Genomic DNA, 57,042 nt, shown 5'->3' on the forward strand with positions numbered 1-57,042 from the left:
CAAGCCTGCGGCGACCCAGACGTACCGGAGGCGGCGTGCGGTGGTCTTCAACGTGCTTGAGTACGCCGTCGAGCTCGAACACCTGCCGTCCAACCCGCTGAGCCGCGTCCGGCGCAAGCGGGGGAAACGGGCCGTGCAGGAAGTTGACCGCCGCGTGGTGGTCAACCCTCGCCAGGCTCGGGAGCTGTTGACCGCGCTCACGTACGTGGGCGGCTACGACCGGGCGAGCGGTCGACGGCTGCGGGCGTTCTTCGGCTGCCTGTACTACGCGGCCATGCGGCCGGGGGAGGCTCTGGGGCTTCGCCGCTCCGACTGCAAGCTCCCCGCGACCGGATGGGGGCGTATCGAGCTGGCGGAGACTCGTCCGACGGCCGGAAAGGCGTGGACGGACTCCGGGGAGGCGCACGATCGGCGTGGACTCAAGCAACGGGCTCACGGTGAGGTGCGCATCGTTCCGATCCCGCCTCCGCTGGTGCGCCTGCTTCGGGATCACCTCAGGGAGTTCGGTACGGCGGAGGACGGCCGGCTGTTCTCCAGCGAGCGGGGGAACGTGATCGCCGCCTCGTCGTACTCCCGCGCCTGGAAGCAGGCTCGGGAACTGGCGCTCGTCCCCGACCAGGTCTCTTCGGTTCTGGCCTTCCGGCCGTACGACCTCCGCCACGCGGGTGTGTCCCAGTGGCTCAACTCCGGAGTGCCGGCGCCGGAGGTCGCCGCTCGCGCGGGCCATTCGGTGGACGTCCTTCTGAAGATCTATGCGAAGTGCATCGACGGTCAGGAGCAGGAGATGAACGAGCGGATCATGAGAGGACTCGGAGAGGGCTAAGCAGGAACACCGAGAGACGATCAGCACGAACGACTCTCATAGCCTCGAGCCTTCACGGCTCGGGGCTAACGTCGTGGGCCAGGTGCCCTGCCGATATGAACAGCTTGGGTGGCGAACGGGTGTCGGCAACGGTTGAACCGTGGAGGCGCCTCAGCGGCCGACTACGCGGTATCACCTGGCAGGTCAGGGTAGTTGGACGCGAATGCGCCCTACTGTTTCGAAATGACCTGGATGCCGCTACTTGCCACACTTACGGGCGCCGTGATCGCCATGGGATCAACGCTGCTGGTGGAGCATCGAAAGACACAGAGAGAGACGGCGAAGGAGTGGCGTAAAACGCGACAAGAGCTGTACGCGAGGTTCCTTGCGGCTCATGCCCAGGCTGGAAGTGATCTGCGGAACATCGCCGCCGTACCTGACCTTGATGCGAGCGAGCGGTATCGGCAGACACGGGCGGCGTACACGCACTGCTACGCGTCCCGCCACGAGTTGGAGCTTCTCGCCCCGCGTACCGTCGTGGTGCTGGCTGAGGAGTGCAGTCGGGCGGTCCGAATGATGCGCGATGCCGTAAGCGCTGGGGCGCGTCTTGACAGTGATCAGTTCGAGGAGCTGACGCGCAGGTACCTGGACCTGCGCTTGGAGACCCGGAACGCCATGCGTTCAGACATCTGGACAGGCAGTGACTGACGGCATCAATCTCTCGGAGGTCGGAATGGACGCGATGTTCCAGGAGCCGTTCTGGGGGTCCGCTTAGAGATGGCGGCGTGACACCCGGGAAGCCTGCGAGCTGCTGCTGAGCTGCGAAGACGCCAGCAAGATCAACACGCTATTACAACGTGATCACTGGCAAACGGCTGCTTTCGGCAGCATCGGCCTGCACATGCAACAAGACCCCGCACTCAGCAAACGCGCTGATGGCGGGGTCTTTAGGCACTTCAAGCGAAGTGCCCCCGGCAGGATTCGAACCTGCGCACACGGCTCCGGAGGCCGTTGCTCTATCCCCTGAGCTACGGGGGCGTCTGGCGTTGAGCTGTTGCTCGCGGCGACGGGTAGAACACTACCAGCTCGGTCGGGGTGATCAGGAACGGGTTTCCCGGGGTCGCTCCCCGTGCGGGGCGGAAGTCGGGAAAACCCGGACGCGGTGGCCGGTCCGGACCTACTCTCGAGTTGTGCCAGGGGTGTCGGGCCGGGTGCTTGTTGTGGACGACAACAAGGTCATCCGGCAGCTGATCAGGGTCAATCTCGAACTGGAGGGTCTCGAGGTCGTGACCGCGGCCGATGGTGCCGAGTGTCTGGATGTCGTTCATCAGGTGCGGCCCGATGTGATCACCCTCGACGTCGTCATGCCCCGGCTCGACGGTCTGCGGACCGCCGCTCTGCTCCGTGCCGACCCCCGCACCCACGACCTTCCCCTCGCCATCGTCAGCGCCTGTACCCAGTACGAGGTGGAGACCGGTCTCGACGTCGGCGTCGACGCCTTCCTCGCCAAGCCCTTCGAGCCGTCCGAACTCGTGCGGCTCGTCAGGGAGTTGATGGAGCGGCGGCGACGGCCGGAGGAGTCGGAGGAGCGGGAGCGCGGGGGAGACGGCGGCGAGGCCGGCGAGGTCGAGTTCTCCGGGGAGAGGGCCGGGGGCAACCCCGTCTGCCCGTAGCGGCCGCGGCCGTCCAGTCGGTGACCGACGTGCGGTCAGTGGCCCGACGTGCGGTCGGTGACCGACGTGCGGTCAGTGACCGATCCTGCGGCCCACATCAATCCCGTGTGGCCGTGGATCTGTCTGTCTATCTGCCTTCCTTCCTGCCTACCTACCTCCGGTTTCATTCGGGCCGTAAGTCCGTGGGCGCATAAGTCCGTAGCCCCTCTGCCGCGTCGCGCGCTCCGGCCTGCCGTCCACATGCCGGACCCTCTCAAACCGGGTCGCCTGCCCCGCCCCCTCCTCCCCTAGGCTTGTCCCGTGACCCCCGTCGAGCTCTCCCGTACCGTGCTGCGCGCGGTGCGTCGTGCTGTTGACGAGGGGGAGCTGAGCGTGAGCGTGCCGGAGCGGGCCGTGGTCACGCCTCCGGGGCCCGGTGGGTGTGGGGACTACGCCACCAACATCGCGCTGCAGCTCGCCCGCCCGGCCGGGCAGCCCCCGATGCGGGTCGCCGAGATCCTGGTGCCCCATCTCGCGGACGCGGCCGGCGTCGAGGACGTCGTCGTCACCGGGCCCGGGTTTCTCAACATCAGCCTCAGCCCCACCGTGTCCCCCACGGCGACCCTGGTCGCCGAGATTCGCGCCCTCGGCCTCGGCTACGGCCACGGCGACGCCCTCGCCGGGCAGGTGGTCGCGCTGCGGGTGCCGTACGACGTCCGGGCCGAGGTCGTCGCCGACGCCGTCGTACGGATCGTCGCGACCCAGGGTGGGCGCGGTGAGGTCGGTCACGGCGAGCCCGTCAGCCTCCGGCCGGTGCCGGCGCCCGAGGACCCGGCCCCGCTCGGGCCCGACGCCGCCCAGTGGGCCCTGCTGTATCCCGCTGCCCACGACCGGCCCCGGATCACCGCCGACCACCTGGTGCAGCGCGAGAGCAACCCGCTCTTCCGGGTGCGGTACGCCCACGCCAGGGTGCGAGCCGTCGTCCGCGGTGCCGGACGGCTCGGCTTCGACGCCGAACCCGGTGACGTCCCCGGCACCCTGGGTGTCTCCGGCGCTTCGGGTGTCCCTGGCACCGCACGTGTTCCCGGCACTCCGGGTGTCCCTGGCACCGCACGTGTTCCCGGCGCTCCGGGTGTCACCGGCACCGCACGTGTTCCCGGCGCTCCGGGTGTCACCGGCACCGCACGTGTTCCCGGCACTCCGGGTGTCACCGGCACTCCGGGTGTCCGCACCCCACGTATTCCCGGCGCCTCAGGTGCCCCCGGCACCCCCGGCACCCCCGGCGCCCTGGTCACCGCCCTCGCCGACTACCCCCGCATCCTCACCGCCGCGGCCACCCACCGCGCCCCCGACCGGCTCGCCCGGCATCTCGTCACCGTCGCCGATGCCGCCCTGCCGTTCCTGCCGACCGTGCTGCCCCGCGGCGACGAGAAACCCTCGGCCGCCCACCGTGCCCGGCTCGCCCTCGCCGAAGCCACCGGGACGGTGCTGGCCGGCGGCCTGTCCCTGCTCGGCATCGACGCACCCGATCACCTCTGAAGAGAGCGCCAGAAGAGCAATGAGCCGTTCCGCACACCCCGCCGGGCCCCGGCACGCCGATGTCCTGCCCGAGGGCCACTACGCCGCTCCGCCCGCCGACCTGAACTCCCTCGACTCCAAGGTGTGGGCCCAGACCGTCACGCGCGACGCCGACGGGGTCGTCACCGTCGGCGGTGTCGACGTGAAGACCCTCGCCGAGGAGTTCGGCACGCCCGCCTACGTCCTCGACGAGGACGACTTCCGGGCCCGGGCGCGCGCCTGGCGCACCGCCTTCGGGCCGGACGCCGACGTGTTCTACGCCGGCAAGGCCTTCCTGTCGCGGGCCGTCGTGCGCTGGCTGCACGAGGAGGGGCTCAATCTCGACGTGTGCTCCGGCGGCGAGCTGACCACCGCCCTCTCCGCCGGGATGCCCGCCGACCGGATCGCCTTCCACGGCAACAACAAGTCGACGGAGGAGATCGAGCGGGCGGTCGAGGCCGGCGTCGGGCGGATCGTGCTCGACTCCTTCCAGGAGATCGTGCGGGTCGCGCACATCGCCCAGTCCCGCGGCAAGCGGCAGCGCGTGCAGATCCGTATCACCGTCGGCGTCGAGGCACACACGCACGAGTTCATCGCCACCGCGCACGAGGACCAGAAGTTCGGGATCCCGCTCGCCGGGGGGCAGGCCGCGGAGGCCGTGCGGCGGGCGCTCCAGCTGGACGGACTGGAGCTCATCGGGATCCACTCGCACATCGGATCGCAGATCTTCGACATGTCCGGCTTCGAGGTCGCCGCGCACCGGGTGGTCGGGCTGCTCAAGGACGTCCGGGACGAGCACGGGGTCGAGCTGCCCGAGATCGACCTCGGCGGCGGTCTCGGGATCGCCTACACCAGCGACGACGACCCCCGCGAGCCGCACGAGATCGCCAAGGCGCTCACCGAGATCGTCACCCGGGAGTGCGAGGCCGCCCGGCTGCGGACGCCGCGTATCTCCGTCGAGCCGGGGCGGGCCATCGTCGGGCCGACCGCCTTCACGCTCTACGAGGTCGGCACCATCAAGCCCCTCAACGGGCTGCGCACCTATGTCTCCGTCGACGGCGGCATGTCCGACAACATCCGGACCGCGTTGTACGACGCCGAGTACAGCGTCGCTCTCGTGTCGCGGACGAGCGATGCCGAGCCGATGCTCGCCCGAGTCGTCGGCAAGCACTGCGAGAGCGGGGACATCGTCGTCAAGGACGCGTTCCTGCCGGGCGACCTGGCACCCGGTGACCTGATCGCCGTACCGGCCACCGGTGCCTACTGCCGGTCCATGGCGAGCAACTACAACCATGTGCTCCGGCCGCCCGTCGTCGCGGTGCGCGACGGCGAGTCCCGGGTCATCGTCCGCCGCGAGACGGAGGAGGACCTCCTGCGCCTCGACGTCGGATGATGTCCGACCGGGGGCCGTCGACGTCCGTCGTCCGTCGTCGCGGGACGCCGGACCGCGCCGGATCGCCTCGGTATTCCGAAGCCGGATCGCCTCGGCATTCCGAAGCCGGAGCGCCTCGGCATTCCGAGAGGGATTCCGACGGCATTTCGACGGCACTTTCCACGGCATCCGAGGGCATTCGACGGCATCGCACGGCATTCTCGGACGGTGTCCGACGGTGTCCGACCACCCGGATGGCGCAGACGGAAGATCTCCTGTCGGCCACCGCCACAAAATGAAATAGATGTCTCACGATCCGGACGAAGGGTAGAAACTCCCGTCCGGTGAGTGAGACTGGTCCAACCGTAGACGGTATGAGGAAACGAGGTCGGATGATGCGTACGCGTCCGCTGAAGGTGGCGCTGCTGGGCTGTGGGGTTGTCGGCTCAGAGGTGGCGCGCATCATGACGACGCACGCCGACGACCTCGCGCAGCGCATCGGTGCCCCGATCGAGCTGGCCGGCGTCGCCGTACGACGGCCCTCCAAGGTGCGCGAGGGCATCGACCCGAGCCTGGTCACCACGGACGCGACCGCCCTGGTCAAGCGGGGGGACATCGACGTCGTCGTCGAGGTCATCGGGGGCATCGAGCCCGCCCGTACCCTCATCACCACCGCCTTCGAGCACGGCGCCTCCGTGGTCTCCGCCAACAAGGCGCTGCTCGCCCAGGACGGCGCCGCCCTGCACGCGGTCGCCGAGCAGAACGGCAAGGACCTCTACTACGAGGCCGCCGTCGCCGGTGCCATCCCGCTGATCCGGCCGCTGCGCGAGTCCCTCGCCGGCGACAAGGTCAACCGGGTGCTGGGGATCGTCAACGGGACCACCAACTTCATCCTCGACAAGATGGACTCGACGGGCGCCGGTTATCAGGAGGCCCTCGACGAGGCCACCGCGCTCGGGTACGCGGAAGCCGACCCCACCGCCGACGTCGAGGGCTTCGACGCCGCCGCCAAGGCCGCCATCCTCGCCGGGATCGCCTTCCACTCGCGGGTGCGCCTCGACGACGTCTACCGCGAGGGCATGACCGAGGTCACCGCCTCCGACTTCGCCTCCGCCAAGAACATGGGCTGCACCATCAAGCTGCTGGCCATCTGCGAGCGCGCCGGGGACGGCGGCTCGGTGACGGCCCGCGTGCACCCCGCGATGATTCCGCTGACCCATCCGCTCGCCTCCGTGCGCGGCGCCTACAACGCCGTCTTCGTGGAGTCGGACGCGGCCGGCCAGCTGATGTTCTACGGTCCCGGCGCCGGCGGCGCCCCGACCGCCTCCGCGGTCCTCGGCGACCTGGTCGCCGTCTGCCGCAACCGGCTCAGCGGGGCAACGGGGCCCGGCGAGTCGGCGTACGCCGCCCTGCCCGTGTCGCCGATGGGCGATGTCGTCACGCGCTACCACATCAGCCTCGACGTCGCCGACAAACCGGGTGTTCTCGCCCAGGTCGCCACCGTGTTCGCCGAGCACGGGGTTTCCATCGATACGGTTCGGCAGACGGGCAAGGACGGCGAGGCCTCCCTCGTCGTCGTCACCCATCGGGCCTCCGACGCCTCCCTGTCCGGGACCGTCGAGGCGCTGCGCAAGCTCGACACCGTGCGGGGTGTCGCCAGCATCATGCGGGTTGAAGGAGAGTAACCAGCAATGACCCACCAGTGGCGCGGAATCATCGAGGAGTACCGGGACCGGCTGCCCGTCTCCGACACCACGCCGGTCGTGACGCTCCGCGAGGGCGGCACGCCCCTCGTGCCCGCGCAGGTGCTCTCCGAGCGCACGGGGTGCGAGGTCCACCTGAAGGTGGAGGGCGCGAACCCGACCGGGTCCTTCAAGGACCGCGGTATGACCATGGCCATCAGCAAGGCCAAGGAGGAGGGCGCGCAGGCGGTCATCTGCGCCTCCACCGGCAACACCTCCGCCTCCGCCGCGGCCTACGCCGTGCGCGCCGGCATGGTCTGCGCCGTGCTCGTGCCGCGCGGCAAGATCGCGCTCGGCAAGATGGGCCAGGCCCTCGTGCACGGCGCGAAGATCCTCCAGGTCGACGGCAACTTCGACGACTGCCTCACCCTCGCCCGCAACCTGAGCGAGAACTACCCGGTGGCGTTGGTCAATTCGGTGAACCCGGTGCGCATCGAGGGGCAGAAGACGGCCGCCTTCGAGATCGTGGACATGCTCGGCGACGCGCCCGACATCCACGTCCTGCCGGTCGGCAACGCGGGCAACATCACCGCGTACTGGAAGGGTTACAAGGAGTACGCCGCGGACGGGATCGCGGCCGGGACGCCCCGGATGTGGGGATTCCAGGCCTCCGGCTCCGCGCCCATCGTGCGCGGTGAGATCGTCAAGGACCCCTCGACCATCGCCACCGCGATCCGGATCGGCAACCCCGCCTCCTGGCAGTTCGCGCTCGCCGCCCGGGACGAGTCCGAGGGCTTCATCGACGAGGTGACGGACCGTGAAATCCTGCGCGCCTACCGGCTGTTGGCCGCGCAGGAGGGTGTCTTCGTGGAGCCCGCCTCCGCCGCCTCCGTCGCCGGTCTGCTCAAGGCCGCCGAGCAGGGCAAGGTCGACCCGGGACAGCGCATCGTCTGCACCGTCACCGGCAACGGCCTGAAGGACCCCGACTGGGCCGTGGCCGGCGCTCCCCAGCCGGTCACCGTGCCCGTCGACGCGGCCGCCGCGGCCGAGCGGCTCGGGCTCGCCTAGAGAACCGCTGGAGCGTTGCCCGAGAACCGCACGAGCGCTTCTCGGGCAATGCTCGGCCAACCCCGGCCGGGCAACCGGTGAACCGACCGCGGGGTCCTGAACAGGGGACTCCCTAAGGAGGGGGCACAAGGGGCTTACGACACGCATCGTGCGCCTCCTGTGCGCCCTATGTCGCCACAGAACCTTCCTTCGATAGGCTGTACCGAACCCGCCCGCTGCATATGCCTCCGCATATGGCGCGGTGCCGTGCCGCCTCCGCGGCCCGAGGTTCCCTCAGGTACCTATCGAGTGTCATTCGACCATCACGCAGCTCAAGGAGAGTCATCGAGCGATGGCCGGTCCAGCGTTCCGCGCCGCCGCCGTCCGGGTGCGCACCCCCGCCACCAGCGCCAACCTCGGTCCGGGCTTCGATGCCCTGGGCCTCGCACTGGGGCTCTACGACGATGTCGTCGTACGGGTGGCCGACTCCGGGCTGCACATCGACATCGCGGGTGAGGGCAGCGAGACGCTGCCGCGTGACGAGAGCCACCTTCTCGTACGCTCCCTGCGCACCGCCTTCGACCTGCTGGGCGGACAGCCCCGCGGCCTGGAGATCGTGTGCGCCAACCGCATCCCGCACGGTCGCGGTCTGGGCTCCTCCTCCGCCGCCATCTGCGCCGGCATCGTCGCCGCGCGCGCCGTGACCATAGGCGGCGAGGCCAGGCTCGACGACGCCGCGCTCCTCGAACTGGCCACCGAGATCGAGGGCCACCCCGACAACGTCGCGGCCTGTCTGCTGGGCGGCTTCACGCTCTCCTGGATGGAGTCCGGCGCCGCCCGGGCGATCAGGATGGAGCCCGCCGATTCCATCGTTCCGGTGGTTTTCGTGCCCGGGAAGCCGGTCCTGACGGAGACCGCGCGCGGACTGCTCCCGCGCACCGTGCCGCACGTCGACGCCGCCGCCAACGCGGGCCGTGCCGCCCTGCTCGTCGAGGCCCTCACCAGGCGCCCCGAGCTGCTGCTGCCCGCCACCGAGGACCGTCTGCACCAGGAGTACCGCGCCCCGGCCATGCCGGAGAGCGCGGCGCTGGTGGAGCGGCTGCGCGCCGACGGGATCCCGGCCGTGATCTCCGGCGCCGGACCCACCGTCATGGCGCTGGCCGACGTCGCGAGCGCCGAAAAGATCGAAGCCCTGGCGGGCTCGGAGTGGGCCGCCAACCGGCTGAACCTCGACGTCCAGGGAGCGAGCGTGCTGCCGCTCGCGCCCTCCAGTGACATTTAACTGCGCACGGTTGCCGGATTTGGAGAGGGGGAATGTTTGTTGGATCCGGTAGTGTTAACCTCAAGTCTGCACCCGACCCCACCATGGCGAGGTGCTTCACGTCCCCGTCCGGGACAGACATTCTTCCGGGAGTCTCCCAAGCCACTCAGCGTTTCGTATGCCGTACCTGGGCAGTACGTCGTACGCGGGCACTGAGAGGGCCGCTGGGCACGCTCCGGAATTGGTGCTACCACGCCACGTGACACCGGGTGCCACGGCTGGGGAAGCGCCGTCACCAGAAATTCTCTCCGCCGCTTTGGCGGACCACCGCCCCGGCACGGTCCACACAGCAAGGACCGCAGCCGGACAGCACAACCGGTCGCCGAGCCAGACAGGCCGACGTCCGCTCCAGGGAAGGACCCTTCGTGAGCGACACCACCGATCTGATGGGCGCACGTGTCGAGGAGACCGCTGCCGCGCCCGCCACGGACGCCTCCGCGCCTGCCACCGGTGCCGGCTCCCGGCGGCGCCGTGGTACCGGCCTTGAGGGCATGGTGCTGGCCGAGCTTCAGCAGGTCGCATCCGGCCTCGGTATCAGGGGCACGGCGCGGATGCGCAAGAGCCAGCTGATCGAGGTCATCAAGGAGGCGCAGGCCGGTGGGGGCTCCGCCCCCAAGGCCGCCGAGAGCGCCACCGAGACCAAGCCGAAGCGCCGGGCCACCTCCAAGGCCCGTACGGGCGACGAGGTCGCCGAGAAGAAGGCGGAGCAGGCCGCCGAGGCCCCCGCCGAGCAGGCCGTGGCCCAGCAGCAGATCGAGATCCCCGGCCAGCCCGCCGGCGGCACCCGCACGGGCGACGCCGAGCGTGGCGGGGACGACGCGCCGGCCGAGCGCCGCCGTCGCCGGGCCACCGCCGAGGCCGGCAGCCCCACCGCGAGCGGCGCCGAGACCGTCGTCGCCGAGGCGAAGAGCGAGTCGAAGGCCGAGACGCCCGCGACGCAGCCGCAGGGCGACGCCGACGGCGAGGGCCGCGGCCGCCGTGACCGCCGTGACCGCGGCCGGGACCGTGACCGGCGCGGCAAGGGCGACGAGCAGCAGGGCGGCGGCCAGGGCGGCCGTCAGGACCGTCAGGACCGGGACCGTCAGGACCGGGGCCAGGACCGTCAGCAGCCGCAGCAGCAGGGCGGCGGCCGTCAGGACCGCAACGCCGGCCCGCAGGACGACGACGACTTCGGCGACGGCCGCCGTGGCCGTCGCGGCCGCTACCGGGACCGTCGGGGCCGTCGGGGCCGCGACGAGATCGGTGGTGCCGAGCCGCAGCTGGCCGACGACGACGTCCTGATCCCCGTCGCGGGCATCCTGGACATCCTCGACAACTACGCGTTCATCCGGACCTCCGGTTACCTGCCGGGCCCCAACGACGTGTACGTCTCGCTCGCCCAGGTCCGCAAGAACGGCCTGCGCAAGGGTGACCACGTCACCGGCGCGGTGCGTCAGCCCAAGGACGGCGAGCGCCGCGAGAAGTTCAACGCGCTGGTCCGTCTGGACTCCACCAACGGCATGGCACCCGATTCCGGGCGCGGGCGACCGGAGTTCAACAAGCTGACCCCGCTCTACCCGCAGGACCGGCTCCGCCTGGAGACCGACCCGGGCGTGCTGACCACCCGCATCATCGACCTCGTGTCGCCGATCGGTAAGGGCCAGCGCGGTCTGATCGTGGCCCCGCCGAAGACCGGTAAGACCATGATCATGCAGGCGATCGCCAACGCGATCACGCACAACAACCCCGAGTGCCACCTGATGGTCGTCCTGGTCGACGAGCGTCCGGAAGAGGTCACCGACATGCAGCGGTCGGTCAAGGGCGAGGTCATCTCCTCGACCTTCGACCGTCCGGCCGAGGACCACACCACGGTCGCCGAGCTGGCCATCGAGCGCGCCAAGCGCCTCGTCGAGCTGGGCCACGACGTGGTCGTGCTGCTCGACTCGATCACGCGTCTGGGCCGTGCGTACAACCTGGCCGCGCCGGCCTCCGGCCGCATCCTGTCCGGTGGTGTCGACTCGACCGCCCTGTACCCGCCGAAGCGCTTCTTCGGTGCGGCCCGCAACATCGAGGACGGCGGATCCCTCACGATCCTCGCCACCGCCCTGGTGGACACCGGGTCCCGCATGGACGAGGTGATCTTCGAGGAGTTCAAGGGCACCGGCAACGCGGAGCTCAAGCTCGACCGGAAGCTCGCCGACAAGCGCATCTTCCCGGCGGTGGACGTGGACGCGTCCGGCACCCGTAAGGAAGAGATCCTGCTCGCTCCGGACGAGCTTGCCATCGTCTGGAAGCTGCGCCGAGTGCTGCACGCGCTCGACCAGCAGCAGGCGGTCGAGCTGCTGCTCGACAAGATGAAGCAGACGAAGTCGAACGCCGAGTTCCTGATGCAGATTCAGAAGACGACGCCGACGCCGGGCAACGGCGACTGACGACTGCTCTAACCGGAAGCCGTTCCCCCACCTGGGGGGACGGCTTCTGGCGTTCTCCCGGTCGGTGTAGGATCTCGCCCTTCGGTCAGTTGACCGAATCTCGAAATCCTGATCCCGAGGGGGGACTTAGGTGGGTACACCCACGTCCGGGAGCGGTCGCCACAGACGTCGGATACGGTTCGCGCTGCCCGTCGCCGCGGCCGCTGTCGCCGCGGCCACCGCGGCCGCACTGATCTCGACCTCCGCCAACGCGGCCACCCAGCCGACGCCCACGGTCAAGCCGTCCGTCAGCACGACGTCGCAGGCCGTCCTGAACAAGCGGATCGCCCGTGCGATCACCGCCGACAGCGGGACGCAGACCGCGAAGAAGTCGGCCGCTGCGAGTGGTTCGGCCGTCTCGCCGAAGATCATCGGTGGCGGCACGACCACCATCTCCTCGGCGCCGTGGATGGCCCAGCTCTGGTACTACGACGACAAGGGCACCACCAGCACCAGCGACGACGTCGGCTTCTTCTGCGGTGGTTCGGTCATCTCGCCCACGAAGATCCTCACTGCCGCGCACTGCGTCAAGGGCTACAAGTGGAGCACCACCGACTCCGCGGTCGTCACCGGCACCGCCTCGCTGCCCACGAGCAACGCCGACGGCACCGCCAACCTGCACGGCGGCACCGTCACCGGCGTCCTGCGCCAGTGGAACCACGCGTCGTACACCGTGTCGACCCACGGCGTCCCCAACAACGACGTCGCCGTGCTCACCCTGGCCGCCCCGGTCAAGGCCACGCCGATCAGGCTGACGACCAACACGGACACGGCCTCCTACAAGGCGAACACCAGCGCCAAGGTCTACGGCTGGGGCCGCACCAGCTCCACCTCGGACGACATCTCCGAGACGCTGAAGACCGCCACGCTGCCCGTCCAGTCCGACACCGCCTGCACGAGCGCCTACGGCAGCGACTTCGTCAAGGGCCACATGGTCTGCGCCGGCAAGCCCGCCACCGGCTCCGACACCGGCACCACCTCCGCCTGCAACGGCGACTCCGGCGGCCCGCTGGTCGTCGGCGGCCGGATCGTCGGCGTGGTCTCCTGGGGCGTCGACGACTGCGTCGCCAAGGGCGCCTACAGCGTCTTCACGAAGGCCAGCACCTACGTCGGTGCCGCCTACGCGCAGATCGCCGACACCAACCTGAGCTACACCGACGGCAAGGCGGACCTGTTCGCCCGCAAGTCGTCGTCGAAGGTCGGCTACGAGCTGGACTCCAAGGGCACCTCGCTGGCCGCGCGTCAGTCCTGGGGCGACTGGAGCGGCGTCAACTTCATCCTGCAGGCCGACCTCAACCGGGACGGCTTCCAGGACCTGGTCTACCGGGTGGCCTCCACCGGTGACGTCTACTGGGACCACTTCGCGCTGAACAGCGCCCAGACCAGCGGCTCCTGGGTCACGAAGAAGATCTTCACCAACTGGAAGACCCGCAAGGCCACGGTCATCCCCGGTGACCTCACCGGCGACTACCTGCCCGACGTGCTCTCCGAGGACTCCGGCGGTGTCCTGTGGCTGTACCCGGGCAAGGGCAACGGCACCTTCGGCACCCGCGTCCGGATCGGCGGCGGCTGGAGCCAGTACAACCAGCTGCGCGGCGTCGGTGACTTCAACGGCGACGGCAAGGCCGACCTGCTGGCCCGCAAGAGCAGCGGCGGCGACCTCTACCTGTACAAGGGCACCGGCAAGTCCGGCACCGGCCTCTTCTCGGCCCGCGTGAAGGTCCGTTCCGGCTGGACCGGCTTCAACACCCTCGCCGCGGTCGGCGACCTGACCGGCGACGGCAAGGCCGACCTGGTGGCTCGTACGACCGGCGGCACGCTGTACCTGTACCCGGGTACCGGCAAGGCGACCAGTGAGATCTTCGGCACAAGGAAGTCTCTCGGTACCGGTTTCCAGCAGTACGACATCTTCGGCTGAAACAGCTGGTGAGCGGGGTTCGCCCCACTTGCCCGACTACACGGTGTGCCCATCGCCCTACGCGGTGGGCACACTGCGTTGTGCAACCCTTTCCCGAGTTTCGCCGTCTGACCAGGCGGAGCGACGATGGTCCGGTACGTGCCGTTGATCCGGGTACGCCGCGCCTGACCCTGAAAGCAGGGGGTAACCGAGTAGTCGTACGAGAGCAGAGGAGCCCATGTCCGCCGAGAGCACGCCGGAGCCCGGCATACCCGAAGCCGGCCCGCAGGTCCCTGGCCGCAACAGCAGGGGCCGCCGCCGCAGGCCTCCGGCGCGAAGCCGCAAGGCGCTGCTCGTCACGGCCTGGACCGCGGCCGGCATCCTCGTTCTCGGCGGCACCGGCCTCGGGTACCTGTACTTCAAGCTCAACGGCAACATCAAGAGCGTCGACATCAACCAGGCGCTGGGCACCGACCGGCCCACCAAGGTCGACAACGGCTCCGAGAACATCCTGGTGCTCGGCTCGGACACCCGCTCCGGCGTCAACAAGAAGCTGGGCGGCGGCACCGACGACGGCAGCGCCCGGTCCGACACGGCGATGATCGTCCACGTGTACAAGGGCCACCGGCGGGCCAGTGTGGTCTCCATCCCCCGGGACACCCTGATCGACCGTCCCGCCTGCAAGGACGCGCAGGGCGTCAGCCACTCCGCCGCGACCGGCGTGATGTTCAACTCCGCGTACTCGACGGGCGGCGCGACCTGTGCGGTCAAGACGGTCGAGTCCATCACCGGTGTCCGCATGGACCACTACCTGGAGGTTGACTTCTCCGGCTTCCAGAAGCTCATCGACGAGCTGGGCGGGGTCGAGGTCACCACGACCAAGAGCATCGACGACCCGCAGAGCCACCTCGACCTCAAGGCCGGCGAGCACACGCTCGACGGCGAGCAGGCACTCGGCCTGGTCCGCACCCGGCACGGCGTCGGCGACGGCTCCGACCTGGGCCGCATCCAGCTCCAGCAGGCGTTCGTCAAGGCCCTGATCAACCAGGTCAAGCAGGTGGGCGTCTTCACCAGCCCCAAGAAGCTGTACGACCTGGCGGACACCGCGACGAAGACGGTCACCGCCGACTCCGACCTGGGCTCGGTGAACTCCCTGATCGACTTCGCGAACGGTCTGAAGTCCATCGGCTCCAAGAACATGCGCATGGTCACGATGCCGGTCGAGTACGACCCGGCGAACCCGAACCGGGTGATCGTGGCCGAGGCCAAGGCCAAGCAGGTCTGGACGGCCCTGAAGAACGACAGGCCGATCCCGGCGAGCGCCACGAAGGGCACGGCGACGGGAGAGGCCAAGGGGGTCGTGACGTCGTCGTGAGGGTGCGGGCCCGTCGTGGCCGGTCGCGCAGTTCCCCGCGCCCCTAAAAGACAGGTGGGACCAGCTGACCTGCTTTTCAGGGGCGCGGGGAACTGCGCGAACAGCCCACGACGACCCGCACTCGCGCACGACGAATCCGCGGCACCCCCTTCGGCGCGACCATCACCCGCACCCTTGGGAATACTGGGCCGCTCCCCCCGGTTTTGGGCTATGCGCCCAGCCCTGGCAGACTGGTACGTCGGCCCCGGTTCACGCCCCGCATCCCGCGGCAGCGACCCGGTGCCCTCCCGAAATCTAGGAGACACCTTGAAGCGCGAGATCCACCCCGAGTACGTCGAGACGCAGGTCAGCTGCACCTGTGGCGCGTCGTTCACCACCCGCAGCACCATCCAGTCCGGCACCATCCGGGCTGAGGTCTGCTCCGAGTGCCACCCGTTCTACACGGGCAAGCAGAAGATCCTCGACACCGGTGGCCGTGTGGCCCGCTTCGAGGCCCGCTTCGGCAAGGCTGCCGCCGGCTCCAAGAAGTAGCGAGCCCCATTTCGCCGGTCCACGGCCGTGTCCCTACGGGGGCACGCCCGGGACCGGCGTTTTTGGTCGCCCGCCTTCCCTTCCGTACGCAGTATCAGGAGCCCAAAAATGTTCGAGGCCGTCGAGGAACTCGTCGTCGAGCACGCCGACCTGGAGAAGAAGCTCGCCGACCCGTCGGTCCACGCCGACCAGGCCAACGCGCGCAAGCTGAACAAGCGCTACGCCGAACTCACCCCGATCGTCGGCACCTACCGCTCCTGGAAGCAGACCGGCGACGACATCGAGACCGCGCGTGAACTGGCCGCCGACGACCCCGACTTCGCCGCCGAGGTCAAGGAGCTGGACAAGCAGCGCGACGAGCTGACCGAGAAGCTGCGGCTGCTCCTGGTGCCCAGGGACCCGTCCGACGACAAGGACGTGATCCTGGAGATCAAGGCGGGGGCCGGCGGCGACGAGTCCGCGCTGTTCGCCGGTGACCTGCTGCGGATGTACCTGCGGTACGCCGAGCGCGTCGGCTGGAAGACGGAGATCATCGACTCCACCGAGTCCGAGCTGGGCGGCTACAAGGACGTCCAGGTCGCGGTGAAGACCAAGGGCGGCAACGGCGCGACCGAGCCCGGGCAGGGCGTCTGGGCGCGGCTGAAGTACGAGGGCGGCGTGCACCGCGTGCAGCGCGTGCCGGCGACCGAGTCGCAGGGCCGTATCCACACGTCGGCGGCGGGTGTGCTGGTGACCCCCGAGGCCGAGGAGGTCGAGGTCGAGATCAATCCGAACGACCTCCGGATCGACGTCTACCGGTCCTCGGGACCCGGCGGGCAGTCCGTGAACACCACCGACTCCGCCGTGCGCATCACGCACCTGCCGACCGGAGTCGTCGCCTCCTGCCAGAACGAGAAGAGCCAACTGCAGAACAAGGAGCAGGCCTTGCGTATCCTGCGCTCCAGACTGCTCGCCGCGGCGCAGGAGGAGGCGGAGAAGGAAGCCGCCGACGCCCGCCGCAGCCAGGTCCGCACCGTCGACCGCTCCGAGAAGATCCGCACGTACAACTTCCCGGAGAATCGCATCTCGGACCACCGCGTCGGATTCAAGGCGTACAACTTGGACCAGGTCCTCGACGGCGACCTCGACGCGGTGATCCAGGCCTGCGTCGACGCGGACTCGGCCGCCAAGCTCGCGGCCGCGTAAGCCATGCACGACTGAGTACGACACGGAGGACCAGCGTGAACCTGCTGCTCGCCGAGGTGGCCCAGGCCACCCAGCGGCTGGCCGACGCCGGCGTGCCCTCGCCGCGCAACGACGCGGAGGAGCTCGCCGCGTTCGTGCACGGCGTGAAGCGGGGCGCGCTGCACTCCGTCAAGAACTCCGACTTCGACGCCCGCTACTGGGAGGTCATCGCCCGGCGGGAGCAGCGCGAGCCGCTCCAGCACATCACCGGGCGGGCCTACTTCCGCTACCTCGAACTCCAGGTGGGGCCGGGCGTCTTCGTACCGCGCCCGGAGACCGAGTCCGTGGTCGGCTGGGCCATAGACGCCGTGCGCGCCATGGACGTGGTCGAGCCGTGCATCGTCGACCTGTGCACCGGCTCCGGCGCCATCGCGCTCGCCCTCGCCCAGGAGGTCCCGCGTTCGCGCGTGCACGCCGTGGAGCTGTCCGAGGAGGCGCTCCAGTGGACCCGCAAGAACATGGCGGGTTCCAGGGTGGACCTGCGCCAGGGAGACGCCCTGGACGCCTTCCACGACCTCGACGGCCATGTCGACCTGGTGATCTCCAACCCGCCGTACATCCCGCTCACCGAGTGGGAGTACGTCGCCCCCGAGGCCCGCGACTACGACCCGGAGCTGGCCCTGTTCTCCGGCGAGGACGGTCTCGACCTCATCCGGGGCATCGAACGCACCGCGCACCGGCTGCTGCGCCCCGGCGGTGTCGTCGTCATCGAGCACGCCGACACCCAGGGCGGCCAGGTGCCGTGGATCTTCACCGAGGAGCGGGGCTGGGCCGACGCGGCCGACCATCCGGACCTCAACAACCGCCCCCGCTTCGCGACCGCCCGCAAGGCGCTGCCGTGAGCACCCCCCAGACCCAGTCCCGGAAGTCCCGGACGCTCCGGAAGTCCCGGAAGTACGTGTACTTCGTGTACGAGGAGGCCCGCTAGACATGGCACGGCGATACGACACCAACGACGCGACCGACCGCGTGACGGGTCTGCGCGAGGCCGCGTCCGCCGTCCGCCGGGGCGAACTGGTGGTGCTGCCCACGGACACGGTGTACGGCATCGGCGCCGACGCGTTCACCGCGGAGGCGGTCTCCGACCTGCTCGACGCCAAGGGCCGGGGCCGCAACATGCCCACTCCGGTGCTGATCGGGTCCCCGAACACGCTGCACGGGCTCGTCACCGACTTCTCCGAGCTGGCCTGGGAGCTGGTCGACGCGTTCTGGCCGGGCGCCCTCACCCTGGTCGCCAGGCACCAGCCGTCCCTGCAGTGGGACCTCGGTGACACCCGGGGCACGGTCGCCGTGCGCATGCCCCTGCACCCGGTCGCCATCGAGCTGCTCACCGAGGTCGGCCCGATGGCCGTCTCCTCCGCCAACCTCACCGGCCACCCGTCCCCGGAGACCTGTGACGCCGCGCAGGAGATGCTCGGCGACTCCGTTTCCGTGTACCTCGACGGCGGTCCGACCCCGGGCAACGTGCCCTCGTCGATCGTCGACGTCAGCCGTGAGGTGCCACTGCTGCTGCGCGCGGGCGCGATCTCGGCCGAGGAGCTGCGCAAGGTCGTACCCGACCTCGAGGTGGCGAATTGACAGCCCCTGACGCGGGGCGTGGCATAGGCAACGGGGAGCGCGCATCGGAGATCACGACCACGTTCGTGGGGCTTCCGCGCGACAGCTTCCGCATCCTCCACGTCAGCACCGGCAACGTGTGCCGCTCGCCGATCACCGAGCGGCTGACCCGCCATCTCGTCACGGACCGGCTCGGCACCTTTCTGGGCGGCGGCCTGATCGTGGAGAGCGCGGGCACCTGGGGCCATGAGGGCGCGCCCATGGAGGCCAACGCGGAGGCGGTCCTGGCCGACTTCGGCGCGGACGCGACCGGTTTCGTGGGGCGGGAGCTGCTTGACGAGCACGTCATCCGCGCCGACCTGGTGCTGACCGCCACCCGCGACCACCGCGCCCAGGTCATCTCCATGGGCCACTCGGCGGGCCTGCGCACCTTCACGCTGAAGGAGTTCACCCGCCTGGTCCGCGCGATCGACCCGGCGACGCTGCCCCCGCTGCACGAGGGCGTGGTCGTCCGCGCCCGCGCGCTGGTCCGTGCCGCGGCCGCGCTGCGCGGGTGGCTGCTGGCCCCCACGGCGGAGGCGGACGAGGTCTACGACCCGTACGGCGCCCCGCTGCCGTTCTTCCGTTCCATCGGCGACGAGATACACGAGGCGCTGGACCCGGTGGTCACGGCGCTGACGGGCGTCCCGGCGCGGATGTAGCCCGAGGCGCCGTACACACCGCGCACCCCACCTGCCCCGGGCCTACATTGGACGTACGTCACCGTCGACCGCCCGGAGCCCGTCATGTCGGTCAGCCCTACCCTCGTCGAGGCCGATCCGCTGCGCCGGCAGGACCCGGAGCTGGCGGAGATCCTGCTGGGGGAGCTGGCCCGGCAGTCGACGTCGTTGCAGCTGATCGCCGCCGAGAACTTCTCCTCCCCGGCCGTGCTGGCCGCCCTCGGCTCGCCGCTCGCCAACAAGTACGCCGAGGGGTATCCGGGCGCCCGGCACCATGGCGGCTGCGAGATCGTGGACGTCGCCGAACGGCTCGCCGTCGACCGCGCCAAGGCCCTGTTCGGCGCCGCGCACGCCAACGTGCAGTCCCACTCCGGGTCGTCCGCCGTACTGGCCGCCTACGCCGCCCTGCTGCGCCCCGGTGACACCGTTCTCGCCCTCGGCCTGCCCTACGGCGGTCACCTCACGCACGGCTCGCCGGCCAACTTCTCCGGCCGCTGGTTCGACTTCGTCGGGTACGGGGTCGACCCGGAGAGCGGGCTCATCGACCACGACCAGGTGCGGGCGCTGGCCCGCGGCCACCGGCCCAAGGCGATCGTGTGCGGGTCCATCGCCTATCCCCGGCACATCGACTACGCCTTCTTCCGCGAGGTCGCCGACGAGGTGGGCGCGTATCTGATCGCGGACGCCGCCCATCCCATCGGGTTGGTGGCCGGCGGGGCGGCGCCGAACCCGGTGCCGTACGCCGACGTGGTGTGCGCGACCACACACAAGGTGCTGCGCGGGCCGCGCGGCGGGATGCTCCTGTGCGGTTCGCCCGACCTGGCCGAGCGCCTCGACCGGGCCGTGTTCCCTTTCACACAGGGCGGCGCGCAGATGCACACCATCGCCGCCAAGGCGGTCGCGTTCGGGGAGGCGGCAACACCGGCGTTCTCCGTGTACGCCCATCAGGTGGTCGCCAATGCGAGGGTGCTCGCGGCCGGGCTCGCCGACCAGGGGCTGGTGGTCACCACGGGCGGCACGGACACCCACCTGATCACCGCCGACCCCGCCCCGCTGGGAGTCGACGGGCGTACCGCCCGGGGCCGGCTCGTCGCCGCCGGGATCGTGCTGGACAGCTGTGCCCTGCCGCACGGGGACGCACGCGGCCTGCGGCTGGGCACCGCCGCCGTGACCACCCAGGGCATGGGGACGGGGGAGATGACCCGGATCGCGGCCCTGCTGGCGGAGGTGCTGCGCGGTGCGACGGACGTGGGGAGGGTGCGTGACGAGGTGCGGGAGCTCACCGGTAGATTTCCGCCGTACCCCGGTGGAGACGGGGTAGGCGCAGCGTCGTAGAGCCGTTGTACGCCCGCCTTACAGGCACACGTGCAACCATCGTCGCTACCCGGAAGTCCCCATACATATGCGACCGTCGCTAGGGTGTGGGGCTGTGATGGCCAGCGAGACCTGTGGGGAAGCCTGTGCGTGAATACCTGCTGACGCTCTGCATCACGGCCGCGGTGACGTATCTGCTGACAGGGCCGGTGCGGAAGTTCGCGATCGTGGCCGGGGCCATGCCGGAGATCCGGGCCCGTGACGTGCACCGGGAGCCCACTCCGCGGCTCGGCGGGATCGCGATGTTCTTCGGACTGTGCGCGGGTCTGCTGGTCGCCGACCACCTGACCAACCTCAACGAGGTCTTCGAGAAGTCGAACGAGCCGCGGGCGCTGCTCTCCGGCGCCGCGCTGATCTGGCTGATCGGTGTGCTCGACGACAAGTTCGAGATCGACGCCCTGATCAAGCTGGGCGGTCAGATGATCGCCGCGGGCGTCATGGTCATGCAGGGTCTGACCATCCTGTGGCTGCCCATCCCGGGTGTCGGCACGGTCGCCCTGACCCCGTGGCAGGGCACCCTGCTGACGGTGGCCCTGGTGGTCATCACCATCAACGCGGTCAACTTCGTCGACGGCCTGGACGGCCTGGCCTCCGGCATGGTGTGCATCGCGGCCGCGGCGTTCTTCATGTACGCGTACCGGATCTGGTACTCGTACGGCATCGAGGCCGCCGCCCCGGCCACGCTGTTCTCGGCGATCCTGATGGGCATGTGCCTGGGCTTCCTGCCGCACAACATCCATCCGGCGCGGATCTTCATGGGCGACTCCGGCTCGATGCTGATCGGCCTGGTGCTGGCCGCCGGTGCGATCTCCATCACGGGCCAGCTCGACCCGGACGTCATGAACCTGTTCGCGGGGTCCGAGCGCAACGCCGTGCACCAGATGGTGCCGGTCTACATCCCGCTGCTGCTGCCGCTGACCATCATCGCGGTGCCGGCCGCCGACCTGGTGCTGGCGATCGTGCGGCGCACCTGGCGCGGGCAGTCGCCGTTCGCGGCCGACCGCGGGCATCTGCACCACCGGCTGCTGGAGATCGGCCACTCGCACAGCCGGGCGGTGCTGATCATGTACTTCTGGTCGGCGCTGATCGGTTTCGGGGCGCTGGCGTACTCGGTGAACTCCGCGTCCATGTGGATCGTGCTCGGGGTGGTCTTCCTCAGCGCGATCGGCCTGGGGCTGCTTCTGCTGCCGCGGTTCACCCCGCGCGTGCCGGTGTGGGGCCAGCGGTTCGTACCGCCGCGCTACCGGCGCCGTGGGTCCGGCCCGGAGGCCGCCGACCCGACGGCCGCGACTGCGCAGACGGCCACCCCCGTCGTGCTGGAGAAGGCCGAGGAACCGTGCGACGGGGAACTCTCTCCGGTGCCCGCCGGCCTGGCCCGGGTCAACGGCGCGACCGCCGTCGGCCCCCGTTCACGCATGCTGGACCGGCGCACGTCCGAAACCTCGCGCTGACCCCGCGTTGACCCCGTGCCGACCCTTGCAAGGTAAGAATCTGACTAGAGCATTGCCAAGTCGTGGGGGAGCAAAGACCCCTAATACCAGACACAACGGCCGGGTTTTCGCTCAGACGGGCATGTTCACTCTCATGTGTGACGGCAAGCACACCTACCAGGTAAAGACCTCATCAAATAGTTTGTGATACGGTTCACGAGAACCCGGGACAGAGTCGACGGACCCGACTGCGTCGGTCCGTCAGCGTGAGGTCTTCGACCCTCCGACCGGGACTACGCTCGTCCATGACGACACCTGCCCCCTGTGAAAGCGGAGTTGCCGCCATGCCGTCCAATGACGCTCGGATCCTGGCCCAGGCCGCCGTACCCACGGCCGCCGTCGGCGTGCTCGCTGCCGTCGTCAGCGGAGTGGTCGCGGGCGGCAAGGGGGCGATCGGGGCCGTCGTCGCGACGGTGCTCGTGACCCTCTTCATGGGGGTCGGTCTCTACGTTCTGCAGCGCACGGCCAAATCCATGCCGCAGCTCTTCCAGATGATGGGCCTGATGCTCTACGCGGCCCAGCTTCTGCTGATGGTCGTCTTCATGGCCGCGTTCAAGAACACGACGCTGTTCAACCCCCGGGCCTTCGCCCTCGTGCTCGTGGTCGCCACGCTCACGTGGATCGCCGCCCAGACCCGCGCCCACATGAAGGCCAAGATCCTCTACGTCGAGCCCGACAAGTCCGGGCAGCCGTCGTGAGAGGTAGGCCCGGGATAAAGGCGCGCGAGAGATGCTGCTATCGTCCGGTGCCAACTGCGGCATCGCGGGCGCGGGCATCTGAGCTGACGCCTGCTCAATCGCGAGGCGAGATGCCCCCCAGCCGCCCCCACATCCGTAACACCAGTCCCGTGCCGAACCGCGGCCATGCGCCGCGCCGACACAACGAGGTTGCCGTACCTATGCGCCACGCTGAAGGAGCCCGCGGTGAGTGCTGACCCGACGCAGACGCTCGCTTTCGACACGAGCTGCCACCTGTTCGGAAACGACGGGTGCGGTTTCGACACGGTCGCTCCGGGCCTGCACTCGTTCCTGTTCAAGCCGCTATGGGGCGGCGCGGACAGCAACGTGTACTTCAACAAGACGATGCTGCTGGCGCTGCTCGGGTCGATCATCGTCGTCGGCTTCTTCTGGGCCGCCTTCGCCAGGCCGAAGGTCGTCCCGGGCAAGCTCCAGATGGTGGCCGAGGCCGGATACGACTTCGTCCGCCGCGGTGTCGTCTACGAGACCATCGGCAAGAAGGAAGGCGAGAAGTACGTCCCGCTCGTCGTCTCGCTCTTCTTCTTCATCTGGATGATGAACATCTGGTCGATCATCCCGATCGCCCAGTTCCCGGTGACCGCGATCATCTCGTACCCCGCGGCCCTGGCCGCGATCGTCTACATCCTGTGGGTCTCGCTGACCTTCAAGCGGCACGGCTTCGTCGGAGCCTTCAAGAACTTCACCGGCTACGACAAGTCGCTCGGCGCGGTCCTTCCGCTCTCGATGACGATCGAACTCTTCTCGAACCTGCTCGTGCGGCCCTTCACCCACGCCGTCCGGCTCTTCGCGAACATGTTCGCCGGCCACACCTTGCTGCTGCTCTTCACGGTTGCCAGCTGGTACATGCTCAACGGCGTCGGCATCGCCTACTCCGGTGTCTCGTTCGTGATGGTCCTCGTGATGACCGCCTTCGAGCTCTTCATCCAGGCTGTCCAGGCATACGTCTTCGTACTGCTGACCTGCAGCTTCATCCAGGGCGCGCTCGCCGAGTCCCACTGAGCGCCAACCCGACCACCCACCCCAGGCATCCGGTGGCCAACCCCCACCGGTCATTGAAAGAGAAGGAAGAACCGGCATGTCCGTTCTGCACGAGACCCTGGCCGCTGTCCAGATCAAGGGCAACCTCGGCTCCATCGGTTACGGCCTCGCCGCGATCGGCCCGGGCGTCGGCGTCGGCATCATCTTCGGTAACGGCACCCAGGCCCTCGCCCGCCAGCCCGAGGCGGCCGGCCTGATCCGCGCCAACCAGATCCTCGGCTTCGCCTTCTGTGAGGCGCTCGCCCTGATCGGTCTGGTCATGCCGTTCGTCTACCCGGCCTCCTGACCCGACCGCAGCGCACGTTTAGACGAAAGGCACTGATATGAGCCCCCTGGTTCAGCTGGCGGCGGAGGAGGCCGAGAACCCCCTCATCCCGCCGATCCCAGAGCTCGTCATCGGCCTCATCGCCTTCGTCATCGTCTTCGGCTTCCTCGCCAAGAAGCTCCTTCCGAACATCAACAAGGTTCTGGAGCAGCGCCGCGAGGCGATCGAGGGCGGTATCGAGAAGGCCGAGGCCGCGCAGACCGAGGCCCAGAGCGTCCTTGAGCAGTACAAGGCGCAGCTGGCCGAGGCCCGGCACGAGGCCGCGCGCCTGCGCCAGGAGGCTCAGGAGCAGGGCGCCACGCTCATCACCGAGATGCGCGCCGAGGGCCAGCGGCAGCGTGAGGAGATCGTCGCCGCCGGTCACGCCCAGATCGAGGCCGACCGCAAGTCCGCCGCGCAGTCGCTGCGCCAGGACGTGGGTCAGCTGGCCACCGACCTGGCCGGCAAGCTCGTCGGCGAGTCCCTGGAGGACCACGCCCGGCAGAGCCGCGTGATCGACCGCTTCCTCGACGAGCTTGAGGAGAAGGCCGAGGCGGCCCGATGAACGGAGCGAGCCGCGAGGCACTGGCAGCCGCACGGACGCGTCTCGACGCGCTGACGGACTCGACGTCCGTGGACGCGACGCGGCTCGCGGACGAGCTGGCGGCCGTCACCACGCTGCTCGACCGCGAGGGCGGCCTGCGCCGGGTCCTCACCGACCCGGCGCAGTCCGGCGAGGCCAAGGCCGAGCTGGTCCGGCGCCTGATCGGCGGCCAGGTCGGCGAGTCCACCGCCGACGTGGTCTCCGGCCTGGTCCGGTCCCGCTGGTCGCAGTCCCGCGACCTGGTGGACGCGCTGGAGGAGCTGGCGAACACCGCCGAGCTCACGGCCGCGGAGAAGTCGGGCACGCTGGACGACGTCGAGGACGAGCTGTTCCGCTTCGGCCGGATCGTCTCCTCGAGCACCGAGCTGCGCGCCGCGCTCACCGACCGCAGGGCCGGCACCCCGGCCAAGACCGAGCTGCTGCACCGGCTGCTCGGCGGCCGTGCCAAGCCGGTCACCGAGCGTCTGGTCACGCGCCTTGTGACCGTCCCGCGGGGACGTAGCCTGGAAGCGGGCCTGGAGGCCCTCTCCAAGCTCGCCGCCGAGCGCCGCAGCCGCGTCGTCGCCGTCGTCACCTCGGCGGTGCCGCTGAGCGAGCCGCAGAAGCAGCGCCTGGGCGCCGCCCTCGCGAAGCTCTACGGCCGCACGATGCACCTCAACCTCGACGTCGACCCCGAGGTCGTCGGCGGGATCCGGGTGCAGGTCGGTGACGAGGTCATCAACGGTTCCATCGCGGACCGGCTGGAGGACGCGGCCCGCCGCATGGCGAGCTAGCACCTCGGTGTTCGAGAACAAGCAGTACGTACTTACGACGGCCCGGGTTGGGCCGTACATGAAGAATCCTGGGGGTCGCCCCCAGACCCCCCAAGTGAAACTTCGGGCCCAACAAGGAGAGCAGGGAACCCAGATGGCGGAGCTCACGATCCGGCCGGAGGAGATCCGGGACGCGCTGGAGAACTTCGTCCAGTCGTACAAGCCGGACGCGGCCTCGCGCGAGGAGGTCGGTACGGTCACCCTTGCCGGCGACGGCATCGCGAAGGTCGAGGGCCTGCCCTCGGCCATGGCCAACGAACTGCTGAAGTTCGAGGACGGCACCCTCGGCCTCGCGCTCAACCTGGAAGAGCGCGAGATCGGCGCCATCGTCCTCGGTGAGTTCAGCGGCATCGAGGAGGGTCAGCCGGTGCACCGCACCGGTGAGGTCCTCTCCGTCGCGGTGGGCGAGGGCTACCTCGGCCGCGTCGTCGACCCGCTCGGCAACCCGATCGACGGCCTCGGCGAGATCGAGACGTCCGGCCGCCGTGCCCTGGAGCTGCAGGCTCCGGGCGTCATGGCCCGTAAGTCGGTGCACGAGCCGATGGAGACCGGCTACAAGGCCGTCGACGCGATGACCCCGGTCGGCCGCGGCCAGCGCCAGCTGATCATCGGTGACCGTCAGACCGGCAAGACCGCCCTGGCCGTCGACACGATCATCAACCAGCGTGACAACTGGCGCTCGGGCGACCCGAAGAAGCAGGTCCGCTGCGTCTACGTCGCCATCGGCCAGAAGGGCTCGACCATCGCCTCCGTGCGTGGCGCCCTGGAAGAGGCCGGCGCGCTGGAGTACACGACCATCGTCGCCGCCCCGGCGTCCGACCCGGCCGGCTTCAAGTACCTGGCGCCGTACACCGGTTCGGCCATCGGCCAGCACTGGATGTACGACGGCAAGCACGTCCTCATCATCTTCGACGACCTCTCGAAGCAGGCCGACGCCTACCGCGCCGTGTCGCTGCTGCTGCGCCGCCCGCCGGGCCGTGAGGCCTACCCGGGTGACGTCTTCTACCTGCACTCCCGTCTGCTGGAGCGCTGCGCCAAGCTGTCCGACGAGATGGGCGCCGGTTCGATGACCGGTCTGCCGATCGTCGAGACCAAGGCCAACGACGTGTCGGCGTTCATCCCGACCAACGTCATCTCCATCACCGACGGCCAGTGCTTCCTGGAGTCGGACCTGTTCAACGCCGGTCAGCGCCCCGCGCTGAACGTCGGTATCTCCGTCTCCCGAGTCGGTGGTTCCGCGCAGCACAAGGCGATGAAGCAGGTCTCCGGCCGCCTCCGTCTGGACCTCGCCCAGTACCGCGAGCTGGAGGCGTTCGCCGCCTTCGGTTCCGACCTGGACGCCGCGTCGAAGTCGCAGCTGGAGCGCGGTTCCCGACTGGTCGAGCTGCTGAAGCAGGCTCAGTACCAGCCGATGCCGACCGAGGACCAGGTCGTCTCCGTGTGGGCCGGTACCACCGGCAAGATGGACGACGTCCCGGTCTCCGACATCCGCCGCTTCGAGAAGGAGCTCCTGGAGTACCTGCACCGCAAGGAGCAGGGCCTCATGACCTCCATCAAGGAGGGCGGCAAGATGTCGGACGACACCCTCACCGCTGTTGCCGACGCGATCGCCGAGTTCAAGAAGCAGTTCGAGACCTCGGACGGCAAGCTTCTCGGCGAGGACGCCCCGGCCGCGGCCAAGTGACGTAAGGAAGGGACCTGACTCATGGGAGCCCAGCTCCGGGTCTACAAGCGTCGCATCCGATCCGTCACCGCGACCAAGAAGATCACCAAGGCGATGGAGATGATCGCCGCCTCGCGTGTGGTCAAGGCGCAGCGCAAGGTGCGGGCCTCCGCGCCGTACGCGACCGAGCTCACTCGCGCGGTCACGGCGGTCGGTACGGGTTCGAACACCAGGCACCCGCTCACCACGGAGGCGGAGAACCCGACCCGTGCCGCGGTCCTGCTCCTCACGAGCGACCGCGGTCTGGCCGGTGCCTTCAACTCCAACGCCATCAAGACCGCCGAGCAGCTGACGGCGCGTCTTGAGGCGGAGGGCAAGGAGGTCGACACCTACATCGTCGGCCGCCGCGGTCTGGCCCACTACAACTTCCGCGAGCGCAAGGTCGTGGAGTCGTGGTCGGGCTTCACCGACGAGCCCTCGTACGCGGACGCCAAGAAGGTCGCGGCGCCTCTGATCGAGGCCATCGAGACGGAGACGGCGGACGGCGGTGTGGACGAACTCCACATCGTCTACACCGAGTTCGTGTCGATGATGACGCAGACGGCGCTCGACGCCCGACTGCTGCCGCTGCGCCTCGAAGAGGTCGCGGAGGAGAGGCCCCAGGGCGAGATCCTCCCGCTGTACGACTTCGAGCCCTCGGCGGAGGACGTCCTCGACGCCCTTCTGCCGCGCTATGTGGAGAGCCGTATCTACAACGCGCTCCTCCAGTCGGCCGCTTCGAAGCACGCCGCCACGCGGCGCGCGATGAAGTCGGCGACCGACAACGCGGGCGAGCTGATCAACACGCTCTCCCGGCTTGCCAACGCGGCCCGCCAGGCCGAAATCACCCAGGAAATCAGCGAGATCGTCGGTGGCGCCAGCGCCCTGGCCGACGCGACCGCGGGGAGTGACCGCTAATGACCACCACTGTTGAGACCGCGACGGCCACGGGCCGCGTCGCCCGGGTCATCGGCCCGGTCGTCGACGTGGAGTTCCCCGTCGACGCGATGCCGGACATCTACAACGCCCTGCACGTCGAGGTGTCCGACCCGGCCAACGCCGGCGAGAAGAAGACGCTGACCCTGGAGGTCGCCCAGCACCTGGGTGACGGCCTGGTCCGCACCATCTCCATGCAGCCCACCGACGGTCTGGTCCGCCAGGCCCCGGTCACCGACACCGGCGACGGCATCACCGTCCCGGTCGGCGACTTCACCAAGGGCAAGGTGTTCAACACCCTCGGTGAGGTGCTGAACGTCGACGAGCAGTACACGGGCGAGCGCTGGTCCATCCACCGCAAGGCCCCGAACTTCGACGAGCTCGAGTCGAAGACCGAGATGTTCGAGACCGGCGTCAAGGTCATCGACCTGCTCACCCCGTACGTCAAGGGTGGCAAGATCGGCCTGTTCGGCGGTGCCGGCGTCGGCAAGACGGTGCTCATCCAGGAGATGATCTACCGCGTCGCCAACAACCACGACGGTGTCTCCGTGTTCGCCGGTGTCGGCGAGCGCACGCGTGAGGGCAACGACCTCATCGAGGAGATGGCGGACTCGGGCGTCATCGACAAGACCGCCCTTGTCTTCGGCCAGATGGACGAGCCCCCGGGCACCCGTCTGCGCGTGGCCCTCGCGGGTCTGACCATGGCGGAGTACTTCCGCGATGTGCAGAAGCAGGACGTGCTGTTCTTCATCGACAACATCTTCCGCTTCACGCAGGCCGGTTCCGAGGTCTCGACCCTGCTCGGCCGCATGCCCTCCGCGGTGGGCTACCAGCCGAACCTGGCCGACGAGATGGGTCTCCTCCAGGAGCGCATCACCTCGACCCGCGGTCACTCGATCACCTCGATGCAGGCGATCTACGTCCCCGCGGACGACCTGACCGACCCGGCCCCGGCCACCACCTTCGCCCACCTCGACGCGACGACGGTGCTCTCCCGTCCGATCTCGGAGAAGGGCATCTACCCGGCCGTGGACCCGCTGGACTCCACGTCCCGGATCCTGGACCCGCGCTACATCGCGGCGGACCACTACGCCACGGCGATGCGCGTCAAGACGGTCCTGCAGAAGTACAAGGACCTCCAGGACATCATCGCGATCCTCGGTATCGACGAGCTCGGCGAGGAGGACAAGCTCGTCGTCCACCGTGCCCGTCGCGTGGAGCGCTTCCTGTCCCAGAACACCCACGTCGCCAAGCAGTTCACCGGCGTCGACGGGTCGGACGTCCCGCTGGACGAGTCGATCGTGGCCTTCAACGCGATCATCGACGGCGAGTACGACCACTTCCCGGAGCAGGCGTTCTTCCTGTGCGGTGGCATCGAGGACCTCAAGGCCAACGCCAAGGAGCTGGGCGTCTCCTGAACTCGCCTGAGTTCGTGTGAGGGGGCGGGCGCGTCCCGCCCCCTCACTCACGCCCATTAGACTTGTATCCAACACCCGGTGATTCCACCGGGTGGTGACCCGAGGAGCCACCTTTGGCTGCTGAGCTGCATGTCGAGCTGGTCGCCGCCGACCGTCAGGTCTGGTCCGGCGAGGCGACCCTGGTCGTCGCGCGCACCACGTCCGGCGACATCGGCGTCATGCCCGGTCACCAGCCGCTGCTGGGTGTGCTGGAGTCGGGCCCGGTGACCATCCGTACGAGTGAAGGTGGGACGGTCGTCGCCGCGGTGCACGGCGGTTTCATCTCGTTCGCGGACAACAAGCTGTCGCTGCTGGCCGAGATCGCCGAGCTTTCGGACGAGATCGACGTCCAGCGCGTGGAGCGGGAGCTGGAGCGCGCGAAGGCGGAGGGCGACGCCACTGCCGAGCGACGCGCCGACGTCCGTCTGCGGGCGGCGACGTCGCGCTGACACACTGCGCGTATGCGTTGACGTAACTCAGCCGCGGCTGGGACCGGAGCCATCCGGTCTCAGCCGCGGCTGAGGTAGATCTGGGTCTTTTTACGTTCCATTACCTAGGAGACGAGGAGGTCGGTGCCGATGGTCCTCGCTCTGACTGTGTGCGGAATCGTGGTCGCGCTCGTGGTGGTGGGACTCTTCCTGTTCGGACTGCGGCGCAGACTGATCCAGCGCTCCGGCGGCACCTTCGACTGTTCGCTGCGCTGGGACGTCCCCGAGAAACCGGACACCAACGGCAAGGGCTGGAGCTACGGCGTCGCCCGCTACAACGGCGACAGCGTCGAGTGGTACCGGGTCTTCTCCTACGCCTACCGCCCCCGCCGGGTCCTGGAACGCGACCGGATCGAGGTGGCCGGCCGCCGCCTCCCGGAGGGCGAGGAGGAACTGGCGCTGCTCTCCGACGCGGTGATCCTCACCTGTATCCATCGGGGCACCCGCCTCGAACTCGCCATGAGCGAAGACGCGCTGACCGGATTTCTCGCGTGGCTGGAGGCAGCCCCGCCCGGTCAGCGCGTCAACGTCGCTTAGGGGTCTTTCCCGGAAGCTCGTACTACAGGTTCGAGTTGATGGCGCTCACCAGTTCGCCGTCGCTGGTGTCACCGCTGAAGTCCCAGAAGAAGGCGCCGCCGAGACTCTGGGACTTGGCCCAGCTCATCTTCCCGGCGATCGTCGACGGCGTGTCGTAGGACCACCAGTTGCTGCCGCAGTGCGCGTACGCCGTGCCCGCGACGGTGCCGGTGACCGGGCAGGACGTCTTGAGCACCTTGTAGTCCTCGATGCCCTGCTCGTAGGTGCCCGGCGCCGGACCGGTCGCCGTACCGCCCGGCGCGTCCTGCGTCACGCCCGTCCAGCCGCGGCCGTAGAAGCCGATGCCGATCAGCAGCTTGCTCGCGGGGACGCCCTTCGACTTGAACTTGGCGATCGCGTCGGCCGTCGTGAAGCCGGGCGTCGGGATGCCGGTGTACGTGGTGAGCGGCGAGTGCGGGGCGGTCGGGCCGTCCGCGTCGAACGCGCCGAAGAAGTCGTACGACATCACGTTGTACCAGTCGACGTACTGGGACGCGCCCGCGTAGTCCGCGGCGTCGATCTTGCCGCCGGAGGTGCCGTCCGCGGTGGTGGCCGCGGTGACCAGGTTGTTCGAGCCGAACTTGGCGCGCAGCGCGGCCATCAGGTTCTTGTAGGCCGCGGCCCCGCTGGTGTCGCAGCTCAGCCCGCAGGCGTTCGGGTACTCCCAGTCGATGTCGATGCCGTCGAAGACATCGGCCCAGCGCGGGTCCTCGACCAGGTTGTAGCAGGAGTCGGCGAACGCGGTCGGGTTGGCCGCGGCCTGGGCGAAGCCGCCGGACCAGGTCCAGCCGCCGAAGGACCACAGGACCTTGATGTTCGGGTACTTGGCCTTCAGCTCGCGCAGCTGGTTGAAGTTGCCGGCCAGCGGCTGGTCCCAGGTGTCGGCGGCACCGCTGACCGACTGGTCGGCGGTGAACGTCTTCTGGTAGTCGGCGTAGGCGTCGCCGATGGCGCACTGGCCGTTGGTGACGTTGCCGAAGGCGTAGTTGATGTGCGTGATCTTCGCGGCCGATCCCGACGTCACCAGGTTCTTGACGTTGTAGTTACGGCCGTAGATGCCCCACTCGGTGAAGTAGCCGAGCTTGACCTTGGAGCCGGTGGTCGGGGGAGTGGTCGTACCGCCCGTGGTGTGGACGGAGACCGCGCCGCTGACCGGACCGGTCTGGTTCGCGGTGTCGCGGGCCTGGACCGTGTAGGAGTAGTCGGTACCGGCCGTGAGACCCGTGTCGGTGTACGACGTGGTGGTCACCGTGGAGACGACCTTGCCGTCGCGCAGCACGTCGTAGTTCTTGACGCCCTTGTCGTCGGTGGCGGCGGACCAGCTCAGCTTCACCGAGGTGTCGGCGATGGCGGAGGCGGTCGGGGTGCCGGGCGCGGAGGGCGCCGCGTCACCGGGGACGGTGGTGCCGCCGTCACAACTGGCGCCATTGAGGAGGCAGTTGCTCGGGGCGCCGGAACCCGCGCCGTTGAAGCCGAAGGAGACCGAGGCGCCGGGGGCGATGGAGCCGTTGTAGGACTTGTTCTTGGCGGTCCAGTGGGTGCCGGAGGAGGTGACGTCCGCGTCCCAGGCGGAGGTGACCGAGGTGCCGGAGGGGTAGTCCCACTCGACGGTCCAGGAACTGATCGAGGTGGTACCGGTGTTCTTGACGGTCCACTGGCCGCCGAAGCCGGTGCCCCAGTCCTGGGTCTTGGTGTAGGTGGCGGTGGCGGTCGTCGCGGCCTGGGCGGGGGCCGCGAGGCCGACCAGGCCGGCCAGGGGGAGCAACAGGGTCGCGAACCCTGCCGCCGCTCTGTGTCTGAAGCGCATCGTGCGCCTCCTATGGGGAGTTGGGGGGTGCGACTGAGCCTTCGCACCCACAGTGCCGCGAGAATAGAAAGGTCTGGACCACCGGTCAATAGGTCTGGACCACTATCCGGAAGCGGGTGTCGCCCCCTCAACTCCTCACTAGGCTGGGCCGCTTGCGCCCGGCCGGGTGGCTCCGCCCGGGTTCAGCGCTCCCCGCCCGGCACCCACAGCACGTCCCCGACGTCCTTGTTGGCCGTGCGGGCGAGAATGAACAGCAGGTCCGACAGCCGGTTGAGGTAGGTCGCGGTCAGCGGGTTCATGCCGCCGTCCTTCCCCTGGGCGCCGTGCACCTCCAGCGCGGCCCACGTCGACCGCTCGGCCCGCCGCACGACCGTGCAGGCCTGGTGGAGCAGGGCGGCGCCGGGGGTGCCGCCGGGCAGGATGAACGAACGGAGCTTCTCCAGCCGTTCGTTGAAGCGGTCGCAGTCCGCCTCCAGCTTGTCGATGTAGAACTGCTCGACCCGCAGCGGCGGGAACTGCGGGTTCTCCACGACCGGCGTCGACAGGTCCGCCCCCACGTCGAACAGGTCGTTCTGCACCCGGGTGAGCACCTTGACGACCTCCTCGTCCAGCCCGCCCAGCGCGATCGCCGTGCCGATCGCCGCGTTCGCCTCGTTGGCGTCCGCGTACGCCGAGATCCGCAGATCGGTCTTGGCGACCCGGCTCATGTCCCCGAGAGCGGTGCTGCCCTGGTCGCCGGTCCTGGTGTAGATGCGCGTCAGATTGACCATGCGACCAGCGTAGTTATGCCCCGGCCGTCCGGAAGGCGCGTGTGCCCACTGTCACGGCGAGTGTCGCGAAGCCGGAGCCGATGAGCGCGCCCGGCGGCGGGGCGCGCGGCCCCAGTGGCATCGCGGCCGGGACCGGCGGCACCCCCTGGAAGACGATCGCCGTGGCGGCCCGCAGCGCCCGGCCGAGGAGTGGGGCCGGCCGGCCGACCGGAGTCACGGGACGGTGTCGCCGGGCATCGGCCCGGGGATGCTCGAAAAGGGCGATCCGCGTGAAGTGTCCGGAGAAATCCAGGTCCTCCTGGACGACATCGAGGAGCTGTTGAACGAGACAGTGCTCAACTACGCGGTAGGTGGCCGGGAATGGACCATGCCGCAGGGCACGGCTGACGAGACGTGACGGTTGTCTCACGCCCTGAGACCGTGACACGCATTACTTACCGGGTTTCCCGGCCCCTCACGAGCGCTAGGGTCCCGCCAAAGAGGCATACCTCAACAGCGTGTAAGGGGAGCGGAGTGGCACGGAAGCTTGCCGTCATCGGTGCCGGCCTGATGGGTTCCGGCATCGCGCAGGTCGCCGCGCAGGGCGGCTGGGACGTGGTCCTGCGGGACGTCACCGACGAGGCGCTGGACCGTGCCGTCTCGGGCATTCAGGCCTCGTACGACAAGTTCGTGAGCAAGGGGAAGCTGGAGGCGCACGACGCCGACGCCGCCCTGGCCCGCATCACCACGACCACCGACCTGGACGCGGTCGCCGACGCCGACATCGTCGTCGAGGCCGTCTTCGAGAAGCTGGAGGTCAAGCACGAGATCTTCCGTGCGCTCGACAAGATCGTGCGCCCGGACGCCGTGCTCGCCTCCAACACCTCCGCCATCCCGATCACCAAGATCGCGGCGGCCACCGAGCATCCCGAGCGGGTCGTCGGCGTCCACTTCTTCTCGCCGGTGCCGATGATGCAGCTCGTGGAACTGGTCCGGGGCTACAAGACCAGCGACGAAACCCTCGCCACCGCGCGGGAGTTCGCCGAGTCCACCGGCAAGACCTGCATCGTCGTCAACCGGGACGTCGCCGGCTTCGTGACGACCCGGCTGATCTCGGCGCTCGTCGTCGAGGCCACCAAGCTGTACGAGTCGGGCGTCGCCACCGCCGAGGACATCGACCTGGCCTGCAAGCTGGGCTTCGGCCACGCCATGGGCCCGCTGGCCACGGCGGACCTCACCGGCGTCGACATCCTGCTGCACGCCACCGGCAACATCTACACCGAGTCGCAGGACGAGAAATTCGCCCCGCCGGAGCTGATGCGCCGGATGGTTGACGCCGGTGACATCGGGCGTAAGAGCGGGCAGGGCTTCTACACGTACTGAAACATCAGTGCGTCATCAGCCCGGCACCCGTAACCAGAGCTTCTGAACCGCCTCCGAATACGCACAGGCCCCGAGAGTTTCACTCTCGGGGGTGAATTCGGTATCGGTTCGCTTACAGATGGCAACCTCTGACCGTCGAACGCAGTCAGAGGTTGCATCACCGGACATCACTTTCACGGAGTAGGACACGCACTCTCGGGGAGCGCATATGTACATCAGGGGCGACCACGCCGAGCTGGTCGTCGGGGGCCGCCTCGACGTGCGCAGCGCGGCGGACGCCCGCACGGTCCTGCACTCGGCCGTCGACGACGGAGTCGGCGATCTGGTGTTGGACCTGTCCGAGCTGGACTCCTGGGACGCCACCGGACTCGGGGTGATCATGGGGGCCCACCGGCGGGCCGGCCGCTGCGGCCGCCGTCTGGTGCTGCGCGGCGTACCGCCGCAGATGCAGCGCCTGCTGGTGGCCACCAGGCTGCACCGGATCCTGGCGATCGAGGGGGGTATCGGGGTGGAGTCGTTGCCCCGGGTCTGACTCCGGGGCCGGGGAGTCACGCGTGCCCCGGGTGTGCGGCGGCGAACGGGTGGGACACAGTGCGGACCGGGCGACGGGGGAGACCCGGACGGACCGCGCACAAGCGCATGTCGTGCGCAATCCTCACGAGACTGTGATGTCTTGGACGGCGCGGTACCCCGGACTGTCGTAGATACTGTGCGAAGGTTTAGGGTTCGGTCGCCCGCTGCCTTGTCACCCTTCGAGCGCGGGCCCGGACCAGAAGCGACAGCGCAGTGTGCAACAGGCCGGGAGGGGCCCGCATTCACGGCACACCACGCTTTTGGGGGGCTAGGAACCTATGGACCCGATCAACCCGGGACCCGAGGCGTACGGCCACGACGGCGACGGCACCACGCCGCGCCAGCGCCCGCCGAGGGAATCCCTCACCAACGACTTCGGCCAGAGCACGCCGGCGATCGTCCGCACGGCGCGGCTGGTCTCCGGCGACTTCCTGCTGACCGTGAACCCGGTCGACGGCAGCGAGATAGAACCCTGCCCGCCGACCGAACGTCCCGTCGCACCGGAGAAGCGCACCGCAGCCGAACGCGCCGAGTACGAGCGCGCCGCCCGGCCGCCGGTGCCGCCCGGTCCCGCCCAGCCCGAGCTGCCGCTCCTGGAGCGCCAGGACGACCGCGAGCGTCTGGTACGACTCCTCGCCCGCGGCCGCTCCGTCCGGCTCACCGGCCCCTCGGGCTCCGGTCGCACCGCGCTCCTCGACCTGGTCGCCGACGACTGCTCGGACCTCGCCCCCGACGGCGTGGTCCGCCTCAGCGGCTTCCACCGGACGCCCGAGGACCTGCTCCACGACCTCTTCTACGCCGTCTACAAGGCACCCGCGCACCGGCCCGACCACGACGAGCTCCTGGAACTGGTCCGTGAGATCGGCGCGGTCGTCGTCCTCGACGACATCGAGTTCGGCGGCTCCGGGCTCGACGAGCTGGTCGACGCCACCCCGGAGTGCGCCTTCCTCATCGCCGCCACCCCGGACGTGCCGGCGCCCACCGCCGACTCCGCCGTCGAGGAGGTCTTCCTCAGCGGCCTGGAGCGGGCCGGGGGAGTGGACATCCTGGAGCGCGCGGTCGGCCGGGTGCTCAGCGAGGACGAGGCCAACTGGGCCGGCGACCTCTGGTTCGAGTCCGAGGGCCTGCCGCTGCGGTTCGTCCAGGCGGGCGCGCTGCTGCGCCAGCGCGACCAGCTGCGGGCCACCACGGGCGCCGTCGACGAGTTCGGCGTCTTCGCCTCCGACCTCTCCGACCTGTCCGCTCTGTCCGACCTGCCGGTCGACGCGCCCTTCGACGCCGAGTCGGCCGAAGAGGTTCCGCTGCCGTCCCTCGGCGAGGCCGCCGCGCCCGCCCCGCTGCTCGCCGCCCGCCTGAGCGCCTCCGCCCGCGCCACCCTGCGCTTCGCGGTCGCCCTCGGCGGTGAGGTCCCGCACCAGGCCCATCTGCCCGCCCTGGTCGGCGACACCCACGCGGACGCCGCCCTCGGCGAACTGGCGGCCTGCGGCCTGGTCTCCCCGGTCGGCTCCCGCTACCGGCTCACCGCGGGCGTCCAGCAGCAGCTGGAGGCCGCCGGATACGCCGACGACATCGAGGCCCAGGCCCACACCGCCGGCCAGCACTACTCCTGGTGGGCGGGGCACCCCTCCGTCACCCCCGACCGGGTGTGCGCCGAGGCGGACGCGGTCCTCGCCGCCCTGGCGGTTCTCGTCCCGGCCACCGTGGCGCCGGCCGAGGACGAGGAGTCCACGCCGGTACGACTGGCCCGCACGGCCGCGCCCGCGTTCGCTGCCGGGCTGCACTGGAGCGCGTGGGAACGCGCGCTGAGGGCCGGTGCGGAGGCCGCCCGTCTGGCCGGCGAGGTAGGTGAACAAGCCTATTTCCATCACGAGTTGGGGATACTCGCGCTCTGCGGCGGCCAGCTGGACCGGGCCCGGGCGGAGCTGGAGGCCTCCATCGGGCTGCGCGGAGCGCTCGCCGACAAACGGGGTACGACGGCCGGCCGACGTGCGCTGGCGCTGGTCGCCGACCGTTCGGGCGAGGTCATCCCCAGCCTCGCCGCGATGGCGGGCGACGAGATCCCCGACGCCCGCCACGAGGAGTCCATATCCCCGGCGGGGGGTGTCACGACGCCCTTCCCGGCCGTGCACTCCCCGATCTCGGAGACGCTCGTCACCCGCCGCGTCCCGGAGCAGTCGCCGGCGGCCCAGGGCGGCAGCGGACTGGTACGCATGGCCCGCCGCAACCTGGTGGCGGTGGGCTCGGGCGTCCTCCTCACCGCGGTCCTCGGCACGGTGGTGGGGCTCGGCATGACCTCCCACGACAACGCCGACAACCCGGCCAACAACGTGAGCGTCAACCCGTCGGCGAGCGAGGGCACGGGCGACGGCAGTCTGGGCGCCGATCCCAAGGAGTCGTCGGGCACGGGCGACACGGGCACGACGACCACCAAGCCGACGGACCCCGGCCCGGACGGCACACTCGGCACGTCGGACGACCCGACGCCGCCGTCGGACGAGGCGACGCCTTCGGAGACGCCTACGGGGACGAAGGGGTCGTCGAGCGGCGGTCCCACTCACTCGCCGTCCAAGTCGCCCAAGCCGACCCGTTCGACTTCGCATTCACCGTCGCCGTCCCCGTCGAAGACGACCGAGTCGCCGACGCCGACGGACACCCCCTCGGAGAGCGTCTCCCCGAGCGACACCCCCAGCACGACCAACTCGGCCAGCGGCCCGACCTCCGACACCCCGAGCGTCATCACGTCGAGCGCGTCGGAGGGCATCAGCCCGGGAACATCCACCGGCACGGTGATCTGAGCCGCGATCGAGGGCCGGTCTCCCGCGTGGAGACCGGCCCTCAGTCGTCTTCGGCGTCAGCCGGCCACCCGGCGCTCAGAACAGCCGCAGCTTGTCGTCCTGCACGCCCCGCAGCGCGTCGTAGTCCAGGATCGTGCAGCCGATGCCGCGGTCGGTGGCGAGGACGCGGGCCTGGGGCTTGATCTCCTGGGCCGCGAAGACGCCTCGCACGGGGGCGAGATGGGGGTCGCGGTTCAGCAGGTCCAGGTAGCGGGTGAGCTGCTCCACACCGTCGATCTCGCCCCGGCGCTTGATCTCGACGGCGACGGTCCGGCCGTCGGCGTCCCGGCACAGGATGTCCACCGGCCCGATCGCCGTCATGTACTCGCGGCGGATCAGGGTGTAGCCCTCGCCGAGCGTCTCGATACGGTCGGCCAGCAGCTCTTGCAGGTGCGCTTCCACGCCATCCTTGATCAGGCCCGGGTCCACGCCCAGCTCGTGCGAGGAGTCGTGCAGGACCTCCTCCATCGTGATGATGAGCTTCTCGCCGGCCTTGTTGACGACCGTCCAGACGCCTTCCTCGTCGCCCGCCCCCTCCTTGAGGGTGCACGGCGGCGACATCCAGTTGAGGGGCTTGTAGGCCCGGTCGTCCGCGTGGATCGAGACGCTGCCGTCCGCCTTGACCAGGATCAGGCGGGGGGCCGAGGGGAGGTGGGCGGTGAGCCGGCCGGCGTAGTCGACGGAGCACCGGGCGATGACGAGACGCATGGTCGGCAACGCTACTCGACGCCCCGCCCTCCACGCGATTCGCCTGCCCGCCCTCGGCCGGGGCCCTGCGGGCCGCGCCTCTTGGTCCGTCCTCTCGGCGGGCCCCGGCGACCGGTCCTGACGGGTCGCCTGCACACCCGTGTTCAACCCTGGCCGATTGTGTGCCTAAAGGGACCGTCGCATATACGCAATCTCCTGGTGGCGTCACCGTCCGTTGCCTACCGTAGTGAACGGGAGGTCGCTGTGTGTGTACTCAGCGTGTTCGGTATCGCGAACTCCCCATACCTGTCCGGCAACCCCTGCTGTTCGGGGGTGCGAGAGGAGAACCCATGTCGCTCGACGTCTCACCGGCCCTACTCGAACAGGCCGAGCGAGGCGAGGTCGACGAAGCAGATTTCGTCGACTGCGTCCGGACCTCCCTGCCCTACGCATGGGAGATGATCAGCTCCCTGGTGGCCCAGCTGAAGGTGGACGGCGGAGAGTTCGCCGACAACCAGACGCCCCCGCCGGACGAGCAGGCACGCGGTCAGCTGCTGCGTGCGCTCGCGAGTGACGCCATACGCGGCGCCCTGCAGCGGCACTTCGGTGTGCGGCTGGCCTTCCAGAACTGCCATCGTGTTGCGGTGTTCCCGCTGGACGTCTCGGTGGACGCGAGGCTGGCCCGCTTCACCTCGGTGCGCAGTCAGCTGCTGAACCAGTCCCCGGAGCTCCGGGACTGCTGACGCGGAGCTCCGGTACCGCTGACGCAGTGAGCCGCTTGCTTGCCGCTCCACACGCGGGAGGTGCAATAAGTCACTGGGGCGGCAAGCTCCCCGCGGAGGTGTGAGGTCACCGGAGGTGCGGCAGTACCTCGGCACCCAGCCGTCGTACGTTCTCCTCCGTGGCCGCAAGGTCACCCGAGCCCTCGGTCAGCAGGGCGAATCGGGAGATGCCGGTCCGCTCGGAGGTCGCCGCGAGCCGGTCGGCACACAGCCGCGGGGTCCCCACCGGGTGCAGTCCGCAGAGCAGTTCGGTGTAGGCGAGCGGATCGCGCATCGAGCGGATCCGGCCGTCCACCGTCACATGGGCCTCCAGGCCCTGCTTCAGCCAGCCCGGCATCGCCTTCGTCAGCGTCTCCTCGGCGTCGGTGCGCCGGTCGGCGATCTGGCAGACGCCGGCCGAGACATGGGCCGCGCCCAGGATCTCCTCGGCGGGCCGTCCGGCCGCCCGCGCGTGCTGCCGCCACAGCGCGACCATCTCGGCCTTCTCCTCGTCCCCGACGTGCATTCCGAGCAGCATCGCAAGCCCCCGCTCGGCGGCCAGCCGGACGCTCGCCGGAGAGGTGCACGCGACCACCACCTCCGGCCCCGGCGCCTCCGTCAGCGCCTCCGACGGGCGTGGCACGACCGGGACCTCACGGAACGAGTAGCGCGGCCCGGAGGCCGCCACGGCCGGTTCGCGCAGCCAGCGCATCAGCAGTTCGAGTGATTCCGGGAAGCCGTGTTCGTAGGCGTCGAGGCCGCTCCCGAACACCTCCAGATCCACCCAGGGCCCGCCCCGGCCCACGCCGAGGGTGAAGCGGCCGCCGCTCGTCACATGCAGCAGCGCGGCCTGTTCGCCGAGTGCCACCGGGTGGACCGTCGGCAGTACAGTCACCGCCGTACCGACCCGGAGACGCCTGGTGCGGCCCAGCAGTAAGGCCGCCAGCGTGACCGCGGACGGGCAGGTGCCGTACGGCACGAAGTGGTGTTCCGCCAGCCAGACCGCGTCCAGACCGGCCTCCTCGGCCACCTCCGCCGTGCGCACCGCCCGGTGCAGCGCCTCCCCCTGGCCCTGGCCCGGGAACTGGGCGGCCAGCACAAAACTACCTACGCGCATCGTTTCTTCCTGCTTTCCTGGCTCCGACCCGGAGCTCCCCCACCGGGCATAACCGTCTGACACGTGCCGAGGACACGGCCTGGCGAAGAGATTTGCGGATTGTCTGGAGAATGGGTCGTCCTGGAGGGGGACTTGTACGGGTTGGTGCCCTACGCGTACCCCCGTGCGCGCGTCGTAGGCTGGACACAGCCCTTGCTTCCTGTATAGCCCCGAGAGGTGTTCCGTGTCCCCGCGTCGCAACCGACCCCAGGGCCCGAATGGAGCCTCCTCCTCCGGACAGAGCTCCGGACAGAGCTCCGGCCGGAGCGCCGAGGACGACCGCGCGGACCGTTACGGCGGCTGGCAGTCCAGCGAGAGCTGGCGGGGCGAGGAGTGGAGCGTGCGGCATGTGGCGGGTGCCAGCGCGCTCGGCAAGACGTACCGCTGCCCGGGCTGTGACCAGGTGATCCCCTCCGGCGTCCCGCACGTGGTGGCGTGGCCGGAGCACTCGGGCGTCGACGAGCGCCGGCACTGGCACAAGGCCTGCTGGAACGCGAAGGACCGCCGCACCACGCGGGTGCAGCGGTCCCGGAACGCGCCGAAGTTCTAGGCCGGAGTCTCTACCGGAGTTTCCACCGGAGGCTCCGGAGGGACGTCACACGTCCCGCTTCTCCAGGAGCAGGTAGGCGCCGCCGAACGCGACGGCCGTCACGAGCAGGATGATCCACAGCGGGTCCCAGCCCGAAGGGCCGGAATCGCTGAGGGAGTTGGAGTAGAAGACGCTCAGCTGGTTCGGGATCGAGTACTCGAACAGGGCCGTGCGCACCTTCTCCAGCGACTGCGAGAACATGAACAACGCGACCACCAGCGGGGCGAGCACCGCGCCGATCATGATGGTGATCGCGCCCGCCGAGTGCCGGATGATCGAGCCGATGATCAGTGAGAGCAGCCCGAGCAGCGCGATGTAGAGGCTGACGCCGACGGTGCCCTTCAGCCATTCCCCGCCGGTCGGCGTCCGGGCGACGTCGTTCAGCATCGACACCTGCGTCATGGCCACGAACGCGCTGGCCGCGAGGGTGACCACGAACGCGACCGCGAAGAAGACGATCGCCTTGGCCGCGAGCACGCGCGCGCGGGAGGGGCAGGCCACCATCGTCGTACGGATCATTCCGGTGCCGTACTCGGAGGCCGTGGTCAGCACGCCCAGCGTGATGATGCACATGCTGCCGAGCAGCAGCCCGAAGAAGCCGAGCGACAGCGCGTTCTCGCCGGACAGGTCGTCGGACGAGGCGGAACCGCTGACGACCGAGGCGGTGAGGAGGCCGATGCCGACGACGAGCAGGACGAAGACGCCGAGCGTCCAGATCGTCGAACGCACCGAGCGGATCTTCGTCCACTCGGAGGTGATGGCGTGCCCGAGGTGGGTGCGCACCACCGGGATCGGCGAGGTGTAGCCGGGGTACGGACCGCCGGGCGCCGCCTGCCGGTCGGGCGCGGCCGGGGCTGCCTGCGGCATCGGGGGCTGGTGGGTGCTCATCGGGCGTCCTCGGGCTTGGTCAGGTCGGCGGGGGCGGAAGCGGGGGCGGGCGCGGAAGCCGGCTGTGACGATTCAGCGGGCGCCGGAGCGGGCACCGACGCCGGGGCGGCGTAGGGGTTGGGAGCGGCCTGAGGCGCCCCGTAGGGGGCCTGCGGGGCGCCGTACGCGCCTGCGGGCACCCCCTGCGCGCCGTACGGCCCTGCGAACGGCTGGCCGCCCTGCTGGGGCGGCGGCGGGGCGTACCAGCCCGGCTGGCCCTGCCCGGGCACCGGCATCGGCGGCTGCGCCCCGGGCGGCAGCGGCTGCTGGAGACCGGCCCTCTGGTCGATGCTGGACCGGTAGTCGACGGCGCCCTGCGTCATCCGCATGTACGCCTCCTCCAGGGAGGCCTGGTGCGGGGAGAGCTCCCACAGCCGTACGTCCGCCTCGTGCGCGAGGTCGCTGATCCGCGGCAGCGGCAGGCCGGTCACCCGGAGCGCCCCGTCCTGCTCGGGCATGACATGGCCACCGGCCTCGGTCAGCGCCGAGCTCAGCTTCTCGCGCAGGTGCGGCTCGGTGTCCGGGGTGCGCACCCGCGCGAAGTCCGCGGAGTTGGCCGAAATGAAGTCCGTCACGCTCATGTCGGCGAGCAACTGGCCCCGCCCGATGACGATGAGGTGGTCGGCGGTCAGCGCCATCTCGCTCATCAGATGGGAGGAGACGAAGACCGTACGGCCCTCGGCGGCGAGCGACTTCATCAGGTTGCGCACCCAGAGGATGCCCTCCGGGTCGAGGCCGTTGACCGGCTCGTCGAAGAGCAGCACCTGGGGATCGCCGAGCAGCGCGGCGGCGATGCCGAGGCGCTGGCCCATGCCGAGCGAGAAGCCCTTGGAACGCTTGCCGGCCACGTCCTGGAGGCCGACCACCCCGAGCACCTCGTCGACCCGGCGGGCCGGGATGGCGGACAGCTGGGCCAGGGAGAGCAGGTGATTGCGGGCGGACCGGCCGCCGTGCACCGCCTTGGCGTCGAGCAGCGCGCCGACCTGGCGGGCGGCGTTGGGCAGCCGGCGGTAGGGGTAGCCGCCGATCGTCACCTGGCCGGCGGTCGGGTTGTCCAGACCCAGGATCATCCGCATGGTCGTCGACTTGCCCGAGCCGTTGGGCCCGAGGAAGCCGGTGACGGCGCCGGGCCGCACCTGGAAGGAAAGGTTGTAGACGGCGGTCTTGTCGCCGTAGCGCTTGGTCAGGCCGACAGCCTCGATCATGCTCCGCACCCATCGAAAAGATCAGGACAGCAGGGCAGACGCCCCCGTAAGGGTTAGGAGGATATCCGGGCGCTGACGGTTCCCATCAAGAGCTGGCAAAGCCGGTCCGTATCGGTCCGGTCACTGGGCATCCCGTTTCTTCAGCAGGGCATACCCGCCGGCGAGCACGGCGACCACCCACAGCCCCATGATCCCGAGCCCGCCCCAGGGCCCGTACGGGACGTCGTCGCCGGCCCTCGGTACCACCTGCATGATGTGGCTGCCCGCCTGGTCCGGCAGAAACCGGCCGATCTTCTTGGTCGCGTCGACGTTGCCGAGGATGTTGGAGATCAGGAAGAAGAACGGCATCAGGATGCCGAGCGACAGCATCGGCGAGCGCAGCATCGTGGCCACACCCATGGAGAACATCGCGATGAGGGCCATGTAGAGCCCGCCGCCGATGACCGCGCGCAGCACTCCGGTGTCGCCGAGGTACGCCCGGTGGGAACCGAGCATGGCCTGCCCGAGGAAGAACGCGGCGAAGCTGGTCACCATGCCGACGACCAGCGCCAGGCCCGTCGCCACCGCGATCTTGCTGAAGAGGAAGGTGGCGCGCTGCGGTACGGCGGCCAGCGAGGTGCGGATCATGCCGGTGCTGTACTCGTTCGACACCACCAGCACCCCGAACACGATCATCGCGAGCTGCCCCAGCGTCAGCCCGGCGAAGCTGATGTTCGTCGGGTCGAAGGAGAGCCGTTCCCGGGCGGGCATGTTGCCGAACTGGCTGTTCGCCAGCGCGGAGAGCAGCATCCCGAGCGCCACGCTGACGACCACGGCGAGCGACAGCGTCCACACGGTCGAGGAGACCGACCGGATCTTGGTCCACTCGGACCGTACGACCTGAGCGACGACCGCCATCACGCCCCCTTGTCCCAGCCGGAACCCCAGGCCTGCGGCACCGGGGCCGAGTCGGCGTGCGCGTGGTACTCCACGGACTCCGCCGTCAACTGCATGAACGCCTCTTCCAGCGAGGCCTGCTGGATGCTCAGCTCGTGCAGCACGATCCCGTGCTGCGCGGCCAGCTCCCCGACCGGCTCGGACTTCCCGCCCTCCACCTCCAGCGCCCCGGTCCCCGTCTCCACGACGGTGATCCCGGCCCCGTGCAGCACGTCGAGCAGCCGCTCGCGCTGGGGGGAGCGGATCCGGACGTAGGAGCGCGAGTTCGTCCGGATGAAGTCCGCCATGGAGGTGTCGGCGAGCAGCCGCCCCTGCCCGATGACGACCAGGTGATCGGCGGTCAGTGCCATCTCGCTCATCAGGTGCGAGGAGACGAACACGGTCCGGCCCTGGGCGGCCAGCGACTTCATCAGATTCCGGATCCAGTGGATCCCTTCCGGGTCGAGTCCGTTCACCGGCTCGTCGAACATCAGGATCCGCGGATCCCCGAGCAGCGCGCCGGCGATCCCGAGCCGCTGCCCCATGCCCAGCGAGAACCCCTTGGCCTTCTTGCGTGCCACGGCCGTGAGCCCGACGGTGTCCAGCACCTGGGCCACCCGGCTCCTCGCGATCCCGTTGCTCTGCGCGAGGCACAGCAGATGGTTGAAGGCACTGCGCCCGCCGTGCACGGCCTTGGCGTCGAGCAGCGCCCCCATGTACGTCAGCGGGTCCTTGAGCTGCTCGTACCGTTTGCCGTCGATCCGTACGTGGCCGGCCGTGGGGTGGTCGAGCCCGAGGACCATCCGCATGGTGGTGGACTTCCCGGCGCCGTTGGGTCCGAGGAAGCCGGTCACGATGCCGGGCCGCACGGCGAAGGTGAGGTCGTCGACCGCGATCTTGTCGCCGTAGCGCTTGGTCAGGCCCTCCAGCTCGATCATGCGGCCACGCTATGACCGGCCTCCTGGGGCTGCCACCGGAAGGGGCGGGCCGGGGGAGCGCCGTCTTCGGGTGCGGCGCCGTGGGGGCCGGTCGCGCAGTTCCCCGCGCCCCTGAAAGGGGCGCGAGCAACCACGTATCACCCCCACCCGCACGACAAAGGCCCGCACCCCCCGAAGGGCATGCGGGTCTTTGAACGTCGGTCGTTACCAGTCCGCGCTTACCGGGACTGCTGGGCCGGAACCCCACGGGAGATCGGCTCGTCCTCCGCCGGAGAGCTCGCGGCGGCGACCGCCGCACCCGTCAGCGTGGCCAGCATCTCGCGGACGTTGGTCAGCTGGGCGTTGATGCTGTCGCGGCGGTTGGTCAGCGCGGCCAGCTCACGCTCGGATTCCGAGCGGATCCGGTCGGCCTTGGCGTTCGCGTCCGCGACGATGTCCTCGGCCTGACGCTGAGCCGTCTCGACGGTCTGACGCGCCCGGCGCTCGGCGTCGGTGCGCAGCTTCTCCGCCTCGAGGCGCAGCTGCTCCGCGCGGTGCTCGATCTCGGCGAGGCGCTTCTCGGCCTTCTGCTGGCGCGAGGCCAGGTCACGCTCGGACTGCTCACGCCGCTTGGCGAGGTTCGTCTCGAAGTCGGCGGCGGCCTGCGCGGCCTTCGCACGGGTCTCCTCGAAGAGCGCGTCCGCTTCCTCACGCTTGGACTGCGCGTCCTTCTGGGCCTCGGAGCGCAGCTGCGACGCGTCGCTCTTGGCCTTCTCGACGATCCGGACGCCCTCGTCCTCGGCCTTCGCCTTGCGCTCCGCAGCGAACGATTCTGCGTCGTTGCGCACCTGCTGGGCCGCCGACTCGGCGAGCTCACGGTGCTGCTCGGCGGCCCGGCGGGCCTCCTCGCGCAGGTCCTTCGCCTCCTCCTCGGCGAGGCGAAGGATCTTCTCGACACGCGCGCCGAGACCGGCGTACGACGGCTCCGCGTCGCTTACCTGGGCCTGGGCGTTCTGCGTCTCGAGGTGGAGCTCCTCGATGCGCTTTTCCAGAGCGGTGATGCGGGCGAGAGCGCTGTCACGGTCGGAGACGAGCTTGGAGATGCGTTCGTCCACCTGAGCGCGGTCGTACCCACGCCGCACAAGCTCGAAGCCGTAGGGGGAAGTGTCGCTCATGGGGTTCCTGTCGAGTGAGACCGGTGAGGTGATAGGTGGAATCCTAGGGGCCGAAGCGGTGTGTCATCGAGCGGATACGTGTTTGATCTGGAGAATGACACCCCTTTTGGGTGGCTAGCTGTGAGATCGCTTGCCAAAGCCTCTGCCAAAGGTTCGGTCAAAAGCCCCAGAACACTACAGAACCGACACTGTTTTCTAACCTTCTGACGACTTGCCACCCGATCGAGGCGCGCCCACCGTGCTGCCGGCCTTGACTCCGCCGTCCTTGTTGGACGACGGGGTCTCGAAGGATTCCAACGCCTCCAGGACGTCCTGGACACGGGAGATCTCGCCGTTGATGTTCTCGCGGCGGCGCTCCAGGATCTCCAGCTCGCGCTTGCCGGCGTCGACCGTGGCCCGGGCCTCGCGGATCGCCTCGGCCTTGAGCTCCTCGGCCTCCCGGACGAGCGTGGCCTTCTTCTGCTCGGCCTCCTTGAGCAGCCCCTCGGCCTTCTTGACGGCGGCGATCCGGACCTTGCCCGCCTCGGAGTTGGCCTCCGAGACCAGGTCCTTGGCCTTGGCCTGGGCCTTGGCGAGCTGCTCCTCGGCGGCCTTGATGAGCGCGTCACAGCGGTCGCCGGTGGACTTCATGGTCTCGGCGGCCTCACGGCGGGCGCGCTCGTGCAGATCCTCGATCTCGCTGGTGATGCGGTCGCGCAGCTCCTCCGCCCGCTCCCTTATGGCGGTGGCGTCCCGGCGGGCGCCGACGAGCAGCTCGTCCGCGTCCGTGCGGGCCTTCTCCACCAGCGAGTTGCCCTCGACCGTGGCCTCGGAGACCAGCCGGTCGGCCTCCTTGCGGGACGCGCCCACCATGCTGTCGGCCTGCGCCTCGGCGTCCGCGGTGGTCTGGTGGGCCTGCTGCTGCGCCTCGGTGAGCAGCTTGTCGGCCTCGGCGGTGGTCTCGTTGATGAGGGTGTCGACCTGCTCGGCCACGTCCTGACGCCGTTTGTTGGCTTCCCTGCGGGCGTCGTCGAGGGTGCGGTCGGCCTCCTCGCGGGCGGCGTTGACCATGCGCTCGGCCTCCGCCTCCGCGTCCGCCTTGAGCCGCTCGGCGTCGCTGCGGGTCCGCTCGGCGTGCAGTTGCGCGGAACCGACCGTCTCGGCGGCCTCGGCCCGCAGCCGCTCCGCGTCCCCGGAGGCGTCCGCGATCAGCTTCTCCGCCTTGGCGATGGCGTCCGCGCGGACGCGGTCGGCCTCGGTGATGGTCTCGTTCTGCAGCCGCTCGGCCTCGTTGCGTGCCTCGGTGATGAGGGTGTCCGCCTGGGTCGCCGCGTCCGAGCGCAGGCGGTTGGCGTCCTCACGGGCCTCGGCACGGGCGCGCGTGGCGTCCTGCTCGGCCTGCGCGGTGATGTCGGAGGCCTCGGTGCGCACCTGCTGGGCGTGATCGGCCGCCTCCGAACGCAGCCGCTCCGACTCCGTCATGGCGTCGGTCACGGTCCGCTCGGCCAGCGCCTTCGCCGCCTCGGACGCCTCGGCGGCCTCGCGGCGGATCCGGGTCGCGTCCTCGCTGGCCCGCTCCCGTTCGGCGTACGCGTCCGCGCGGACCCGGTCCGACTCCTCCTCGGCCTCCCGACGCGTGCGGTCCGCCACGTGCTCGGCGGCCGAACGCAGCCCGGCGATCTCCTCCTGCGCCTGCTCGTGCAGCCCGGAGACCGAGTCCCGGACCTGCTGGGCGTGGAGCTCGGCGGCCGACACCATCTCGGTGGCCCGCCGGTCCGCCTCCTCGACCAGCCGTACGGCTTCGGCCTGCGCCTCCTCGACCCGGTTGCGCGCCTGAGCCAGCAGGTCCTCGCTCTGTTCGCGGGCCCGCTCGCGCTCCTGGTCGGCCTCCTGGCGGGCGGAACCGAGCAGCTCCTCGGCCTCCCGGCGCCGCCGGGTGGCCTCCTCCTGGGCGGCCGCCAGCGTCTCGGACGCCTCGGTGGACAGCCGCTCGGCCGCCGCCTGCGCCTCGGCGCGGACCCGGTCGGCGGTGTCCTGGGCCTCCTGCTTGAGCCGCTCCGCCTCGGCCGCGGCCTCGGACCGCAGCCGTACGGCGATGGACTCGCCCTCCGCGCGGGAGGCGGACGCGTCGGCGGCGGCCTCGTCACGCAGCCGCTGGGCCTCGGTCTCGGCCTGCTGCTGCAGCGTGCGGATGCGTTCGGCGGCCTCGGAGCGCAGCCGGTCGGTCTCCTCGCCGGCCTCCCGGCGGATCCGGCCGGCCTCCTCACGGGCCTCGGTGAGCGACTGCTCGGCGTTCGCGAACCGCTCCTCGGCCTCGGTGTGCAGCCGGGTCAGCTCGTCGGCGGCCTCCGCGCGCCGGGCCTCGACGCCCCGCTCGGTCTCCTCGCGCAGCTCGCGGGCGGCCCGCTCGGCGTCCTCCTTGAGACTCTCGGACTGCTCCAGGACCTCGGTGCGGTGCCGGTCGGCCTCCTGGCGGGTGCGCTCCAGGGTCTCCTCGGCCTGCCGGCGCAGCGTGGTCGCGCGCTCGATGGCCTCGGTGCGGACCTTCTCGCTGTCCGTGGTGGCGGTCTGCCGCAGCTCGTCCGCGTCGGCCTTGGCCTTGGCGAGGAGCTCCTCGGCGGACCTGGCCCCCTCCTCGATCTGCTGTACGGCCTCGCGCCGGGCCTCGGCGCGGATCGACTCGCCCTCGGCGACCGCTTCGGAACGCAGCTGCTCGGCCTCGCCGCGCAGCCGGCGGGCCTCCTCCTGCAGCTCGACCGTCTTGGCGCGGTACTCCTTGGTGTCGTCCTTCGCCGTGCCCTTGAGCTGCTCGGCGATGTCGTGCGCCTCGGCGCGTAGCCGGTCCGCCTCGGTCTCCGCCTCGGTGCGGATCCGCTCGGCCTCCTCGGCGGCGGCCTTGGTGGTGCGCTTGGCCTCCTCGGCCGCCCTGTTCAGGACGTCCTCGGCGGTCTTGGCGGCCTTGGACAGCTGGGAGGCGCTCTCCTCGGCGGTCAGGGTGCGGGCCTTCTCGGAGGCCTCCGCGATGATCTTCTCGGCCTCGGCCTTGGCGTCCGCGACGACCTGCTCGGCGCTCGCCTTGGTGACCTCGGCGTCCTTGGTGGCCTCGCTGACCAGCCGCGCGACCTGCTCTTTCGCCGTACGGGTGCGCTGCTCGTTGGTGGCCTCGGCGCTGGAGAGGGCCTTCGTGGCGTTCGCCTCGGCCTCGGTGACCAGCTTCTCGGCCTCGGACTGCGCCTTGCGCAGCGCCTCCTCGGCCTCCGCCATCCGCTGCTCGGCGGCCCGGCTCAGCTCACCGGCCTGCCGGCGTGCCGTGTCCGACTCCGTCGCGGTGGAGCTGCGCAGCTGCTCCGCGTGGTCGGTGGCCTCCTGGGCCTGCGTGGACGCGGCGTTCAGCAGCCGCTCGGCGTCCCGGCGGGCGCGCAGCAGCAGCTGCTCGGCCTCCGCGCGGGCCGCCTCGGCGTCGCTGGTGACCCGCTGCCGGGCCTCGGTGGCCAGCCGCTCGGCCTCGGCGCGGGCGGCGGTCATGGCCTGCTCGGCCTCGGCCCGCGACTCGTCGAGCAGCCGGCGGGCCTGGGACTCGGTCCGGGCCCGCAGCTGCTCGGCCCACGCCACGTTCTCGTTGACGTGCGACTCGACGGTCTGCCGGCGCTCGGCCAGCTCCTGGTCCAGCTGCTGGCGGCGGGTCACCGCCTCCTGGTGCAGCTCGGCCTGGAGCCGGGCGGCCTGCTCGGCATGCTCCTGGAGGATGCGCTGGGTCTGCGCCCGGGCCTCCGCGGCGACCCGCTCCGCCTCCTGGCGGATCTGGTCGGCCTGCACCTGGGCGTTCCGCAGCAGCTGCTCGGCGTGATAGCCGATGTCACCGCCGTCGAACGCGGGCCGGGACATGATGGTGCGGCGCGCCTCGTGCAACTTGGCGCGCAGCACCTCGACCTGGTAGCCGAGGTCCTCGGCATGCTGGATCGCCTTTTCCCGCTCGGTCTTCAGCCGTTTCATCTCGGCCTCGAACCGAGAGAGGTGGTCGACGTCAGCCGCCGGCTCTCGCTCCTGGCTCTCGTAGCCCCGCACTGCGCGGTCCCATCCGTCCCCTGGTCGCAACCTTCTCCGAACGAGCTCCGTCCATCCGCCGAACGGGGCCCCCGGGGAATGGTGTCAGATCAACGGCGGAGCACGGGCTGCTGCCCCGACGCTCGTCCCCCGAAACCCGGACCCCGGCATGCGGCCGCCCCGGCCCTGCGAACGTGCGAAGGGACGACCGCCCCCAACCCTACCGGCCCATATGTACGAGGGTCAGTGCTCAGGTGACTCAACAGCCGCCGAAGTGACCAGTTCTGTCAGTACTCCGTGGCAATCCTTCGGATGCAGGAAGGTGATCCGCGACCCCATGGAGCCGATCCGTGGCTCCTCGTACAGAACGCGTACGCCCTTGGAACGGATGTCCGCCGCGTCACCGTCCACATCCGCCGTACCGAAGGCGATGTGGTGCACCCCCTCGCCGTTCTTCGCGAGCCACTTGCCGACCGCCGAGTCCTCCCGGGTCGGCTCCAGAAGCTGCAGGTAGGAGGCGCCTCCGTCGGACGTCTCGTTGATCTTGAGCATGGCCTCCCGCACGCCCTGCTCCTCGTTGATCTCGGTGTGGAACACCTCGAAGCCGTACGTGGCCCGGTAGAACTCGACGGTCGCGTCGAGGTCGTGGCAGGCGATCCCGATGTGGTCGATTCGCGTCAGCATGGATTCAGTGCAGCGCCACCGCGATGGTTACGCAACGTGCCAGCGATCACACTGACGGCCCGATGACGGCACGGAGTGCCACGCAATACATTCGAAGTAAACCCTCGTTCACTCCTCGGCAGTGCAGCCGGTAAGGGGATTCGCAGCTCATGACTTCTGGAACCGCCGGAACCACCTCAGTGATCGTCGCGGGCGCGCGGACGCCCATGGGACGACTGCTGGGCTCGCTGAAGTCCTTCTCCGGAGCCGACCTGGGCGGCTTCGCGATCAAGGCCGCCCTCGACCGTGCCGGGATCGGCGGCGACCAGGTGCAGTACGTGATCATGGGTCAGGTGCTGCAGGCCGGCGCGGGCCAGATCCCGGCCCGGCAGGCCGCCGTGAAGGCCGGCATCCCGATGAGCGTCCCGGCGCTCACCATCAACAAGGTCTGCCTCTCCGGCCTCGACGCCATCGCCCTGGCCGACCAGCTGATCCGCGCCGGCGAGTTCGACATCGTGGTCGCGGGCGGCCAGGAGTCCATGACCAACGCCCCGCACCTGCTCCCCAAGTCCCGCGAGGGCTTCAAGTACGGCGCCATCGAGATGCTCGACGCGATGGCGTACGACGGCCTGACCGACGCCTGGGAGAACATCCCCATGGGCGAGTCGACTGAGAAGCACAACACCCGCCTCGGCCTCGGGCGCGAGGAGCAGGACGCGGTGGCCGCCCTGTCCCACCAGCGGGCCGCCGCCGCGCAGAAGAACGGCGTCTTCGAAGCCGAGATCACCCCGGTCGAGATCCCGCAGCGCAAGGGCGAGCCGGTCGTCTTCAGCAAGGACGAGGGCATCCGCGGCGACACCACGGCCGAGTCGCTGGGCCGGCTGCGCCCCGCGTTCACCCGCGACGGCACGATCACGGCCGGTTCCTCCTCGCAGATCTCCGACGGCGCGGCGGCCGTGGTCGTGATGAGCAAGGCCAAGGCCGAGGAGCTGGGCCTGGAGTGGCTCGCCGAGATCGGCGCCCACGGCAACGTGGCGGGACCGGACAACTCCCTGCAGTCCCAGCCGTCCAACGCCATCCAGCACGCCCTGAAGAAGGAGGGCCTGGAGGTCGGCGACCTGGACCTCATCGAGATCAACGAGGCCTTCGCCGCGGTCGCCGTCCAGTCAATGAAGGACCTCGGGGTGTCCACCGAAACGGTGAACGTCAACGGCGGTGCCATCGCCCTGGGCCACCCCATCGGCATGTCCGGCGCCCGTCTCGTCCTGCACCTCGCCCTGGAGCTCAAGCGGCGCGGTGGCGGGGTCGGCGCGGCCGCGCTGTGCGGTGGCGGCGGCCAGGGTGACGCGCTGATCGTGCGGGTACCGAAGGCCTGAACCCGCTTCTCCGAGCCAGCGGAAGCGAACGGAAGTAAACGGAAGCGAACGGAGCTGTGATGCAGGACGTCTCCTCACTGGTGGCCCAGGCCAGGGAGGGCCGACCGCGTGCGGTGGCCCGGCTCATCTCCCTGGTGGAGGGGGCGTCCCCGCAGCTCAGGGAGGTCATGGCGGCACTCGCGCCGCTGACGGGCAACGCCTATGTCGTCGGCCTGACGGGCTCCCCGGGGGTCGGCAAGTCGACCTCCACCTCGGCCCTGGTGACCGCCTACCGCAAACAGGGCAAACGTGTCGGCGTGCTGGCCGTCGACCCGTCCTCCCCCTTCTCCGGAGGGGCCCTGCTCGGCGACCGCGTCCGCATGTCCGACCACGCCTCGGACCCCGGCGTCTACATCCGCTCGATGGCCACCCGAGGCCACCTCGGCGGCCTCGCCTGGGCCGCCCCGCAGGCCATCCGCGTCCTGGACGCGGCGGGCTGCGACGTGATCATCGTCGAGACGGTCGGCGTGGGTCAGTCGGAGGTGGAGATCGCCTCCCAGGCGGACACGTCCGTCGTCCTGCTGGCCCCGGGGATGGGCGACGGCATCCAGGCGGCCAAGGCCGGAATCCTGGAGATCGGCGACGTGTACGTGGTCAACAAGGCCGACCGGGACGGCGCGGACGCCACCGCCCGCGAACTGAACCACATGCTCGGGCTCGGCGAGTCCCGGGGCCCCGGCGACTGGCGCCCCCCGATCGTCAAGACGGTCGCGGCCCGCGCCGAGGGCATCGACGAGCTGGTGGAGGCCCTGGAGAAGCACCGCGCGTGGATGGAGGAGCGGGGCGTCCTGGCGGAACGCCGGCTGGCCCGCGCCGCCCGCGAGGTCGAGACCATCGCCGTGACGGCGCTGCGCGCACGCATCGGCGACCTGCACGGAGACCGCCACATCGGCGCACTCGCGGAACGCATCGTCACCGGCGAACTGGACCCGTACCGCGCGGCGGACGAACTGGTGGCGGGGCTGACCGAGAACTGATCTCGACCGTCCGACGGCCCCGGCTGCTATTTTGACCCGCATGTTCCTCTCCTTGGCGTAAGCGGGCACCCCGCGCCACGGCACCTTCATGTCCCGTGCCGTGGCGCGCACAGGTGTCCCCTCTTCCGCCTCCGACCGAGGAACAGACCCATGTCCGCGCTGACTTCGTCGCGCCCTTCACCCGCCCGGCGACCGTCGTACGCCGCCGTCCTGCGCGTCCCGCACGCGCGCCGCACCTTCCTCGCCGCCCTCGCGGCCCGCCTCGCCTACGGCACCGTCTCCCTGTCCGTCCTGCTGTCCGTGACCCGCGCCACCGGTTCCTACGCCGTGACGGGGCTGGTGATGGCCCTCTTCGGCGGCTCCGCGGTCGTCCTGCTGCCGGTCCGGGCGACCTTGGTGGACCGCTACGGCCCCCGGCGGGCCCTGCCACCCATGGCGGCCGTCTACAGCGCCGTGCTCTGCCTGCTCGCGGCCCTGACCTGGCGCCCGGGCGCCCCGCCGACGGCACTCGCCGTCACCGCCGCCCTCTCCGGCTGCGTCGCGCCACCCCTCGGCCCCACGATGCGGGCGGTGTGGGGCCGTCTGGTCGACGACCCGGCGCTGCTCCAGCGGGCCTACAGCCTGGACGGGGTCGCCGAGGAACTGCTGTTCGTGTCCGGCCCGGCGCTGGTCGGCCTGCTGCTGCGCTTCGGTCCGCCGCCGGCCGGGCTGCTGCTGAGCGCGGTGCTCATGCTGGCCGGCACCTGCGTGTTCGTGATGTCGCCGGCGGTGCGGGGCGCGACTTCCCCGAAGCGTGCGGCCGGCGGACCGCCCGGGCGATTCCCGGCGGCCCCCGTGGTCGCGGCCGCCGGCCTGGGGCTCGCCCTGAGCGGTGCCGAACTGCTGGTGATGGCCTTCGCCGAGCAGCGGTCGTACGGCACGGAGGTCGTCGCCTGGGTCCTGGCCGCGCTCTCGGTGGGCAGCGCCGTGGGAGGCCTGCTGAACGGGGCGGTGGAGTGGCGCCTCTCGGCCGCCGAACGGCTGGCATGGCTGACGGTGGCCCTGGGCTCGGCGCTGGCCCTGGCCGGGGCGGCCCCCGGTGTCTGGACCCTGGCCCTGGCCATGACGGCCACGGGCGTGTTCGTGGCACCGACCCTGACGACGGCGTACCTGCTGGCCGACGAGATGGCGGGCGAGTCCGCACGGACCCGGGCCGGGGCGTGGGTGAACGCGGCGGTCAACGCCGGAAGCTCGGGAGGCTCGGTGGCCGCCGGGCTGGCCCTCGGGCATCTGCCGGTGGGACTCTGCTTCGCTCTGGCGGGAGCCACGGCCCTGGCCTCCGCCGCAGCGGTGGCGGCGGTCACCCGGCCACGCCCCTGACAAGGGACGGCGGACGAGACCTGAACCCTCGTCCGCCGTCGTCAGATGCCGTTCGCCGTCACGGGCGCCCGCGTTGTCCCCGCAGGTGTTCGGCGATCGGCTTCAGGCCCTTGTCGAGCTCTATGAGTGCCTCCGGCGACAGCAGGTCGATGAAGTGCCGTCGCACGGAGGCGACATGATGTGGCGCCACCTTCTTCATCGTCTCCATGCCGTGCTCGGTGAGGACGGCGAACAGTCCGCGGCGGTCGGACTCGCAGTTCTCGCGGCGTACCAGGTTCGCGTTCTCCATACGGGTGATCTGGTGCGAGAGCCGGCTCTTGGACTGGAGCGTCGCCGCCGCGAGGTCGCTCATCCGCAGCCGGTAGTCCTCGGACTCGGACAGATTCACCAGGATCTCGTAGTCGTTCATTGTCAGGCCGAACGGCTGCAGGTCCTTTTCGAGCTGGTACGTCAACAGCCTGTTGACCTCCAGGTGGGTGCGCCAGGCGCACTGCTCCGCATCGGTCAGCCAGCGCGTGGCCGTCTCGGTCTCCATGTATGAAGTCTACCTAAAATGTTGAAAGGCGAACTAGTGAGGGTGGTGTGACTGCGCGCACGCGTTCGATGTCACACTCCGCAGACTACCGCTCACAGCCCGAAGCGACGTTGCAGGTCCCCCAGCTGTCCGGGAAGGCGCGGTGTGCCCTGCTGCTGTGAATGACCTGTGAAAGGCCCTCCGCCGCCGGGTACTCCGGGCTCGTGTGGAACCGCTCCCGTCGCCTGCTCCGCCATCAGGGTCTCGGTGGACTGGAGCAGCACCGTGCCGGCCCCCACGAACTCGAACTGGTGCTCCTCCCCGGAGGCCCCGCCGAGGCCTGTCATCGCACGTAGACCGCCCATGACCCCGGTCATGTAACCGTGGTCGTAGTGGTGGCACGGGGAGGGGCAGTCGGCCCACCCCACGAGCGCCTGCGGGTCCACCCGGATCGGGGGTTCCATGAACACCACCGGACCGTTGGACGCGGCCACAAACTTTCCGGTTCCGATAAGGGTCAGAAAACCCGGCACGATCGACTGTTTGAGCGCGAGACTTGGCTGAAAAGCGAGCAGGTTGCCAGAGCGAATGGTCAGGTTGCCCTCGTCCAGATCGTACGAATTGACGTCGAAGGCCCGGTCGGCGAGGAGCATCTTGCCCGAGCCCTCCGCCACCACCCAGTCGCTCGCGTGCAGAGGCGAATGGAACGAAGTGCGCACCAGACGGTCCAGACGGCCGTGTCCGACGCCGTTGAAATCGATCGAGCCGTAGTAGGCGATCATCTTCCCCTTCTGCAGGAACCACTGGCCGCTCTTGAGCTCCACGCAGAAGGTGTACTTGTTGACGTTGTCGTCGACGGGGAGGGTCATGGGGTCGTGGACGACCGGCCCGGCGGCACCGTACGCGCTCACAGCTTCTCCTCCGACGCCTGGACGTACACCGTGCCGTTTCCGGTGAGCTCCAGCTGGAACGCCTCGCCGGAGCCGCGGCCCACCATGTCCCGCCAGCCGAGCGCGGTCGACAGCTTGTTGCGGACGTCGCCGTGGTGGGCGACGTAGGCCTGCGGGTCGACATGGACCGGGCGCTGCGGGGTGATCGGGATCTCGAAGACCCCGCCGTGGGCCATCACGGCGACCGCGCCCTGGCCCTTGAGGGTGGTCGTGAACAGGCCCTGGCCGGTGACCTGGCCGCGCACCATGCCCATCACGCCGCCCTGGGCACCCATGAACATCGTGCCCTGCTGGAGCGTGCCCTCGAAGGCGAGCAGCCGGTCCGCCTCGACGTAGAGGGTGTCACCGGTGAGGGCGATGACCTGGACGTGGTGGCCGCCGTGCCCGAAGAAGACCGTGCCGCTGCCCTCTACGGTCATCAGCGGGGTGGCCTCGCCCGCGACCCGGCGGCCGATCATGGACATCAGCCCGCCCTGGCCGCCCTGGATGTTGGGTGTGAAGGACACCTCGCCCTTGTAGGCGAGCATCGCGCCGCGCTGGCTGTAGAGCCGCTGCCCGGGCATGACGGTCGCCTCGACCATCTTGGAGTTCACCTCGCGCAGGGCCATCTCACACATCCCCCGCGATCGTGTTCCGCTCGCTCGGCTGCACGTACACCAAGCCGTCCCCCTCGAACCGGATCTGGAAGGCCTCGCCGCCGCCCTCCCCGAGGAGCGTGCGGAATGTCACACCTGACTG

The 57,042-nt window shown here is 70.0% G+C and carries 53 protein-coding genes and 1 tRNA gene (2 of these 54 cut by a window edge); 37 read left to right on the plus strand and 17 right to left on the minus strand.

Going from position 1 to position 57,042, the window contains the following annotated elements; translation table 11 throughout:
• Positions 1-823, plus strand: the 3' portion of a protein-coding gene (locus ABZ642_RS05295) for a site-specific integrase (RefSeq protein WP_360477336.1). The gene continues 551 nt to the left of window position 1, outside the view; the window shows 823 of its 1,374 coding nt (coding positions 552-1,374); its start codon lies beyond the left edge, outside the window; the stop codon is at positions 821-823.
• Between the two features lie 222 nt (positions 824-1,045).
• Positions 1,046-1,510, plus strand: a complete 465-nt coding sequence (locus ABZ642_RS05300; RefSeq protein WP_360477339.1) for a hypothetical protein — start codon at positions 1,046-1,048, stop codon at positions 1,508-1,510.
• Between the two features lie 258 nt (positions 1,511-1,768).
• Here the strand turns inward: ABZ642_RS05300 and ABZ642_RS05305 are convergent.
• Positions 1,769-1,840, minus strand: a tRNA-Arg gene (locus ABZ642_RS05305).
• A gap of 152 nt (positions 1,841-1,992) precedes the next feature.
• Here ABZ642_RS05305 and ABZ642_RS05310 point away from each other — a divergent pair.
• The 26 genes from ABZ642_RS05310 (at position 1,993) to ABZ642_RS05435 (ending at position 30,686) form a co-directional block, all read left to right on the plus strand.
• Positions 1,993-2,475 carry a response regulator gene (locus tag ABZ642_RS05310; protein ID WP_360477342.1) on the plus strand — a complete coding sequence of 161 codons (483 nt, stop codon included), beginning with the start codon at positions 1,993-1,995 and terminating at the stop codon, positions 2,473-2,475.
• 300 nt (positions 2,476-2,775) lie between these two features.
• Entirely contained in the window at positions 2,776-3,993 is a 1,218-nt protein-coding gene (gene nrtL, locus ABZ642_RS05315) for an ArgS-related anticodon-binding protein NrtL (protein WP_360477345.1), read from the plus strand.
• A 19-nt stretch (positions 3,994-4,012) separates the two neighbouring features.
• Positions 4,013-5,404 (plus strand): diaminopimelate decarboxylase, encoded by a 1,392-nt coding sequence (gene lysA / locus ABZ642_RS05320; RefSeq protein WP_360477348.1) that lies wholly within the window; start codon positions 4,013-4,015, stop codon positions 5,402-5,404.
• 371 nt (positions 5,405-5,775) lie between these two features.
• Entirely contained in the window at positions 5,776-7,068 is a 1,293-nt protein-coding gene (locus tag ABZ642_RS05325; protein ID WP_360477352.1) for a homoserine dehydrogenase, read from the plus strand.
• Positions 7,069-7,074: 6 nt separating this feature from the next.
• Positions 7,075-8,133 (plus strand): threonine synthase, encoded by a 1,059-nt coding sequence (gene thrC, locus ABZ642_RS05330; protein WP_360477355.1) that lies wholly within the window; start codon positions 7,075-7,077, stop codon positions 8,131-8,133.
• A gap of 331 nt (positions 8,134-8,464) precedes the next feature.
• Complete coding sequence (gene thrB, locus ABZ642_RS05335) at positions 8,465-9,394, plus strand: homoserine kinase (protein ID WP_360477358.1); 930 nt, start codon at positions 8,465-8,467, stop codon at positions 9,392-9,394.
• A gap of 404 nt (positions 9,395-9,798) precedes the next feature.
• Positions 9,799-11,844, plus strand: a complete 2,046-nt coding sequence (gene rho / locus ABZ642_RS05340) for a transcription termination factor Rho (protein ID WP_360477361.1) — start codon at positions 9,799-9,801, stop codon at positions 11,842-11,844.
• Positions 11,845-11,974: 130 nt separating this feature from the next.
• Positions 11,975-13,801 (plus strand): trypsin-like serine protease, encoded by a 1,827-nt coding sequence (locus ABZ642_RS05345; protein WP_360477364.1) that lies wholly within the window; start codon positions 11,975-11,977, stop codon positions 13,799-13,801.
• A gap of 217 nt (positions 13,802-14,018) precedes the next feature.
• Entirely contained in the window at positions 14,019-15,155 is a 1,137-nt protein-coding gene (locus ABZ642_RS05350) for an LCP family protein (RefSeq protein ID WP_360477367.1), read from the plus strand.
• A 306-nt stretch (positions 15,156-15,461) separates the two neighbouring features.
• Entirely contained in the window at positions 15,462-15,686 is a 225-nt protein-coding gene (gene rpmE, locus ABZ642_RS05355) for a 50S ribosomal protein L31 (RefSeq protein ID WP_190206740.1), read from the plus strand.
• 108 nt (positions 15,687-15,794) lie between these two features.
• Entirely contained in the window at positions 15,795-16,871 is a 1,077-nt protein-coding gene (prfA, locus tag ABZ642_RS05360; protein ID WP_360477370.1) for a peptide chain release factor 1, read from the plus strand.
• Between the two features lie 35 nt (positions 16,872-16,906).
• Positions 16,907-17,752: a peptide chain release factor N(5)-glutamine methyltransferase gene (gene prmC, locus ABZ642_RS05365; protein WP_360477373.1), complete on the plus strand. Its 846-nt coding sequence runs from the start codon at positions 16,907-16,909 to the stop codon at positions 17,750-17,752.
• Between the two features lie 88 nt (positions 17,753-17,840).
• Positions 17,841-18,488 (plus strand): L-threonylcarbamoyladenylate synthase, encoded by a 648-nt coding sequence (locus tag ABZ642_RS05370; protein ID WP_360477376.1) that lies wholly within the window; start codon positions 17,841-17,843, stop codon positions 18,486-18,488.
• Entirely contained in the window at positions 18,485-19,168 is a 684-nt protein-coding gene (locus tag ABZ642_RS05375; RefSeq protein WP_360477379.1) for a protein-tyrosine-phosphatase, read from the plus strand. The genes ABZ642_RS05370 and ABZ642_RS05375 overlap by 4 nt, the downstream gene beginning before the upstream one ends.
• A gap of 84 nt (positions 19,169-19,252) precedes the next feature.
• Positions 19,253-20,521 (plus strand): serine hydroxymethyltransferase, encoded by a 1,269-nt coding sequence (gene glyA / locus ABZ642_RS05380; protein WP_360477382.1) that lies wholly within the window; start codon positions 19,253-19,255, stop codon positions 20,519-20,521.
• Positions 20,522-20,646: 125 nt separating this feature from the next.
• The gene (locus ABZ642_RS05385) at positions 20,647-22,011 is read left to right on the plus strand and encodes an MraY family glycosyltransferase (protein ID WP_360477385.1); all 1,365 of its coding nucleotides are present in this window, start codon (positions 20,647-20,649) and stop codon (positions 22,009-22,011) included.
• 323 nt (positions 22,012-22,334) lie between these two features.
• Complete coding sequence (locus ABZ642_RS05390) at positions 22,335-22,748, plus strand: hypothetical protein (RefSeq protein ID WP_360477388.1); 414 nt, start codon at positions 22,335-22,337, stop codon at positions 22,746-22,748.
• A 225-nt stretch (positions 22,749-22,973) separates the two neighbouring features.
• Positions 22,974-23,807 carry a F0F1 ATP synthase subunit A gene (atpB, locus tag ABZ642_RS05395; protein ID WP_360477391.1) on the plus strand — a complete coding sequence of 278 codons (834 nt, stop codon included), beginning with the start codon at positions 22,974-22,976 and terminating at the stop codon, positions 23,805-23,807.
• Between the two features lie 76 nt (positions 23,808-23,883).
• Positions 23,884-24,132, plus strand: coding sequence for a F0F1 ATP synthase subunit C (locus ABZ642_RS05400; protein ID WP_067003022.1), 249 nt, complete (start codon positions 23,884-23,886; stop codon positions 24,130-24,132).
• A gap of 37 nt (positions 24,133-24,169) precedes the next feature.
• Positions 24,170-24,715 (plus strand): F0F1 ATP synthase subunit B, encoded by a 546-nt coding sequence (locus tag ABZ642_RS05405; RefSeq protein ID WP_360477394.1) that lies wholly within the window; start codon positions 24,170-24,172, stop codon positions 24,713-24,715.
• Positions 24,712-25,527, plus strand: coding sequence for a F0F1 ATP synthase subunit delta (locus ABZ642_RS05410; RefSeq protein WP_360477397.1), 816 nt, complete (start codon positions 24,712-24,714; stop codon positions 25,525-25,527). Before ABZ642_RS05405 ends, ABZ642_RS05410 begins: the two co-directional genes overlap by 4 nt.
• Positions 25,528-25,660: 133 nt before the next feature.
• Positions 25,661-27,250, plus strand: coding sequence for a F0F1 ATP synthase subunit alpha (gene atpA, locus ABZ642_RS05415; protein ID WP_360477400.1), 1,590 nt, complete (start codon positions 25,661-25,663; stop codon positions 27,248-27,250).
• Positions 27,251-27,271: 21 nt separating this feature from the next.
• Positions 27,272-28,186 carry a F0F1 ATP synthase subunit gamma gene (locus tag ABZ642_RS05420; protein ID WP_360477403.1) on the plus strand — a complete coding sequence of 305 codons (915 nt, stop codon included), beginning with the start codon at positions 27,272-27,274 and terminating at the stop codon, positions 28,184-28,186.
• Entirely contained in the window at positions 28,186-29,622 is a 1,437-nt protein-coding gene (atpD, locus tag ABZ642_RS05425) for a F0F1 ATP synthase subunit beta (RefSeq protein WP_360477406.1), read from the plus strand. Before ABZ642_RS05420 ends, atpD begins: the two co-directional genes overlap by 1 nt.
• A gap of 113 nt (positions 29,623-29,735) precedes the next feature.
• The gene (locus tag ABZ642_RS05430) at positions 29,736-30,110 is read left to right on the plus strand and encodes a F0F1 ATP synthase subunit epsilon (RefSeq protein WP_351321965.1); all 375 of its coding nucleotides are present in this window, start codon (positions 29,736-29,738) and stop codon (positions 30,108-30,110) included.
• 129 nt (positions 30,111-30,239) lie between these two features.
• Positions 30,240-30,686, plus strand: a complete 447-nt coding sequence (locus ABZ642_RS05435; protein WP_360477409.1) for a DUF2550 domain-containing protein — start codon at positions 30,240-30,242, stop codon at positions 30,684-30,686.
• Positions 30,687-30,708: 22 nt separating this feature from the next.
• On the opposite strand, the gene ABZ642_RS05440 is transcribed toward ABZ642_RS05435, so the two are convergent.
• The 3 genes from ABZ642_RS05440 to ABZ642_RS05450 form a co-directional block, all read right to left on the minus strand.
• Positions 30,709-32,532, minus strand: coding sequence for a glycoside hydrolase family 18 chitinase (locus ABZ642_RS05440; RefSeq protein WP_360477412.1), 1,824 nt, complete (start codon positions 32,530-32,532; stop codon positions 30,709-30,711).
• A 182-nt stretch (positions 32,533-32,714) separates the two neighbouring features.
• Complete coding sequence (locus tag ABZ642_RS05445) at positions 32,715-33,302, minus strand: cob(I)yrinic acid a,c-diamide adenosyltransferase (RefSeq protein ID WP_360477415.1); 588 nt, start codon at positions 33,300-33,302, stop codon at positions 32,715-32,717.
• Positions 33,303-33,315: 13 nt separating this feature from the next.
• A complete protein-coding gene (locus tag ABZ642_RS05450; RefSeq protein ID WP_360477418.1) occupies positions 33,316-33,519 on the minus strand; it encodes a hypothetical protein in 204 nt (67 codons plus the stop codon).
• 6 nt (positions 33,520-33,525) lie between these two features.
• Between ABZ642_RS05450 and ABZ642_RS05455 the strand changes: the two genes are divergently transcribed.
• The 4 genes from ABZ642_RS05455 (at position 33,526) to ABZ642_RS05470 (ending at position 38,032) form a co-directional block, all read left to right on the plus strand.
• Positions 33,526-33,699, plus strand: a complete 174-nt coding sequence (locus ABZ642_RS05455) for a hypothetical protein (protein WP_360477421.1) — start codon at positions 33,526-33,528, stop codon at positions 33,697-33,699.
• A gap of 116 nt (positions 33,700-33,815) precedes the next feature.
• Positions 33,816-34,664 (plus strand): 3-hydroxyacyl-CoA dehydrogenase family protein, encoded by an 849-nt coding sequence (locus tag ABZ642_RS05460; RefSeq protein ID WP_360477424.1) that lies wholly within the window; start codon positions 33,816-33,818, stop codon positions 34,662-34,664.
• Positions 34,665-34,872: 208 nt separating this feature from the next.
• Complete coding sequence (locus ABZ642_RS05465) at positions 34,873-35,196, plus strand: STAS domain-containing protein (protein WP_030672301.1); 324 nt, start codon at positions 34,873-34,875, stop codon at positions 35,194-35,196.
• Between the two features lie 319 nt (positions 35,197-35,515).
• The gene (locus ABZ642_RS05470; RefSeq protein WP_360477427.1) at positions 35,516-38,032 is read left to right on the plus strand and encodes an ATP-binding protein; all 2,517 of its coding nucleotides are present in this window, start codon (positions 35,516-35,518) and stop codon (positions 38,030-38,032) included.
• A gap of 75 nt (positions 38,033-38,107) precedes the next feature.
• Here the strand turns inward: ABZ642_RS05470 and nucS are convergent, their stop codons facing one another.
• Entirely contained in the window at positions 38,108-38,779 is a 672-nt protein-coding gene (gene nucS / locus ABZ642_RS05475) for an endonuclease NucS (protein ID WP_360477430.1), read from the minus strand.
• Between the two features lie 329 nt (positions 38,780-39,108).
• On the opposite strand from nucS, the gene ABZ642_RS05480 reads away from it, so the two are divergent.
• The gene (locus tag ABZ642_RS05480) at positions 39,109-39,501 is read left to right on the plus strand and encodes an SCO5389 family protein (RefSeq protein WP_351710524.1); all 393 of its coding nucleotides are present in this window, start codon (positions 39,109-39,111) and stop codon (positions 39,499-39,501) included.
• 106 nt (positions 39,502-39,607) lie between these two features.
• Here the strand turns inward: ABZ642_RS05480 and ABZ642_RS05485 are convergent, their stop codons facing one another.
• Positions 39,608-40,636, minus strand: coding sequence for an LLM class flavin-dependent oxidoreductase (locus ABZ642_RS05485; RefSeq protein ID WP_360477434.1), 1,029 nt, complete (start codon positions 40,634-40,636; stop codon positions 39,608-39,610).
• 223 nt (positions 40,637-40,859) lie between these two features.
• Here ABZ642_RS05485 and ABZ642_RS05490 point away from each other — a divergent pair, with 223 nt between their 5' ends.
• Positions 40,860-41,225: an ATP/GTP-binding protein gene (locus ABZ642_RS05490; RefSeq protein ID WP_360477437.1), complete on the plus strand. Its 366-nt coding sequence runs from the start codon at positions 40,860-40,862 to the stop codon at positions 41,223-41,225.
• Between the two features lie 45 nt (positions 41,226-41,270).
• On the opposite strand, the gene ABZ642_RS05495 is transcribed toward ABZ642_RS05490, so the two are convergent.
• From ABZ642_RS05495 to mce, 7 genes are all read right to left on the minus strand, one after another.
• Entirely contained in the window at positions 41,271-42,152 is an 882-nt protein-coding gene (locus ABZ642_RS05495; protein WP_360477440.1) for an ABC transporter permease, read from the minus strand.
• A complete protein-coding gene (locus ABZ642_RS05500; RefSeq protein WP_360477443.1) occupies positions 42,149-43,396 on the minus strand; it encodes an ABC transporter ATP-binding protein in 1,248 nt (415 codons plus the stop codon). The genes ABZ642_RS05495 and ABZ642_RS05500 overlap by 4 nt, the downstream gene beginning before the upstream one ends.
• Positions 43,397-43,516: 120 nt before the next feature.
• Positions 43,517-44,293: an ABC transporter permease gene (locus ABZ642_RS05505; RefSeq protein ID WP_360477446.1), complete on the minus strand. Its 777-nt coding sequence runs from the start codon at positions 44,291-44,293 to the stop codon at positions 43,517-43,519.
• Positions 44,293-45,249, minus strand: a complete 957-nt coding sequence (locus tag ABZ642_RS05510; protein ID WP_360477449.1) for an ATP-binding cassette domain-containing protein — start codon at positions 45,247-45,249, stop codon at positions 44,293-44,295. The genes ABZ642_RS05505 and ABZ642_RS05510 overlap by 1 nt, the downstream gene beginning before the upstream one ends.
• Before the next feature lie 218 nt (positions 45,250-45,467).
• The gene (locus tag ABZ642_RS05515) at positions 45,468-46,403 is read right to left on the minus strand and encodes a cellulose-binding protein (protein WP_360477452.1); all 936 of its coding nucleotides are present in this window, start codon (positions 46,401-46,403) and stop codon (positions 45,468-45,470) included.
• 195 nt (positions 46,404-46,598) lie between these two features.
• On the minus strand, positions 46,599-50,447 hold the full coding sequence (gene scy, locus ABZ642_RS05520; RefSeq protein ID WP_360477455.1) for a polarized growth protein Scy: 3,849 nt from the start codon (positions 50,445-50,447) through the stop codon (positions 46,599-46,601).
• A gap of 222 nt (positions 50,448-50,669) precedes the next feature.
• Positions 50,670-51,110, minus strand: a complete 441-nt coding sequence (mce, locus tag ABZ642_RS05525) for a methylmalonyl-CoA epimerase (protein ID WP_360477458.1) — start codon at positions 51,108-51,110, stop codon at positions 50,670-50,672.
• Between the two features lie 149 nt (positions 51,111-51,259).
• Between mce and ABZ642_RS05530 the strand changes: the two genes are divergently transcribed.
• From ABZ642_RS05530 to ABZ642_RS05540, 3 genes are all read left to right on the plus strand, one after another.
• Positions 51,260-52,465 carry an acetyl-CoA C-acetyltransferase gene (locus ABZ642_RS05530; protein WP_360477462.1) on the plus strand — a complete coding sequence of 402 codons (1,206 nt, stop codon included), beginning with the start codon at positions 51,260-51,262 and terminating at the stop codon, positions 52,463-52,465.
• 59 nt (positions 52,466-52,524) lie between these two features.
• On the plus strand, positions 52,525-53,481 hold the full coding sequence (gene meaB / locus ABZ642_RS05535; protein WP_360477465.1) for a methylmalonyl Co-A mutase-associated GTPase MeaB: 957 nt from the start codon (positions 52,525-52,527) through the stop codon (positions 53,479-53,481).
• A gap of 150 nt (positions 53,482-53,631) precedes the next feature.
• Positions 53,632-54,840, plus strand: a complete 1,209-nt coding sequence (locus tag ABZ642_RS05540; RefSeq protein ID WP_360477468.1) for an MFS transporter — start codon at positions 53,632-53,634, stop codon at positions 54,838-54,840.
• A 58-nt stretch (positions 54,841-54,898) separates the two neighbouring features.
• Here the strand turns inward: ABZ642_RS05540 and ABZ642_RS05545 are convergent, their stop codons facing one another.
• From ABZ642_RS05545 to ABZ642_RS05560, 4 genes are all read right to left on the minus strand, one after another.
• Positions 54,899-55,375 carry a MarR family transcriptional regulator gene (locus tag ABZ642_RS05545; RefSeq protein WP_351710553.1) on the minus strand — a complete coding sequence of 159 codons (477 nt, stop codon included), beginning with the start codon at positions 55,373-55,375 and terminating at the stop codon, positions 54,899-54,901.
• Positions 55,376-55,467: 92 nt separating this feature from the next.
• The gene (locus tag ABZ642_RS05550; protein WP_360477471.1) at positions 55,468-56,265 is read right to left on the minus strand and encodes an AIM24 family protein; all 798 of its coding nucleotides are present in this window, start codon (positions 56,263-56,265) and stop codon (positions 55,468-55,470) included.
• Entirely contained in the window at positions 56,262-56,912 is a 651-nt protein-coding gene (locus ABZ642_RS05555) for an AIM24 family protein (protein WP_360477632.1), read from the minus strand. The genes ABZ642_RS05550 and ABZ642_RS05555 overlap by 4 nt, the downstream gene beginning before the upstream one ends.
• Position 56,913: 1 nt before the next feature.
• Positions 56,914-57,042 carry the 3' end of an AIM24 family protein gene (locus ABZ642_RS05560; RefSeq protein WP_360477636.1) on the minus strand. 504 nt of this gene lie beyond the right edge of the window, so only the last 129 of its 633 coding nucleotides appear in the window; its start codon lies beyond the right edge, outside the window; the stop codon is at positions 56,914-56,916.

Origin of the sequence: Streptomyces sp. NPDC007157 (assembly GCF_040634235.1) — a bacterium.
In the GTDB taxonomy this organism is placed as follows: Bacteria; Actinomycetota; Actinomycetes; order Streptomycetales; family Streptomycetaceae; genus Streptomyces.

What these genes read in the sequence shown, in the direction of transcription:
- ABZ642_RS05300 (WP_360477339.1), top strand. Translation starts at nt 1,046, where the DNA reads ATGACCTGGATGCCGCTACTTGCCACACTTACGGGCGCCGTGATCGCC.
- lysA (WP_360477348.1), top strand. Translation starts at nt 4,013, where the DNA reads ATGAGCCGTTCCGCACACCCCGCCGGGCCCCGGCACGCCGATGTCCTG.
- ABZ642_RS05325 (WP_360477352.1), top strand. Translation starts at nt 5,776, where the DNA reads ATGATGCGTACGCGTCCGCTGAAGGTGGCGCTGCTGGGCTGTGGGGTT.
- thrC (WP_360477355.1), top strand. Translation starts at nt 7,075, where the DNA reads ATGACCCACCAGTGGCGCGGAATCATCGAGGAGTACCGGGACCGGCTG.
- thrB (WP_360477358.1), top strand. Translation starts at nt 8,465, where the DNA reads ATGGCCGGTCCAGCGTTCCGCGCCGCCGCCGTCCGGGTGCGCACCCCC.
- ABZ642_RS05350 (WP_360477367.1), top strand. Translation starts at nt 14,019, where the DNA reads ATGTCCGCCGAGAGCACGCCGGAGCCCGGCATACCCGAAGCCGGCCCG.
- prfA (WP_360477370.1), top strand. Translation starts at nt 15,795, where the DNA reads ATGTTCGAGGCCGTCGAGGAACTCGTCGTCGAGCACGCCGACCTGGAG.
- ABZ642_RS05370 (WP_360477376.1), top strand. Translation starts at nt 17,841, where the DNA reads ATGGCACGGCGATACGACACCAACGACGCGACCGACCGCGTGACGGGT.
- glyA (WP_360477382.1), top strand. Translation starts at nt 19,253, where the DNA reads ATGTCGGTCAGCCCTACCCTCGTCGAGGCCGATCCGCTGCGCCGGCAG.
- ABZ642_RS05390 (WP_360477388.1), top strand. Translation starts at nt 22,335, where the DNA reads ATGCCGTCCAATGACGCTCGGATCCTGGCCCAGGCCGCCGTACCCACG.
- ABZ642_RS05400 (WP_067003022.1), top strand. Translation starts at nt 23,884, where the DNA reads ATGTCCGTTCTGCACGAGACCCTGGCCGCTGTCCAGATCAAGGGCAAC.
- ABZ642_RS05405 (WP_360477394.1), top strand. Translation starts at nt 24,170, where the DNA reads ATGAGCCCCCTGGTTCAGCTGGCGGCGGAGGAGGCCGAGAACCCCCTC.
- ABZ642_RS05410 (WP_360477397.1), top strand. Translation starts at nt 24,712, where the DNA reads ATGAACGGAGCGAGCCGCGAGGCACTGGCAGCCGCACGGACGCGTCTC.
- atpA (WP_360477400.1), top strand. Translation starts at nt 25,661, where the DNA reads ATGGCGGAGCTCACGATCCGGCCGGAGGAGATCCGGGACGCGCTGGAG.
- ABZ642_RS05420 (WP_360477403.1), top strand. Translation starts at nt 27,272, where the DNA reads ATGGGAGCCCAGCTCCGGGTCTACAAGCGTCGCATCCGATCCGTCACC.
- atpD (WP_360477406.1), top strand. Translation starts at nt 28,186, where the DNA reads ATGACCACCACTGTTGAGACCGCGACGGCCACGGGCCGCGTCGCCCGG.
- ABZ642_RS05435 (WP_360477409.1), top strand. Translation starts at nt 30,240, where the DNA reads ATGGTCCTCGCTCTGACTGTGTGCGGAATCGTGGTCGCGCTCGTGGTG.
- ABZ642_RS05440 (WP_360477412.1), bottom strand. Translation starts at nt 32,532, where the DNA reads ATGCGCTTCAGACACAGAGCGGCGGCAGGGTTCGCGACCCTGTTGCTC.
- ABZ642_RS05445 (WP_360477415.1), bottom strand. Translation starts at nt 33,302, where the DNA reads ATGGTCAATCTGACGCGCATCTACACCAGGACCGGCGACCAGGGCAGC.
- ABZ642_RS05465 (WP_030672301.1), top strand. Translation starts at nt 34,873, where the DNA reads ATGTACATCAGGGGCGACCACGCCGAGCTGGTCGTCGGGGGCCGCCTC.
- ABZ642_RS05470 (WP_360477427.1), top strand. Translation starts at nt 35,516, where the DNA reads ATGGACCCGATCAACCCGGGACCCGAGGCGTACGGCCACGACGGCGAC.
- nucS (WP_360477430.1), bottom strand. Translation starts at nt 38,779, where the DNA reads ATGCGTCTCGTCATCGCCCGGTGCTCCGTCGACTACGCCGGCCGGCTC.
- ABZ642_RS05480 (WP_351710524.1), top strand. Translation starts at nt 39,109, where the DNA reads ATGTCGCTCGACGTCTCACCGGCCCTACTCGAACAGGCCGAGCGAGGC.
- ABZ642_RS05485 (WP_360477434.1), bottom strand. Translation starts at nt 40,636, where the DNA reads ATGCGCGTAGGTAGTTTTGTGCTGGCCGCCCAGTTCCCGGGCCAGGGC.
- ABZ642_RS05495 (WP_360477440.1), bottom strand. Translation starts at nt 42,152, where the DNA reads ATGAGCACCCACCAGCCCCCGATGCCGCAGGCAGCCCCGGCCGCGCCC.
- ABZ642_RS05500 (WP_360477443.1), bottom strand. Translation starts at nt 43,396, where the DNA reads ATGATCGAGGCTGTCGGCCTGACCAAGCGCTACGGCGACAAGACCGCC.
- ABZ642_RS05505 (WP_360477446.1), bottom strand. Translation starts at nt 44,293, where the DNA reads ATGGCGGTCGTCGCTCAGGTCGTACGGTCCGAGTGGACCAAGATCCGG.
- ABZ642_RS05510 (WP_360477449.1), bottom strand. Translation starts at nt 45,249, where the DNA reads ATGATCGAGCTGGAGGGCCTGACCAAGCGCTACGGCGACAAGATCGCG.
- ABZ642_RS05515 (WP_360477452.1), bottom strand. Translation starts at nt 46,403, where the DNA reads ATGAGCGACACTTCCCCCTACGGCTTCGAGCTTGTGCGGCGTGGGTAC.
- mce (WP_360477458.1), bottom strand. Translation starts at nt 51,110, where the DNA reads ATGCTGACGCGAATCGACCACATCGGGATCGCCTGCCACGACCTCGAC.
- ABZ642_RS05530 (WP_360477462.1), top strand. Translation starts at nt 51,260, where the DNA reads ATGACTTCTGGAACCGCCGGAACCACCTCAGTGATCGTCGCGGGCGCG.
- meaB (WP_360477465.1), top strand. Translation starts at nt 52,525, where the DNA reads ATGCAGGACGTCTCCTCACTGGTGGCCCAGGCCAGGGAGGGCCGACCG.
- ABZ642_RS05540 (WP_360477468.1), top strand. Translation starts at nt 53,632, where the DNA reads ATGTCCGCGCTGACTTCGTCGCGCCCTTCACCCGCCCGGCGACCGTCG.
- ABZ642_RS05545 (WP_351710553.1), bottom strand. Translation starts at nt 55,375, where the DNA reads ATGGAGACCGAGACGGCCACGCGCTGGCTGACCGATGCGGAGCAGTGC.
- ABZ642_RS05555 (WP_360477632.1), bottom strand. Translation starts at nt 56,912, where the DNA reads ATGGCCCTGCGCGAGGTGAACTCCAAGATGGTCGAGGCGACCGTCATG.